The organism is Phytobacter diazotrophicus (genome assembly GCF_052061655.1).
In the GTDB taxonomy this organism is placed as follows: Bacteria; Pseudomonadota; Gammaproteobacteria; order Enterobacterales; family Enterobacteriaceae; genus Phytobacter; species Phytobacter diazotrophicus.
This window is the reverse complement of sequence record NZ_CM125428.1, coordinates 5,555,074-5,610,417: the sequence shown is the minus strand read 5'-3', so window position 1 is coordinate 5,610,417 and position 55,344 is coordinate 5,555,074. Positions and strand designations below refer to the sequence as shown.

Sequence of the window (55,344 nt, the reverse complement as noted above, 5' to 3'; positions counted from 1 at the left end):
CGGAAAAGCACGCACAGCACCACGATATCTGCCCAGCTATGGTGGTTGCAGATAAGCAGGTACCAGTTCTTTTTGTTCAGCCCTTCCAGGCCTTCAATATCCCACTGGAGATGCGGGTTAAGATGCAGCAGCCAGGCCAGTCCTTCACACCAGCAATACATCATAAAATTACAAAATGCAGAGATAGCGCGCCACAGTACCGGAATCGGCAGTAATAGCTTAATAATACCGGCGATAATGATCGGTACAGAACAGAAGATAGTCACCAGGATGGTGAGTATGACACTCAATACCAGAGTGCATACAACGAGCAGTCTCGACATAGTTAATTTATTCAAATGGTTAATCACAGCATGAACATCATGGCGCATGCAAGGCGCTGATCTTATCAGAAAACACCTCATATGATTGAGTAAAGGTTAGCCTTAGTGTGCGGTCGTAAGATGTTGTGCTAAATCAAATTACTTTTTCTTATATCCACATGGAGCAAATTGTCGCCAAAAGGCAATAATGATCGTTTCTCTTTTTTTAATGCATTGAAAAATAAGAAGACTTACTTTTCTGCGATCGAAAAAAATGCACAATAATCCAGTCCTTAAGAAATAATTCACAAACTTATCCACAGGAAGACGCAGGAAGCGATCCCGCAGATCGTGAAATCTTTTTCGGCAAATGCGGTGAAAAACTGATGTTTTTGCCCGTCTGTGGCATCCTTTAGCCATAAATTGATAAACAGGCATGGACATCATGGTTCAGATCCCAGAAAACCCACTTATCCTTGTTGACGGCTCTTCCTATCTCTACCGCGCATACCATGCGTTTCCGCCGCTGACTAACAGTGCAGGCGAGCCTACTGGCGCTATGTATGGCGTCCTGAATATGCTGCGCAGTCTGATCCTGCAGTATCAGCCGACACATGCCGCAGTGGTGTTTGATGCGAAGGGCAAAACGTTCCGTGACGAACTGTTTGAGCACTATAAATCTCACCGTCCGCCAATGCCGGATGATCTGCGCGCGCAGATCGAGCCGTTGCATGAAATGGTCAAAGCGATGGGACTACCGTTGCTGGCCGTTTCAGGCGTAGAGGCTGACGATGTTATCGGCACGCTGGCGCGCGAAGCCGAAAAAGCAGGGCGTCCGGTCCTGATCAGTACCGGCGATAAAGACATGGCTCAGTTGGTAACGCCAGGCATTACGCTTATCAACACCATGACCAATACTGTCCTGGGGCCAGAAGAGGTCGTAACCAAATACGGCGTGCCGCCGGAGTTGATCATCGATTTCCTCGCTTTAATGGGCGACTCTTCAGATAACATTCCTGGTGTTCCGGGCGTGGGTGAAAAAACCGCACAGGCGTTATTACAAGGGCTTGGTGGCCTGGATACGCTGTACGCCGAGCCGGAAAAGATTGCCGAACTCTCTTTCCGCGGCGCCAAAAATATGGCGGCGAAGCTGGAGCAAAATAAAGAGGTGGCTTACCTCTCTTATCAACTGGCGACCATTAAAACGGATGTTGAGCTGGAGCTGACCTGCGAACAATTGGAAGTTCAACAACCGATAGCGGATACGCTACTCAATCTGTTTAAAAAATATGAATTTAAGCGCTGGATTACGGATCTGGAAGGCGGTAAATGGCTTCAGGCAAAAGGCGCTAAACCGGCTAGTAAGCCGCAAGAGACGGTTGTCGTTGAAGCAGAGGCGGAAGTGTCTGCTGCGGTCCTGTCGTTTGATAACTACGTCACCATTCTTGATGAGGACGTGTTAAACGAGTGGATTGCGAAACTCAAAAAAGCGTCAGTGTTTGCCTTCGATACTGAAACGGACAGTCTGGATAATATCAGCGCTAATCTGGTGGGGCTCTCGTTTGCGACCGAACCTGGTGTAGCCGCTTATGTTCCGGTCGCGCATGATTACCTGGATGCACCAGCCCAGATTTCGCGCGATCGGGCGCTCGAATTACTGAAAGACCTGCTTGAAGATGAGAAGGTCCAAAAAGTGGGTCAAAACCTCAAATATGACCGTGGCATTTTGCAGAATTATGGCATTGAGCTGCGCGGCATTGCCTTTGATACCATGCTGGAATCCTACACGCTGGATAGCGTCGCCGGTCGTCATGATATGGACAGCCTGTCTGATCGCTGGTTAAAGCATAAAACCATTACATTTGAAGAGATTGCGGGTAAAGGCAAAAACCAACTGACCTTTAATCAGATCGATCTGGAGCAGGCCGGGCGTTATGCTGCGGAAGATGCAGACGTTACGCTGCAACTGCACCTGAAGATGTGGCCGGAACTGCAAAAGAATGCTGGCCCTTTAAATATCTTCCAGAACATAGAGATTCCCCTGGTACCGGTGCTTTCCCGCGTAGAGCGTAATGGCGTTAATATCGATCCTGCGGTGCTGCACAAACATTCCGAAGAAATTGCCCTGCGTCTGGCCGAATTAGAGAAGAAGGCCCATGAAATCGCAGGCGAGCCTTTTAACCTTTCTTCAACCAAACAACTGCAGACGATTCTCTTTGAAAAACAGGGCATCAAACCGCTGAAGAAGACACCGGGCGGCGCACCCTCAACCTCCGAGGAGGTTCTGGAAGAGCTGGCGCTGGATTACCCTTTGCCCAAAGTCATTCTTGAGCACCGTGGTTTGTCGAAACTGAAATCGACTTACACCGATAAGCTGCCGCTGATGATTAATCCAAAGACCGGGCGCGTACACACTTCCTATCACCAGGCTGTCACGGCGACCGGGCGTCTGTCCTCCACCGATCCCAACTTACAAAACATTCCGGTGCGCAATGAGGAAGGCCGACGTATTCGCCAGGCGTTTATCGCGCCAAAAGACTACGTCATTGTTTCCGCTGACTACTCGCAAATTGAATTGCGCATTATGGCGCATCTGTCGCGGGATAAAGGCCTGCTCTCTGCCTTTGCTGAAGGGAAGGATATCCACCGTACAACGGCGGCCGAAGTGTTTGGTTTACCGCTGGAAAGTGTGTCGAACGAACAGCGACGCAGCGCGAAAGCTATCAACTTCGGTCTGATTTATGGCATGAGCGCGTTTGGTTTATCCCGCCAACTCAATATCCCGCGTAAAGAGTCGCAGAAGTATATGGATCTCTACTTCGAACGCTATCCGGGTGTACTGGATTATATGGAGCGCACCCGCGCACAGGCGAAAGAGCAGGGCTATGTTGAAACCCTGGAAGGGCGTCGTCTCTATCTGCCGGACATCAAATCCAGTAACGCAGCGCGTCGGGCCGGTGCAGAGCGTGCGGCTATCAACGCACCCATGCAGGGCACGGCAGCAGACATTATCAAACGCGCAATGATTGCTGTTGATGCGTGGCTGCAAACGGAAAAACCGCGCGTGAAAATGATCATGCAGGTACACGATGAACTGGTCTTTGAAGTGCATAAAGACGATGTGGATGCGGTATCGCAAAAGATCCACGAGTTAATGGAAAGCAGTACCAAACTGGATGTGCCGCTGCTGGTGGAAGTCGGTAGTGGGCAAAACTGGGATCAAGCGCACTAAGTACTGGTCATATAAGCTTCTTTTTCTGTAAGTAAGCAACATAACCAGTACATTTTGTGACGATCATTAGAATTCCCTATGTAAAGGTTGAAAAAAAACTACAAAAAATGCTTTGTGCGAAAACGAAAAGGGAGTAGAGTTAAACACGTAGGGTACAGAGGTAAGATGTTCTATCTTTCAGACCTTTTACTTCACGTAATCGGATTTGGCTGAATATTTAGCCGCCCCAGTCAGAAATGACTGGGGCGTTTTTTATTGGGCGAAAGAAAGAAAAAGCGCGGACGGATGCCGCGCTTAAGGGTTATTCTTCGGTGGTTTGTTCGGTAATCGGCGCAATGGTGTTAAACCAGTTATCCAGCTTCTCGCGCAATTTATCTACGCCCTGCTTCTTCAATGACGAAAATGCTTCAACCTGCACGTCACCATTAAAGGCAACCACTGCTTCGCGCACCATATTAAGCTGCGCCTTACGTGCACCGCTGGCGAGCTTGTCTGCTTTCGTCAACAACACCAGAATCTGCACATTGCTCTCGACCGCCCACTGGATCATCTGCTGATCGAGATCCTTAAGCGGATGACGGATATCCATCAGTACAACCAGACCCTGCAGGCACTGGCGCTTCTCAAGATATTCCCCTAAGGCACGCTGCCACTTGAGTTTCATCTCTTCTGGCACTTCTGCGTAACCGTAACCCGGTAAGTCCACCAGGCGTTTGCCTTCGGCCACTTCGAACAGGTTAATCAGCTGCGTACGTCCGGGTGTTTTGGATGTACGAGCCAGGCTTTTCTGATTTGTCAGCGTGTTAAGTGCGCTGGATTTCCCTGCATTGGAGCGGCCGGCAAAAGCCACTTCTATACCAGTGTCGGCGGGTAAGTGGCGAATATCAGGCGCACTGGTGACAAAATGCGTCTGTTGGTAGTTCCAGTTAGTCAAAATGGTCGTCTCCGTAATCTCGGGCATGGGGGGATTATACCTGAACCCACGTAAAAGGCTGTTTTTCTCGTCAACGGATATCTGCCAGAGAATACCCCTGTCGTTTGTAGGATATTTGCCATAAAGCTTATGCGAATTTTCAGAGAAATTGCAGGGTCATAAAAATGTAAGTTAATGAATAAAAAGGTTTTGTTCTTAGAGAATTTTCTGAATTTGTGTTTTTGGGGCGTTTTGTTACTTGTGAGTTTAAATTAAGCAGGTAAAGTATTTGTAAAGGCGAGGAAGCCTGCGGGATGAAGACTTAAGGATGAGGGGTCAGGAGCGCCAGGAGGCGAAGACCAGGAAACTGTCCGGATGACAGTCTTAAAAGGGAATAAAAGGACCATAACACGGAACGTGACATGCTAAGGGAAAAACAGGGTGTGTTGTAAGCAAACAGGGAACGTTGTACCCATTGAGGGTTGAGGGTCAGAAAAAAAGGCGACAGATTACTCTGTCGCCTTTTTTCTTTGCTTGCTTTCTGCTAGATTCCGCCGCAATTCTATACTGAATAAAACCATCTAAGCCGATTATCATGAAAAAACCTTCAACCACTCCGCGCGGCAAAACACCTGGCAAAGCGCACCGTAAATCACGTGAAGAACTCAACCAGGAAGGGCGTGACCGTAAGCGCGATAAAAAGCACCGTGGCAATGCGGCTGGCAGCCGTGCAAGCGGTGCGAGCGCGTCTTCTGGCTCAGGAAAAGGCGCTTCTCAGGCCGATCCACGCGTTGGCAGCAAGAAACCGATCCCACTGGGTGCGACCGAGCCCCAGGTCAAAAAGCAGCACAAACCAAAGAGCGAGAAACCTATGCTTTCACCGCAAGCTGAACTGGATCTGCTGGAGAACGATGAGCGCCTGGACGCGCTGCTGGAAAGACTTGAAGAGGGCGAAACCCTGAGCGCTGAAGAGCAAAGCTGGGTAGACGCTAAACTTGACCGCATTGATGAATTAATGCAGCAACTGGGCCTCTCCTACGACGATGACGAAGAAGAAGAGGAAGAAGGCCGGGAAGATATGATGCGCCTACTCAAAGGTGGCAATTAACGGTCAGGTATGGGCCTGGCTGTCCTGCTTATAACCCTTCCGGTTATATGTTATCTGGTGTGGTTATTCGTTAAACTACAGCGGTTGTCGCGGCGCAAACTGTGGCTGCGCAACCGGCTTATGACCCGAAATGAGGTCAGGCCGGGCCGCCGTACCCGCCAGCGGCGTTATCGGAAGGAGTGAGCATGTCTGAGCAACGAATTGACTGGGATCTGGCCCTTATCCAGAAATATAACTATTCCGGGCCGCGCTACACGTCCTACCCCACCGCACTGGAATTTTCCGCTGACTATGGCGAAGAAAATTTCCGTAGTGCCGTCGCACGTTATCCAGGGCGGCCGTTGTCACTGTATGTGCACATTCCGTTTTGCCATAAGCTTTGTTATTTCTGTGGCTGCAATAAGATTGTTACGCGCCAACAGCATAAAGCTGACCAATATCTGGATGCACTGGAACAAGAGATTATCCACCGTGCGCCGCTGTTCACTGACCGTCGTGTCAGCCAGCTTCACTGGGGTGGTGGTACGCCAACCTACCTGAATAAAGCGCAAATTAGCCGCCTGATGAGCTTACTGCGTGGTCATTTTCAATTCGAGGCCGATGCGGAAATCTCCATTGAAGTGGATCCGCGTGAAATTGAGCTGGATGTCCTGGATCATTTGCGATCGGAAGGCTTTAACCGCCTGAGCATGGGCGTACAGGACTTTAATAAAGAAGTCCAGCGGCTGGTTAACCGTGAGCAAGACGAGGCCTTCATCTTTGCGCTGATTAAACGTGCGCGCGACATTGGCTTCACCTCGACCAATATTGATTTGATTTATGGTTTGCCAAAACAGACGCCGGAAAGTTTTGCTTTTACCCTGAGTCGGGTGGCTGAGCTGAGCCCGGACCGCCTGAGCGTGTTTAACTACGCGCATCTTCCCACCCTGTTTGCGGCCCAGCGTAAAATCAAAGACGCAGATCTGCCGTCCGCTCAACAAAAGCTGGATATCCTGCAGCAGACCATTGTCTCGCTGACTGATGCGGGTTATCAGTTCATCGGCATGGACCACTTTGCCCGCCCCGATGACGAGCTGGCTGTGGCTCAGCGCGATGGTGTCCTCCACCGTAACTTCCAGGGTTACACCACCCAGGGCGATACCGATCTGTTGGGGATGGGCGTATCGGCCATCAGTATGATTGGCGACAGTTACGCGCAGAATCAGAAAGAGTTAAAAGCCTATTACCAACAAGTGGACGAAACCGGCAATGCCTTGTGGCGGGGAATTGCGCTGACCCGTGATGACTGTATTCGTCGTGACGTGATTAAAGCGCTTATTTGCCACTTCCGTCTCGATTTCAGCAGCATTGAGAATCAATGGGATTTGCGCTTTAACGACTACTTTGCCGAAGACCTGAAACTGCTAAAGCCACTGGCGACTGATGGGCTGGTGGAGATTAACGAGCAGGGTATTGAAGTAACGGCGAAAGGGCGTTTATTAATTCGCAACATCTGCATGTGCTTTGACGTGTACCTGCGCCAGAAAGCGCGGATGCAGCAGTTCTCAAGAGTGATTTAAACGGTTTCCCCGGCGGCGATGTGCTGGCCGGGGATATCAGACCGTGACCTGATAAGCGAAGCGCCTGCTGGCGCTTTAGCTAAATAGCCCAAACAGCGCGGCGCACAATACGGCAGCGACGGCGGCTTGTGGCGTATGGCTGGCAGCGGCACTAACGCCTGCGCTGCTCGACACGATATTGATGAGTGATTCCAGCATGATGACCTCCCCGTGGACGGGCAAGATCATACTGAACTCATCGGAACAGTAAAGCGCAAAATTGCAGCAATTTGCGCTCGCTATTCAATCTTTACATTTAGCTGGATGACTACTCCATCCCCAGCTCTTTCAGCTTACGCGTCAGGGTGTTACGTCCCCATCCCAGCAAGCGTGCTGCTTCTTGTTTGTGCCCCTGCGTGTGACGTAATGCAGTGGTCAACAAGGTCCGTTCCATCTCTGGTTGTGCTTCGGAAAGCAGGTTTTGATGACCGGAACGTAGCGCTCTGTCTGCCCATTGCGCCAACAGCGTTGCCCAACTATCCGGCAGCGACTGTCCCGTGCTGCTTTCCGGGATCGTGGTTTCAAACAATTCAGCCGGTAAATCCTGAATCAGGACCTCCTGCCCGGCAGCCATCACGGTTAACCAGCGGCAGGTGTTCTCCAACTGGCGCACGTTACCCGGCCAGGCCAGGCGAGTGAGCGCCGCTTCGGTTTCCGGATGCAACTGCTTCGCTTCCACGCCCAGTTCGCGTGCGGCGACCTGAAGAAAATGGCGCGCCAGGCGGGGAATATCTTCGCGACGTTCACGCAGCGGCGGAAGGTGCACGCGGATAACGTTCAGGCGGTGGAATAAATCCTCGCGGAATTTTCCTTCCTGCACCCGCATCTCCAGGTTTTGGTGCGTTGCGGCGATGATGCGAACATCGACCTTCACCGGCGCATAGCCACCGACACGATAGAACTGTCCATCGGCCAGAACGCGCAGCAAGCGGGTCTGTACATCCAGTGGCATATCACCGATTTCATCGAGAAACAGCGTACCGCCATCGGCCTGTTCGAAACGCCCCTGACGAATGGTATTGGCGCCGGTAAACGCCCCTTTCTCGTGGCCAAACAGTTCGGATTCGATCAAATCTTTTGGGATGGCCGCCATGTTCAGCGCAATAAAAGGTGCTTTCACCCGCGGGCTATGACGATGCAGCGCGTGGGCGACCAGCTCTTTACCGGTACCGGACTCACCGTTAATCAATACGCTAATAGACGAGCGCGACAGACGGCCAATGATGCGAAAGACATCCTGCATGGCTGGCGCTTCACCAATAATATCGGTGGTTGGCCCACTTACCTGCACATTACGCGGTTGCTGCTGTTCCTGATAATGGCTGATGGCGCGCTCAACCAGCGCCACCGCTTCGTCAATATCAAATGGCTTTGGCAGATAATCAAACGCCCCTTGCTGATACGCGCTGACTGCCGCATCCAGATCGGAATGCGCGGTCATAATGATGACCGGAAGCATCGGGTGGCGCTGTTTGATTTGCTTTAACAGGGCAAGACCGTCCATACCGGGCATGCGAATATCTGACAGCAGCACGTCCGGCGTTTTGGTGGTAAGCGCATCAAGCACTTCATTTGCGTTTTCAAACGTTGTACAGCTCAAGCCAGCCCCGGTGAGCGCGCGTTCAAGCACCCAACGGATGGAGCTATCGTCATCAACGATCCAGACTATCCCTCGTTGCATAAACACCTCTATTTCCGAATAGGCAGGAACACCGAGAACTCGGTATGGCCTGGCCAACTGGTGAATTCAATTTTGCCAGAGTGTTGATCAATCAAACTTCGTGCGATAGATAACCCTAAGCCAGTACCGCCTTCACGCCCGCTCACCATCGGGTAAAACAGCGTGTCCTGCAGGTTTGACGGAATACCAGGCCCGTTATCTTCCACATCAATACGTGCCGCAAGGCGATAGCGAACGCCGTGCAGAGTGAGCTGAAACGCGGTGCGGGTACGCAGAATAATTTCGCCGCCCTCAGGTCCCAGCGCCTGGAGTGCGTTGCGAACAATGTTCAGTAGCACCTGTTCAATCTGATCGGGATCGTGTGCCAGCTCCGGCAGGCTCGGATCATAGTCGCGCACCAGGGTGACGTTATCGGGTAATTCCATCGACACCAGTTTCACGACACGTTCAGCAACTTTATGAATGCTTTCTGTTACGTGCATACCGGGCTGTTGTGGCCCAAGCAGTCGGTCCACCAGGTTACGCAGACGGTCGGCCTGCTCGATGATGACTTTGGTGTATTCCAGCAACGAAGGGTCAGGCAGGGCTTTGCTTAACAACTGCGCCGCGCCACGTAAGCCTCCGAGCGGGTTTTTGATTTCATGCGCCAGGCCGCGTACCAGATCGCGCGCTGCCACTTGCTGGGCGTGCTGGAGCTGTTCCTGGCTCAGGCGTCGCTGATTGTCCATTGGTGCCATCTCCAGAAGGATGAGGCCCTCAGGCAACCGTTGCGCCGTTAACGAGAGAATATGTGAACGTCCGTCGATAACGAGGGTGACTTCATTGTCCGTAAAGCCTTGTCCGGCATCGAGACTTTCCCGCATCAGGACGATATTGAGCGAGAAATAACTCAGCAGGTCCGGCAAAGGCGTACCGAATAACTTACGGGAACTTTGCGCCAGAAGTTGTTGTGCCGCCGGGTTGGCGTAATGTACCGCCAGCTCGTCATCAACCAGCAAAATGCTGTTGATTAAAGAATTGAGGATCTGCCCAGCATCGGGCAACGAGCCACTTGCCATCCAGCAGTCTCCCAAAGAATGCACTGTTTTAGTGCAGTATAGCGTTTTATAAGTAAATAAGGCGGTAATTCAGGTTGTTGGTGGAGAAAAAAGCCCATCTAGGATGGGCTGAAAGTTTCCACGGCAACAAAATATCCTATGTCTTTCTCGCTACAGCGGCGTTGGCTTCCTTCGCTTACCCCGGGAGCATAGAACTCTATGCTCCCGGGGATTCACTCAATCGCCGCCTTGCCGTAACAAGAAATCCCTCGGATTTAAATTATTAAACGCTGTAGTACAGCTCGAACTCTACCGGGTGCGGCGTCATGCGTACGCGGTCGTTTTCTTCGATACGCAGAGCGATGTAAGCATCAATTGCGTCGTCGGTGAATACGCCACCCGCAGTCAGGAACTCGCGGTCTTCGTTCAGGCAGTTCAGTGCTTCTTCCAGAGAGCCTGCAACCTGCGGGATTTCTTTCGCTTCTTCAGCTGGCAGGTCATACAGGTTTTTGTCCATCGCTTCGCCCGGATGGATTTTGTTCTTGATGCCATCAAGACCAGCCATCAGCAGCGCTGCGAAGCACAGGTACGGGTTAGCAGCCGGGTCCGGGAAACGCACTTCAATACGACGCGCTTTCGGAGATGCAACCACCGGAATACGGATGGAAGCTGAACGGTTACGGGCAGAGTAAGCCAGCATAACCGGTGCTTCGTAACCCGGGACCAGACGTTTGTAGGAGTTGGTAGTCGGGTTAGACAGGGCGTTGATCGCTTTAGCGTGTTTAATAACGCCGCCGATGTAGTACAGCGCCTGCTCAGACAGACCAGCATATTTGTCGCCAGAGAACAGGTTTACGCCGTTCTTGGACAGAGACATGTGGCAGTGCATACCGGAACCGTTATCACCGAACATCGGTTTCGGCATAAAGGTTGCAGTTTTACCGAAACGGTGCGCAACGTTGTGAACCACATATTTGTAGATCTGAATTTCGTCTGCTTTTTTGGTCATGGTATTGAAGCGGGTTGCCACTTCGTTCTGACCAGCAGTTGCAACTTCGTGGTGATGAGCTTCAACAACCAGGCCCATCTCTTCCATTACCAGACACATAGTGGAGCGCAGGTCTTGTGCGGAGTCCACTGGTGGAACCGGGAAGTAACCACCTTTAACAGCCGGACGGTGACCTTTGTTACCGCCTTCGTATTTGGTGGAGGAGTTCCATGCGCCTTCGATATCATCGATAGCAACGTGGGAACCGGAAATAGAGCTGCCGAAGCGTACGTCGTCGAACAGGAAGAACTCTGGCTCAGGCCCGAACAGAACGGTGTCTGCGATGCCTGTTGCGCGCAGGTATTCTTCAGCGCGTTTTGCGATGGAGCGCGGGTCGCGATCGTAGCCCTGCATGGTGCCCGGCTCGAGGATATCGCAACGGATGATCAGAGTCGGTTCTTCGTAGAACGGGTCAATGACAGCGGTAGAGGCGTCCGGCATCAGTACCATGTCAGATTCGTTAATGCCTTTCCAGCCACCAATCGAGGAGCCATCAAACATCTTGCCTTCTTCAAAGAAGTCAGCATTTACCTGATGAGCTGGGATCGTGACGTGCTGCTCTTTACCTTTAGTGTCGGTGAAGCGCAAATCAACAAACTTGACTTCGTGCTCGTTCAGCATCGTCAAAACGTGTTCAGCGGACATACTTAAACTCTCCCGGATTTATCATTGTCGTCGTGGTAACGAGGTCTACAATTACGGCGCTAACCTGTCGTTGTTGCCATGAAAAAGATAAAGCGAAATCTATGCCAACTTTTAAATGTCACTAAAAAGGCGCTATTATGCGCACCATAGTGCAAAAGGGCTGCACCACAATGGTTATGTTGCACCAATTCAGTGCTTTCATGTGAACATTGAGCACCGAATTGGTGCGATTTTAGTTGAGCAGCCCGATTTCGCTTCGTGAAAATGATCACAAAGCAACCCTGCAATACTTGTTTGCGGGGGATGTTTGTGATCCTGTTTTGTAGTGCGATTAATCCGTGTACAATAACGCGCTATTTCTAAATGCCTGAGGCAAAGTTGTGATCGAAAATCTGCGTAACATCGCCATCATCGCGCACGTTGACCATGGTAAAACTACCCTGGTTGATAAGCTGCTGCAGCAATCCGGTACGTTTGATGCGCGTGCCGAAACTCAAGAGCGAGTGATGGACTCCAACGATTTGGAGAAAGAGCGTGGGATTACCATCCTGGCTAAAAACACCGCTATCAAATGGAATGATTACCGTATCAACATCGTTGATACCCCGGGGCACGCCGACTTCGGTGGTGAAGTTGAACGTGTCATGTCCATGGTAGATTCCGTTCTGTTGGTCGTTGATGCAATGGATGGTCCGATGCCGCAGACGCGCTTCGTGACCAAAAAAGCCTTTGCTCATGGCCTGAAACCGATTGTTGTTATCAACAAAGTCGACCGTCCGGGCGCACGTCCTGACTGGGTTGTCGATCAGGTATTCGACCTGTTCGTAAACCTTGACGCTACCGACGAACAGCTGGACTTCCCTATCGTTTACGCTTCTGCGCTGAACGGTATCGCGGGTCTGGATCACGAAGATATGGCGGAAGACATGACGCCGCTGTATCAGACCATCGTTGATCGCGTACCGGCACCAAACGTAGACCTTGATGGCCCGCTGCAGATGCAAATCTCCCAGTTGGACTACAACAACTACGTTGGCGTCATCGGTATCGGCCGTATCAAACGCGGTAAAGTGAAACCGAACCAGCAGGTCACTATCATTGATAGCGAAGGCAAAACCCGTAACGGTAAAGTCGGTAAAGTTCTGACCCACCTGGGTCTGGAGCGTATCGAGAGCGATATCGCAGAAGCGGGCGATATCATCGCGATCACCGGTCTGGGCGAGCTGAACATCTCTGACACCATCTGCGATACGCAGAATGTTGAAGCACTGCCGGCACTGTCTGTTGATGAGCCGACCGTAACCATGTTCTTCTGCGTAAACACCTCTCCGTTCTGTGGTAAAGAAGGTAAGTACGTTACCTCTCGTCAGATTCTTGACCGCCTGAACAAAGAGCTGGTACACAACGTCGCGCTGCGCGTAGAAGAAACCGAAGACGCTGATGCATTCCGCGTTTCCGGTCGTGGTGAGCTGCACCTGTCGGTGCTGATCGAGAACATGCGTCGTGAAGGTTTCGAGATGGCGGTTTCCCGTCCGAAAGTTATCTTCCGCGAAATCGACGGCCGTAAACAAGAGCCGTTCGAAAACGTCACGCTGGACGTCGAAGAGCAGCACCAGGGTTCTGTGATGCAGGCACTGGGTGAGCGTAAAGGCGACCTGAAAAACATGAATCCAGATGGCAAAGGCCGCGTACGTCTCGACTACGTTATCCCAAGCCGTGGCCTGATCGGCTTCCGTTCTGAGTTCATGACCATGACCTCTGGTACGGGTCTGCTGTACTCCACGTTCAGCCACTACGACGACATTCGTCCGGGTGATGTGGGTCAGCGTCAGAACGGCGTACTGATCTCCAACGGTCAGGGTAAAGCGGTTGCGTTTGCACTGTTCAGCCTGCAGGACCGCGGTAAGCTGTTCCTGGGCCACGGCGCAGAAGTTTACGAAGGTCAGATCATTGGTATTCACAGTCGTTCTAACGACCTGACTGTAAACTGCCTGACCGGTAAGAAACTGACCAACATGCGTGCGTCCGGTACTGACGAAGCAACGGTTCTGGTTCCGCCGGTTAAGATGACTCTGGAGCAGGCTCTGGAGTTCATCGATGATGACGAACTGGTAGAAGTTACCCCGACCTCTATCCGTATTCGTAAACGTCACCTGACGGAAAACGATCGTCGTCGCGCTAACCGTGGTTCTAAAGAAGACTAATCTTCTTTTTTAACCAGATACGTGATGCCGGGCGGGCGTAATGGCCAGCCGGAAAAAAGCCGCTGCTCTCAGCGGCTTTTTCTTTTGCTGAGTACGTACCACCTGATAAATGGGATCTGCTTTTTTCATCATCGTCTGTTCGGGAACCTCTACCCATCACAATCCTGTTGCTTGCCAGCGCGGGCAAACTATTCAACTTCTGACTTTCCCGCTACAGTTAACTTTCCACGGAAAATAAGGAGAGAGAGATGCTCTATATCTTTGATTTGGGTAACGTGATCGTTGATATCGACTTCAATCGGGTGCTGGGCGTATGGAGTGACTTTAGCCGCGTGCCGCTTGCGACGCTCAAACAAAGTTTCACGATGGGCGAGACGTTCCAGCTTCATGAACGGGGTGAAATCAGTGATGAAGATTTTGCCAAAGCGCTCTGTGAAGAGATGTCTATGTCGTTAAGCTTTGAGCAGTTCGCAACGGGCTGGCAGGCGGTTTTTGTCTCCCTGCGTAAGGACGTTATCAGCATCATGCAAAAACTGCGTGAGCAGGGGCACCGCGTGGTCGTGCTCTCCAATACCAACAGTCTTCATACCACGTACTGGCCGGATCAATACCCGGAAATTTTGGCTGCCGCCGACCATATTTATCTTTCGCAAGACATGGGGATGCGTAAGCCGGAAGCACGCATCTACCAACGTGTTCTCGAACTGGAAGGCTATAGCGCTGATAATACTGTCTTTTTCGATGATAATGCCAATAATATAGAAGGGGCTAACCAGTTGGGGATCACCAGTATTCTGGTGACGGGTAAGAACACCCTCCCTGACTATTTTGCGAAGCAGTTATGCTGAAATTTATTCGCCATAAAACGAAACACCATACGCGACCCATTTGGTCGTGGCTGAAATTACTCTGGCTGCGTATTGATGAAGACCACATGACAACACTGGCGGGAAATCTCGCCTATGTTTCGTTGCTTTCATTGGTGCCACTCATTGCCGTTATCTTTGCGTTATTTGCCGCTTTTCCGATGTTTTCTGAGGTTAGCATCCAACTGCGTCACTTTGTTTTTGCTAATTTTATTCCGACTACCGGCGATGTGATTCAACGCTATATCGAACAGTTCGTTGCCAATTCAAGCAAAATGACTGCCGTTGGAGCTTGTGGGTTGGTGGTCACCTCATTGCTGTTGATGTACTCCATCGACAGCGCACTTAATTCTATCTGGCGCAGTACGCGCGTGCGTCCACGGATATACTCCTTTGCTGTCTACTGGATGATCCTGACGCTGGGGCCGCTGCTTGCCGGGGCAAGCCTGGCGATAAGCTCCTATTTGCTCTCTCTGCGTTGGGCCAGTGGGCTCAATGGCGCGATAGATAATATGCTGCGCGTTTTCCCGCTCATTTTGTCGTGGATCTCTTTTTGGTTGTTGTACAGCATTGTACCAACCACCCGCGTGCCCAATCGTGATGCAGTGATTGGTGCTTTTGTCGCCGCTCTATTGTTTGAAGCGGGGAAAAAAGGGTTTGCGCTTTATATCACCACATTTCCTTCTTACCAGCTCATTTATGGCGTGCTGGCGGTGGTCCCGATTTTGTTTCTGTGGGTCTACTGGACATGGTGTATCGTCTTGCTTGGCGCTGAAATAACTGTCACTCTCGGTGAATATCGACGATTAAAAAAAGCCGCAGAACAAGAAGAAGACCAACCATGATTGCATTGATACAACGTGTATCCCAGGCCAGCGTTACCGTGGCGGGTGAAGTGACGGGCGAAATCGGTCCGGGACTTTTGGTGTTGTTAGGTGTCGAAAGGGAAGATGACGAGCAAAAAGCGAACCGCCTGTGCGAGCGCGTACTGGGGTATCGTATTTTCAGTGACGCTGACGGCAAGATGAACCTCAATGTTCAGCAGTCCGGCGGCAGCGTGCTGGTGGTGTCACAATTTACGCTGGCGGCGGATACCGAACGCGGCATGCGTCCTGGCTTTTCCAGAGGGGCCGCGCCGGAAAAGGCGGAGGCGCTGTATGACTATTTCGTCAGTCGCTGCCGTAGCCAGCAGATAGAAACACAGACCGGACGATTCGCCGCGGATATGCAGGTATCGCTGGTTAATGACGGCCCCGTAACGTTCTGGTTGCAAGTATGAGCCAGCTTGCGGAGTTGCCACGGGTAACAAGAGAGAATACAGCTATGTATCACCTTCGCGTACCGCAAACAGAAGAAGAGCTAGAGCTTTACTACCAGTTCCGTTGGGAGATGCTGCGCAAGCCATTGCATCAACCTAAAGGTTCCGAACGTGACGCCTGGGATGCCATGGCCCATCATCAAATGGTTGTGGATGAAGAAGGCGAAATCGTTGCCGTTGGGCGGTTATATATCAATGCTGATAATGAGGCTTCGATCCGTTTTATGGCCGTCCACCCCTCCGTACAGGATAAAGGGCTCGGCACGCTGATGGCGATGACGCTGGAGTCTGTCGCGCGTCAGGAAGGTGTGAAGCGGGTGACCTGTAGCGCACGTGAAGATGCGGTAGAGTTCTTCGCAAAACTGGGTTTTATCAATGAGGGCGAAATCACTGCCCCGCAAACCACACCGGTGCGCCATTTCCTGATGATCAAACCCGTGGCGACGCTGGATGATATTCTGCATCGCGGCGACTGGTGTGGGCAGTTGCAGCAGGCCTGGTATCAGCATATTCCACTCAGCGAAAAGATGGGTGTGCGCATTCAGCAGTACACCGGTCAGAAATTTATCACCACCATGCCGGAGACGGGCAACCAGAACCCGCACCATACACTGTTCGCCGGAAGCTTGTTTTCGCTGGCGACGCTAACGGGCTGGGGGCTTATCTGGTTGATGCTGCGCGAGCGGCATCTGGGCGGGACGATTATTCTTGCCGATGCGCATATCCGTTACAGCACGCCAATCACGGGTAAACCGAGCGCAATTGCCGATCTCGGCTCTCTGAGCGGTGACCTCGACAGACTGGCTCGCGGGCGTAAAGCGCGTGTTCAGTTGCAGGTTGAACTGTTTGGCGACGATAAACAGGGTGCCTTGTTTGAGGCGGTTTATATCGTGTTACCCGCTAAACCTTATGGCGCCTATGAAGAAGGCGGCAACGAAGAAGAGTGATTAGCGAGTCCGGCGCCCGCGCCGGGCTCGACCCAGGCAAAATAAAGCTATTCAGCAAAGTAAAACCACGCGGTTTTAATCAAGCCATCCTGAATCTCATACACCGCCATATTCTCGATAACCTGCTCGCCGATGCCATAGATTTTTTCGTGATCGAACACCTTATTGCCCATCACGGTGCGGCTAAGCAACTCCGCCCTCAGCGCCGGGTTGTTAAAACGATGCTGGCTGTAAAATGCGCGCAGTGCTTCCCGACCACGGGTGGAAGGGGATGTGGCTGGCATACGCCATGCGGTAAAATCTTCGCTAAAACAGGCCACGAACATCTCAATGTCATGGGCGTTATAAGCGGCAAATTGTTTTTCGACGGGCGCAACGATGGACATGGTGTTTCCTTGTTTAGTTAAGGGGTGTTTCTTCCTTTCAGCTATCTCTTGCAGCGTTAATGAACTTTCGCCGCTACGCAAACCTTCATTAAGTTCTCAATGTGGTAACGCTCTCAACCGCCATGCCACATCTCTTATCGCCCCGCGAGCTGTTTTGCTGATGCCGGCAAGCTGAAAGAAACCGTGAATCACCCCAAGATGGTGCTGGCAGGAACATGCCACCCCTTGCTCGGTCAGCCGTTGAAACAACGCTTCGCCTTCATCGCAGAGCGGGTCATATTCGGCAGTAAGAATATGCACCGGAGGAAGACCGTTAAAATCATCGCGCCAGAGCGGGCTGGCTTCCGGATGCATGGGATCCGTGTCACCGAGATATAGCTCGTAGCCGCTCAGCAGCGCGTCACGGGTAATCACATAGTCCTCGCCGTTGCTGGTATAGCTTTCAAAATAGGCGGTGGCATCGAGCATTGGATAAATCAGGATCAATTGAGCGGGTTGCCATGCCTGCGCTGCTTTAAGACGAAGTGCCGTAACCAGTGCCAGATGACCACCCGCGCTGTCTCCTGCGAGGGTGATTTTTTGCCGATCCACGCCCAGCTCATCGGCGTATTGCCAGATAATCTCTGCCCCTCTGTACGCGTCATCATGCGCGGCAGGAAAGGGATACTCCGGGGCCAGACGATATTGCACCGCAATCACCCGGCAGCCGCTATGAAAAGCGAGCTGGCGCAACTGGTTGTCATGTGTGGCAAACTCGCCGCTGATAAAGCAGCCGCCGTGGTAATAGACAAGCGTTGACAATGGGCCGGCTGCCTCAAGCGGGGAGATAACGCGAAACGCCATACCGTCGAGATGCACATCTTCTACGTTTACCCGGGTTTCCGTTTCGCCCGCCAGCACGGTACTGGCGATGTAGCCCGCCCTCCGTTCATCAATACTTTTATCTCGCGAGGATGGTCGCCCGGCGGCAATAAACTCCCTGACCAGCTCTGCAATTCCGATTTCCAGCGCCATTACCACATCTCCATTCTGTATATATATCCAGTGTTATAACCTGGATTGACGTCGGTGGGAAAGGTGATTTTCAGGAGGCGAGTGAATCTGGAAAGTGTCTCGCAAAGATGAAATACAGGCAGAAAGACGCCTTATTCATGCACAGGTTAGATTGCAGAGCGGAGCGGTAAACTGTGGCAAGAATATGGCATGACGCTGCCAGACGCCATAATCCTGGCGACAGCGCAGATTCATCGCCGTGAATGAGTGACGCGAAATACACGTGATTTTGCCGGTGTAGCGGGAGTGATCACACCGTATCAACTGTCGCCGGGCGTATGCGCAACCCGGCACAGATAATGGCGCTTACTCCCCTTCGCCCGGGAAGAGGAATGGATTGATGGAACTGCGGGCGAACCCTTCCTGTTCCATGCGGGCATCGAGCACCAGCGAAGCTAAATCATCGGCAACAGGCTCCACATTCGGATCTTTTTCCTGATACAGAATCTTCAGATAGGTGCCGCAATCGCCACAGCTTTCGGCTTTGATTGCCGCCTTCTCGTTGTCCAGCGACCAGTAGTGTAAGTCGCGAGTCTGCTCGCAGTTGCTGCATTTGACGCGCACCACGTGCCACTCGGTTTCACAAAGATTGCAGTGCAGATAGCGCAACCCCTGAGTTGTGCCGATATGCACAACGCTTGAAACAGGTATCGATCCGCATACCGGACAGAACTGACGCTGCTCGCCATATTCCGCACGGGCTTTGCCGGGGATCAGGCTGGCCATTTGCGACCAGTAGAGAGAAAGCGCAGCCCAAATAAACGGCGCTTTATCACTGCTCACCGCGCTAAAATCAGACGCAAACAGCGCGCTGGCCATCTGCTCCAGCTCCTGTTCGGAGGATTTTTCCAGATTTTCAATGACGGCCAGCGCAGGCCCACTCATTTCCGGTTTGAGTTCGGCAATGAGGGAGTGCAGCAGCCGGTGCCAGTGCTTATCGCGCGGCAGGACATGGATATCCAGCGGCGGCTTGCCCTCAGCGGCGGCCTGTTTGATACGTGCTGTCAGATCGATTTCCAGCGGATGGTCGTACAGCACCACCTCCTGGGCATGGGCGATCAGCGCGGCAAAACGCAGGTAATCACCCAGCGGATTGTGCTCTGCTAACGTGCGCAGGCGTTCTGCCCGGCGGTTATAGAGATTTTTCAGTCTGGGGAATAATAACGGCGGAATCACTTCCGCCGTGCGTTTCTCGCTCTTCTCCAGCTCGTCTTGCGGGATTATGCGAATACTCATTCCGTCGTTTTTTCCTCTTTCTGGCGGACTTCACGGTACCAGCGCGGGTGATGTTTCTTCGCCCACGTTTTGGTTACCCAGCCTTCCACCATGGCGGTTATCGTGCCCTTCACCCATAGTGCGGCGTAGATATGCACCATAATAACCACAATTAACGCTACTGCGGCAAACGAATGAACCATAATCGCGATTCGAATGACCGGGATAGAGAAAACGGGTGCGAAGTACGGACGCCACATGATGATGCCGCTCACCAGCAACAACACCAGGAAGAGAATCGCCGCCCAGAACACACATTTCTGGCCGAAGTTATAGCGCCCGGTATCACCCACTTCCTCGTTGACGACGATCTTACGAATATTCTTCGCCCAAAAGATATCATCCCGATTGATTAGGTTGTGATGCCAGTAGCGGAAGAACATGATGATGAACGACGCGAACATCACCACCCCAACAAACGGGTGCAGAATACGCGCTAACTGCGGCGTACCCAGAATATGCATCAGCCAGTTAAAGGATGGGAAAAAGAATCCCAGCCCGCTCACCGCCGCCAGCACGAAGCAGAAGGCGGTGACCCAATGGTTGATGCGTTCCGGCGCCGTGTAGCGCACGATGGTGTCACGTCTTTTCATTTGCGCACCTCGTCTTTCTCTTCATGCAGATTGTCGTCTTCTTCCTCTGCGCGGTTTGGACCGACACCGACGTAGTGGAAGATACTGGCTGCAAATGTCGCTGCAAAACCCACAGCGGCCAGCGGCTTCCAGATACCTTTCCAGAACTTCACGGTTGCGCTGATTTCCGGGTTTTCCGGCAGGCCGTGATACAGATTCGGCTTGTCGGCATGGTGCAGCACGTACATGACGTGTGTACCACCAACGCCAGCCGGATCGTACAGGCCCGCATTGTCATAACCCCGAGTTTTCAGCTCCGCCACGCGTTCGCCTGCCAGCGTTTTCATATCCTCTTTGCTACCAAAGTGGATAGCGCCGGTCGGGCACGTTTTCACGCAGGCCGGTTCCTGACCGACGGTAACGCGGTCTACGCACAGCGTACATTTGTAGACGCGGTTGTCTTCCGGGTTTAGGCGCGGCACGTTGAACGGGCAGCCTGCAATGCAGTAGCCGCAGCCAATACACTGTTCAGACTGGAAGTCGACAATCCCGTTGGCATACTGAATGATAGCCCCTTCTGAGGGACATGCCTTCAGACAACCCGGATCGGCACAGTGCATGCAGCCGTCTTTGCGGATAAGCCATTCCAGTTTATCGTTCTGCTCTACTTCGGAAAAACGCATGACTGTCCATGACTTAGCGGTCAGGTCAGCCGGGTTATCGTAAACCCCGACGTTATGTCCCACTTCATCACGAATATCGTTCCACTCCGAGCAGGCTACCTGACAGGCTTTACACCCAATACAGGTGGTGACGTCGATAAGCTTCGCCACCTCCTGCTGGTGATCCCGCGCCTGTGGCGCGGGGGTAAAACCGTTAGTGGCGGAACGACGGATAATATCTTGAGATTGGTAAGCCATAATTCGTCTCCGCTATACCTTTTCCACATTCACCAGGAAGGCCTTAAACTCCGGCGTCTGGGTGTTTGCGTCACCGACAAACGGGGTAAGGGTGTTCGCGATAAAGCCTTTCTTCGCCACGCCTTCATAACCCCAGTGAATGGGAATACCGATGGTATCCACCTCTTTGCCGTGTACGTTCAGTGTGCGAATACGCTTGGTCACCACAGCCTTGGCTTTGATATAGCCGCGGTTGGAGGAGACTTTCACGGTATCGCCCTGGACGATACCCAGCTTGCCCGCCAGTTTTTCACCGATTTCCACAAACTGCTCCGGCTGTGCGATCGCGTTCAGCAATGCGTGCTTGGTCCAGTAGTGGAAGTGTTCGGTCAGGCGGTAAGTGGTGCCGACATACGGGAATTTATCCGCTTTACCCATCGCGGCCATGTCGTCTTTAAAGACGCGCGCGGCCGGGTTCGAGACCACATTCGGGTGCAGCGGGTTAGTGCCCAGCGGTGTTTCAAACGGCTCGTAATGTTCCGGGAACGGCCCTTCCGCCATCTTATCGATAGCGAACAGGCGGCCCATACCTTCCGGCTGCATGATAAACGGCCCCACATCGCTGCCCGGTGCTGCAGTGCTGTAGTCCGGGATATCCGCGCCGCCCCATTTCGCCCCGTCCCATTTCAGGAGCTGGCGTTTCGGATCCCACGGTTTACCCTGCGGGTCAGCGGAGGCGCGGTTATACAGGATGCGACGGTTAAGCGGCCATGCCCATGCCCAGCCGAGCGTATTACCAAGGCCTGACGGGTCGGCATTATCGCGTTTGGCCATCTGGTTGCCATCCGGCGTCCAGCTACCGGCGAAAATCCAGCATCCGCTGGAGGTGGTACCGTCGTCACGTAACTGGGCGAACGAACTGAGCTGCTGACCTTTTTTCACGAGGACCGTATTGGTAACCGGATCGATAATATCCGCCAGCGCCTTGCCGTTACTCTCCATTGCCACCTCTTCCGAAGCCGGTTCGTGTGGTGTGGAGTAGTTCCAGGTCATGCTCAGCACCTGTTCAGGGTTAGCACCGCCCTCTTCGGCGTACATTTTGCGCAGGCGCAGGAAGATGCCCGCCAGAATCTCACCGTCGGTGACCGCTTCCCCCGGCGCATCCTGACCTTTCCAGTGCCATTGCAGCCAGCGGCCGGAGTTCACGATGGAGCCGTTCTCTTCGGCAAAGCAGGTGCAGGGCAGGCGGAACACTTCGGTCTGGATTTTCGATGAATCAACGTCGTTTGACTCGCCGTGGTTCTGCCAGAACGTGGAGGTTTCCGTATTCAGCGGGTCGATGGTCACCAGGAATTTCAGTTTCGACAGTGCCGCCACGACTTTGTTTTTGTTCGGGAACGATGCGACCGGGTTGAAGCCCTGACAGATATAACCGTTCACCTGACCTTTAAACATCATGTCGAAATACTGCAGGACGTCGTAACTCTTATCCCACTTCGGCAGCAAGTCGAAGCCCCAACTGTTTTCTTTCGTCGCTTTTTCGCCATAAAAGGCTTTCATCATCGAGACGAAGAATTTCGAGTAGTTGCCCCAGTAGTTGACCTGACCCTGCAACAACGGTTTTGGCGTGTTTGCCGTCAGGTAGGTTTGCAGATCCGTCTGTTTCTCGCTTGGTAGCGTCATATAACCCGGCAGGCTTTGCGACAGCAGGCCTAAGTCGGTCAGCCCCTGAATATTGGAGTGGCCGCGCAGGGCGTTAACACCGCCGCCCGCCATCCCCATATTGCCGAGCAGCAATTGGATCATCGCCATGGTACGGATGTTCTGCGCACCAACAGAGTGTTGCGTCCAGCCCAGCGCGTACAGGAACGACGCTGTTTTGTCGTGAGCGCTGGTTTCCGCGATGTATTCACAGACTTTCAGGAAGTCCGCTTTTGGCGTACCGCAGATGTTTTCCACGACCTCTGGCGTATAGCGAGAAACGTGTTGTTTCAGTAAATTCCACACGCAGCGTGGATGGGTAAGGGTGGTATCGCGCTTAGCGAAGCCCTGTTCATCCAGCTCATAGTTCCAGCTTGAACGGTCATATTTGCGTTTTTCCGCGTCATAGCCGGTAAAAAGGCCATCTTCGAAGCCGAAGTCCTCACGCACGATCAGGCTGGCGTTGGTGTAGGCTTCGGTGTATTCGCGGTTGTATTTCTCATTTGTCAGCAGATACAGCAGAACCCCGGAGAGGAAAGCGATATCCGTCCCGGAACGAATAGGCGTGTAAAAGTCCGCGACCGAAGCGGTACGCGTAAATCGAGGATCGATAACGATTAATTTGGCGCCATTATGGATTTTTGCTTCCATCGCCCAGCGGAATCCCACCGGATGCGCTTCAGCAGCGTTCCCTCCCATCACGATGATGAGATTGGCGTTTTTCATATCTACCCAGTGGTTGGTCATCGCACCGCGACCAAATGTTGGAGCAAGACTTGCTACCGTTGGTCCGTGTCAGACACGCGCCTGGTTATCCACGGCGAGCATGCCGAGGGCGCGGGTAAATTTCTGGGTTAAATAACCGGTTTCGTTACTGGATGCGGAGGCGCACAGCATACCGGTGGAGAGCCAACGGTTGACGGTAGTGCCTTCGGCGTTTTGCGCGATGTAGTTGGCATCGCGGTCTTTTTTGATCAGTTTTGCGATGCGATCAAACGCGTCATCCCAGGTGATTTGTTGCCATTTGTCGGAGCCTGGCGCACGGTATTCTGGATATTTCAGGCGGCTTTCTGAATGAATAAAATCCACCAGACCTGCACCTTTCGGGCAGAGCGCGCCACGGTTAACCGGGTGATCCGGGTCGCCTTCGATATGGAAAATAGATGCTTTGGCGTTTTTCGCGCCGTCGCCGAGGCTATACATTAAAAGCCCACAGCCGACAGAACAGTATGTACAGGTATTTCGCGTTTCACGGGTGCGCAGTAATTTGTATTGCCGCGTCTCCGCCAGTGCTACGCTTGGGGCAAAGCCCAGCGCCGCTGCCGTTGTACCTGCCATACCGCCAGCGCAGATCTTAAAGAACTGCCTTCTGCTGACCTGCATGGTTTGCTCCTTGTTTCGACATTGTCACGAGGTTTTTTTTACTTTGCGGTCGTCGCCGCAAAGGTACAAAATTGCTGTAAATCCCCTGGCCCAAAAGGGGTATGACTCAGAATACCACATTGCGGTTACGCCTGTTTTAATTCGGTTAATACAACGTGAACAAAATCCATACTGAACAATACGAAGTTGCTACTCAGATCACAGGTTCCCGCCAGGTCGCACTCTGGAAGCGCGATGATCTGCAACATTCTCGTCCCGATGTGTTAGCGGAGGAAGTGCCTGTTGCGCTGGTTTATAACGGCATTTCTCATGTGGTGATGATGGCCTCCCCCAAAGACCTGGAGTGGTTTGCCGTCGGTTTTTCCCTCTCCGAAGGGATTATCGAAACCCGTCAGGAAATTTTTGGTATGGAGGTGGTGCCGTCCTGCAATGGTCTGGAAGTGCAGATTGAGCTTTCCAGCCGTCGGTTTATGGGGCTAAAAGAGCGTCGTCGCGCGCTGGCCGGGAGGACAGGGTGTGGCGTGTGCGGCGTTGAGCAACTGAACGATATTGGCAAACCCGTCGCACCACTGCCGTTTACGCAGACATTTGATCTGGCAAATTTGGACCAGGCGCTGGCGCATCTCACCGATTTCCAGCCGATTGGCAAACTTACGGGCTGTACCCATGCGGCCGCCTGGATGCTACCTTCCGGGCAACTTGTGGGTGGGCATGAGGACGTAGGGCGTCACGTGGCGCTGGATAAGCTGCTTGGTCATCGCGCCCATGAAGGGGTGTCCTGGCAGACGGGAGCGGCGCTGGTCTCCAGCCGCGCGAGCTATGAAATGGTGCAGAAATCCGCCATGTGCGGCGTGGAAATTCTGTTCGCCGTTTCCGCTGCGACCACGCTGGCCGTTGAGGTTGCTGAGCGCTGCAACCTGACGCTGGTGGGTTTTTGCAAGCCGGGCAGGGCAACGATTTATACCCATCCGCAGCGTTTGATTTCGGGTTAAGATGTAAATCAGTTTTTTTGAATGTGGAGAGCAAATTCTTCCGCTTTTTGTTGATGAGGTTCAGGTCTAGTATTTATTTCATCGAGGCAAAACGCCTCACCTCAACAAACATTCAGAAGGGTTTATATCATGAAAAGCATCAAAACTTTTGTCGCAGTTATCGCTCTGGCTTCTTCTTTCGGTTCATTCGCTGCACAGACAGTGACCGCAACCTCCTCCACAATGGACGGTGCAGAAGCGAAAATCGCCGCTCAGGCTCAGCAGGCTGGTGCCTCTTCTTACCACATCACCGAAGCTTTCACCGGTGACCGCGTGCACATGACCGCAGAACTGACCAAATAAGCGTAACACTGTCGAAAGAGCGCCTGCGGGCGCTTTTTTCGTTTCTGATGTTTTATTGCACGTCAGGCATGAATTGTTTTCAACGTATTGATGATGTCAGGTTGTTGTTCGAGCAGGCGTAACATTTTTAACGCAATGCCCGAGGGAAACCTGCGTTGCTGCTCCCAACTGCGCACAAGATCCACGCTCAAACCAATTGTATTGGCAAATTCCGCTTGTTTCATTCCAGCGTTTTTACGAATTGCTTTCACGTCAGGTAATGGATGACGATGGACGTGCTCAGGCGCAGGAGTACGGCGGCCTTCCTCTATCTCGACCATCTCCTGTAAGCTGTTAACCAATTGGGTAAACAATGCCTTATCCATAAACTTCTCCTCTTAAGGTTAATGACAAATTGTTATGACCACTGTTGAGACAATGTTTTTAAAAGGATTTTCTCTGACTCAGTAAGGTCATCTTTGACATTTTTCGGGTAAATGAGAACCAGATAGACTCTGCCGCTGGCGAGCTTGATGTAGTAAATCACTCTAACACCACCTCGTTTTCCCATACCCTGCCGACTCCAGCGGATCTTTTTGCATCCGCCAGTGTGGCTGATAGTGTCGCCATATTCATGGTTGTCGAGTAGAAAGCTTTGCAGCTCCTGAAATTCATCATCATCCATAAGTGCCCGACGGGCCTTACTGAATGTCGGCGTCTCAATAAACTCCATGTACTCCATTTGTTGCCTCCCTGGCGCTCGCCCCTTTATTTTATTCGTACCGCGTACTAAAAACCATTTTTATTCGTACCTGGTACTTTTTTTGTAAACGCTGCTGCATATTTTCTGGTGTTACCCGCCCACCGCCACACCTCTCTTTAGCCGCCAGTACGAAACCAACGTACTCAGCATAAACGTGCTTTCCATGGCTATTGCCATGGGGGAGCCCGCCAGAACATTATTGATAAGCCAGCACAGGCTGCCGCCCAGGGTGATCAGCCGTAACCCCGCTGCCGTTGGCTGAAATGCGGCAATCGTCATGAATAAACTGCCCGCTAACGGGAAGATATCCGTCGGGTGTTGCCAGGTCAGTCCGCTGCATAGCACCGACGCACAGAGAAATCCCCCTTTCACTCTTTGGCTTGTGGTGACGATTGCCAGCAGGTATCGGCTGGCGGCCAGCGCCATCAATCCACAGGCACTGCTTTCACCGAGCAGCCAAAAATGGAAAGCCAGCAGGCTGGTAGAACAGGCGAGCGTCAGCAGAGAACACTGTCGACGGATAAACTGAAAGGCCAGCAAATCCAGGCCAAACGACAGGCCCGCCAGGATCTGTGAGAGGAAAAATGGGGTCATCGCATTGCCCGCAGAGAGAAAGAGGGGGCAGCATAAGACGGGCGGGCGTGTCGGTCGTTAACCTTTGTTAAGACGTCCGCGAATTCGCGACAAACTCACCGGGGAGATGCCAATGTAGCTGGCGAGATCTTTTTGCGTGAGCTGTTGCTCCCAGTCCGGAAAATTGGCCTGCACATATTGCCAGCGCTGTTCGGGATTATTGAGCAAAAACATCTGCTCTTTCTTTTCCTTGTAGACCACCTGTTGGCTGAGCAGAGCCAACCGCGCAGCAAGGTGTTCGGGTTTATTAAGCAGACGCAGCGGGATTTCACAAATCCTGCCTGGGGTCAGCATTTGCAGGCTGTAATCCGCCACCGATCCGGTAAGCCAGCTCAGGTAGAGAAAACAGCATTCACCGGCGAAATAGAACTCTTTTACTTTTTCCTGGCCCTGTGCGGAGTGATATACCGCCCGGGCAGTCCCTTCCTGTAGCCAAAACAGACTGTGTTGTGGCTCCCCTTGCCGTTGCAGAGTCTCCATCGCCGACACGCTGCGCGTGCGCCCAAATTGCTGCAAGGCGGTGAACCAGTCTGTGGTCATTTTCCTTTCTCTTTTTATGTTCAGATAATTTGAAAGATAAATGCAAATCATTCCGCTGTTTGTTGATAGGGTTAAGGTCTATTATTTATTTAATCGAGGCGAAACGCCTCATTCAAACAAACATTCAGAAGGGTTTATATCATGAAAAGCATCAAAACTTTTGTCGCAGTTATCGCTCTGGCTTCTTCTTTCGGTTCTTTTGCTGCTCAGACAGTAACCGCAACTGACTCTACACTGTCTGGTGCAGAAGCGAAAATTGCCGCTCAGGCACAACAGGCTGGCGCATCTTCATACCAGATTACCGAAGCTTTCAGCGGTAACCAGGTTCATATGACCGCTGAACTGACAAAATAAGTTTTCCCGCATTGCCGCTGTCCCTGACTCTTCGGAGCGGGGACAGGTTATTTCCCCGCTGTTTTTGCTCTCCCTTTTCTGAATCCTCCTCCCGTATGCCTCTTTTACGTTAAAAAATGAGGTTGCAATCACAAAATTACCATCCTTCTAAAAGCCTTAATGGCAGTTTTATTTCTCCGAAATATTTCAAATCGCCTTCTTTTATAACTCAATGATTGGAAAGGAATTAATAAAAATACTGTGAGTTGAATCCCACTGTGTTTTTGTGATTAAAGTCGCAAATAAAAGCCATTTAACATGTGTGTCAATGGTTGGCTGACGGAAAATTATCGATAAAATGTGACTTTCATTGCAAATATACCTCTTGAAGTCAGGGAAAAATATTCCCACTGGAAGCCAATGGGGAATTTGCGATGAGAATCGGTGTGGTCATTAGCGGTGGTGATGTATCGGGAATAAATAACTTTATTTTCCAGATCGCAAGACTGATGCAGGCAGACATTACTCTGTTCAATGGCGGGATACCTGGCTTACTTGAAAAGAAGCATAACGAAATCGCCTGGCGCGATTTGGTGGATTTCTCTATTGCCTCTATCCCCATTATTACCTCTGGTCGTACAACCCGAAAATTAGTACGAAGCGAATATGAAATAATTGCAAAAAAATTAAGGTCGCTACGTATTGATGTACTGGTTATGGCGGGCGGTGATGGATCGCTGCAATTTTTAAATACGCTGAGCGAATTTGATGTGAATTGCTTTGGTGTCGGCATGACAATTGATAACGATGTCTATGGCAGTGATTATTCCATTGGCTTTTCTACCGCCTGCGAACAAATTATTAAGGAAGTTTCCCGACTCAGGAATACCGGTCGGGCGTTACCCGGCCGTGTCTTTATGGTAGAGGTCCTGGGAGGATACTGTGGGGAGCTGACGCTGCAATCAGCGATAAAAAGCAATGCGGATATTGCCCTTATACCGGAGTGCCAGATCCCAATTGATGAGTTATCTCAACGTATTACAGACCGACTTGCCAGCCAGAACAGTGTCGTTATTTTATGTTCAGAAGGTTACACCAGAGAGTACACGCCGGGCTTTCAGGGGGCTATCGACACCATGATAAAGCAGCTCGAACCGCGAATTGGCGTGCGTATTCGTAAAACGATTATTGGTTATGGTTTACGTAACGGTGACCCTACCTGCGAGGAGATTTATCAGGGCACTATCATGGCCAGTGAAGTGGTTCGTTGTATTCAATCTGGTATGAAGAATAAAGCCATTATTATCAATTCGAGTAATAAACCTATCCCTATTGATCTTATTAGTATGAAAAAACGTCTGGTAGACACAGAAGGACATCATTACAAACTGGCCAAACAACTCAATATTATTTGAGGAGATTTACATGCTTAAAGTTCTTTGCGTATGTGGCTGCGGCCTCGGCTCCAGCTTTGCGATTGAAATGAGCGCAAAAGCGGTGCTGAAAAAATTAGAAATTCCGGCAAAAGTTGAACACACAACCGTTTCTGAGGCTGGTGCATTTAAGTCCGATATGATTTTGACGCAAAAAGTCTTTGCCGACATTTTAACGGCGGATGCCAGTGAAGAAGAAATTAGCCGTATCGTTGTGCTTAATAAATTGACCGACAAAGAGGAAATCGAGCAGAAGATTATCGCATTCTTAAAAATGCATAACATGAAGGTAACTGACCATGAATAGCTTCATTGAGTTTATCGTCAAAGATCTACTCGGGCAGGCGTCAATATTAATTGCCTTTATCGCCATGCTCGGTTTGATCTTACAAAAGAAATCACCGGGAAAAATCGCCGAGGGGACATTTAAAACACTGCTCGGTTTCTTAATCATGATGGCGGGTATCAATATCATTGTCGCCACATTGACCTTCCTGAATGATATTTTCACCCACGGTTTCGGGATGAAAGGTTACATCACCGATGTGGCAGCCATCGCCGGGCTGGCGAACCGCGAACTGGGTTCTGAAGTGGCGCTGACGCTGATGGTCATTTTCGCGGTCAATATCATCATTGCCCGCCTGACACCGCTGAAATACATCTTCCTCACCGGACAAGCATTGCTGTGGATGGCAACCATCGGGGCGGTTATTGGCTATAAAGCCGGTCTGACCGGGCTGCCGCTGATCCTCACGGGCGGTATCTTTGGCGGCGCGATGGCGGTACTGATGCCTGCGCTGGCACAACCGGTGGTCAGACGCATTACCGGTTCTGATGATGTGGCGCTGGGGCACTTCTGCACCATCGGCTACCTGGTGCAGGCAGCAGTGGCGAAAGTGGTCGGTAAAGGCTCCCGCTCAACGGAAGATCTGCAACTGCCGGATAACTTTAAATTCCTGCAGGATACCTATCTGGCCATGGCGGTGGTGATGGTACCGATGTATCTGATCCCGGCCGTGGCTGCGGGGCCGGAATACATCTCTCAGTTCTCCCATGGCGTGAACTTCCTGATGTACGCCTTCATGCAATCCATCCAGTTTGTGGCCGGGGTATTCGTTCTTTACAGCGGTGTTCGTCTGCTGTTGAACGAACTGGTGCCCGCTTTCCGTGGTATCGCCATGCGCATCGTCCCGGACGCTAAACCGGCGCTCGATTGCCCGGTGCTGTTTCCCTACGCCCCGAACGCGGTCATTGTCGGCTTCCTGGCCACCACCGTCGGTTCGATTATTGGCATGTTGGTCTTTCCTATGTTTGGTCTGGCGATGATTCTGCCAGGACTGCTGACCAACTTCTTTGCGGGCGGCACGGCGGGCGTCTTTGGTAACGCACTGGGTGGGCGTCGTGGCGCGGTTATCGGCGGCGTTGTCCACGGTCTGTTTATTACTTTCCTGCCCGCCATCCTGGTGCCAATGCTGGAAAGTTATGGCTTTACCGGGGTGACATTCAGTGACTCTGATGTCATCAGCTCTGGTCTGGTGCTGGGGCATGCCTTCCAGAATAACTGGCTGTTTGTCGGTCTGTTTATTGTCTTTGTCGCGTTCCTTGCCTGGTTCGTTAATGGCAACTCAGCTAAACCAAAAGGGGAGAAAGTCCATGAGTCTGCATAATTTCACAGCGTTGTTAGAAATTGCCAAAGCACGTCAATTTAAAGCTGTCGGTTCCTTTAATTTGCACTGTCTGGAAATGTTGCCTGCTTTTTTTAAAGCGGCAAAGCAAACGAACAGCCCGTTAATGATTCAGATATCAACCGGAACGGCGCAATATCTGGGATATCAATTACTGGTTGATTCCGTGCGCTCATTATCAGCAAGTGAAAATGTGCCTACTTGTTTGCATCTGGATCACTGTTCGGATATTAACGCGATTCAAACGGCGATTGATGCCGGATTCAGTTCAATAATGTATGACGGTTCGCATCTGGATATTGATGAGAATATTGCCAGGACCCGTATTGTGGTGGAGATGGCGCGACCGCGCAATATTTCGGTTGAAGCCGAATTAGGCGCAATTGGCGGTTCGGAAGACGGTAAAGCCGTTGCCGAAGAGGATATCTGCTTCACCACCGTGGAAGACGCGAAGCGTTTTGTCGAGGAAACCCACGTGGACATGCTGGCGGTTTCGGTCGGCACGGTACATGGGCTATATACCGGTAAGGCGCAGATCCAGCATCAGCGTTTGCAGGAGATAAGCGCCGCCACAGGGACGCCGCTGGTGCTGCATGGCGGGACCGGTGTGAGCGACGAGGATATGCGCAAAGCCGTGACCGAAGGGATCAATAAAGTGAATGTCGGCACGGAGATGAATGTGCAGTGGGTTGGCCAGTGCAAATCGACCTTTGAAAAAGGAAAGGTGAACGACAGCGTGCGGAAGTTTTTGATTCCGGCGAACGACGCCGTCACCCAGGTGCTGGTCGAGAAAATGAATTTATTTAAATAATCCTGCATTACTACGTTAATTTTATTCCATAACCCTGGTGCTCCGGCACACGTCGGGGCGGGAGTGAGCCATGTTTGAATCATTGAAGTCGTTGTGGAAAAAAGATGATACAACTCTGGAAGAATATGACAAGCAGGCACAATTGCTGGCTGTCGATATAAAATCACTCGAAGGTAATCTGGCGGAGGATCCGCGAAATAGCGATGTCCAAAAACAATTAATGCTGCTATATAACCGGGCATTAAATGTCTTTGTTAAAAGTAAACAATATCGCCATGAAGTGGATTCTCTCTTTATTCGTATCGACGAGTTGCGCAATATTATTCGGCGTAATATTTAGGGAGAACAGATGACGATTAAAGATCTTCTTATCGAAGCGGATGCGATTCAGGTTGGCGTAACGGAAAAGGACTGGCGACAGGTGATTCGGCTTGCCGCCCGCCCGCTGATTGACGGGGGCTATCTGGAGGCACGCTACGGCGAGGCAGTGATCGACAGCACGCTGGAGCATGGCGCGTACTATGTCTTTGATGAGGGCATCGCGATGCCGCATGCACGCCCGGAATGCGGGGTGAAACGGGACTGCTTTAGCCTGGTGTTGTTGCAGGAACCGATTCGCTTTGGCGAAAGTGAAGCTGCGGATATTGTTATTATGTTCGGGGCACGCGACAGCAATGCGCACATCGAAGAAGGTATTCGCGCCATTGTGCATCTGTTGGACAATGATGACACGATGGCGGCGCTCCGGGCGGCACGGACAAGGGAGGAGGTGGTAGCGCTGCTATGACTACGCAAATAAAAACGGTCGTACTGGTCAACGGTGTACCGGCATCGGGCAAAACCACGGTAACACGTCAATTGTCGGAACGATTTTCGCTACCGGTTCTGACCATCGATGGCATCAAAGAGCCATTTATGGCGCAGTTTAGTGAAATAGACCGGGCGTTTAACCGCAAGCTGGGCTGCGCGGCCTATGACGTCATCTGGTCAATTATTCGTAATGCGCCAGCAGGCTGCCCGTTTCTTGTCGACGCCTGGTTTGGTTTTCAGCCGAAGGAGAAGCTGGTTGAGTATCTGGAGAAGGCCGGGGTGACACGGATCCTCGAAGTCTGGAACGCGGTCGCCCCTGACGTGGCCGTCGCGCGTTATGCACAGCGTCTTGGCGATCGTCGGGTTGGTCATCCTGGCGAAGAGTACCTGCCGGAGCTGGCGGTACTGGCCGCCAAAGCCGAACCGATGGCGCTCGGCCCGGTGTTTCGCTTTGAACAGGGAAGTGAAGAGGGGTACACCCGCCTGTTTGCCTGGATGGGCGAGCATTTGCGGGCCTGAATCAATACGGTATAGCGCCTGCGGGCGCTTTTAAGCCACCCCTGCCAGGCGCAACAGCGCGGTGACCACGGCGGCAGAGAGGATCACCACGATAAGCGGCATTTTGCGCCAGGCGAGAAACAGAGCAAACATCACTCCCAGCACGCGGGCCATACCGGCGAAATGTTCGCCTTCATATAGCGTTGCTGCCAGCGCCACGGCGAACAGTAACGTGGTCGCTGCATCGGATAACAGCGCCTGGGCGCGTTCTGACAGCGCCAGTTTATTGCCAAGCCGGGCGCCGCCAAAACGCATCAGGTAAGTACCCACCGACAGCACCGCAATACCGATAATGACCAGCGTGGTATTTGCCATTATTTCTTCCTCGTCAGCAGGCCAAATAAAGAAAACAGCACCGGCAAGCCCACGGGGGCAAAAGGCACGGCGGCAAGGGAGAGAACGGCTCCGCTGGCAGCGCGAATCAGTGTGGTTTTCTTTTTCAGTGCGGGCAACACCAGCGCCAGCAGAATAGCCGGGAAGACGGCATCCAGCCCGATGGTTTCCGGGGCGGGTAGCAGTTTCCCAACCCCTGCGCCAACAATAACGCCAAGCGGCCAAAGCAGGGCGACGCCCGTCCCGCACAGCCAGTAGGCGGCTTTACGCTGTTCCGGCGTCGGTTGTGCCAGGCCAAACACGACACTTTCATCATTCATAATGTGACAACCGAAGAAAGCCTTCGCCCGCGTGCCCACCAGGTCGCGCACCGTGACGCCAAAGGGAAGATGGCGGGCATTCACCAGCAACCCGGCAAGCGCCGCCGCCAGCGGATTGCCGCCGCTGGCGACAATGCCGATAAACATGAATTCGGAGGCGCCAGCCAAAACCAGTGTGGAAAGGGCAAGAGGAACCCACAGCGGAAAACCGTAGGCCATCGCCAGTGAACCGTAGGAGATGCCGACCACGCCAACCGCCAGACAGACCAGCAAGATGGCTCTGATCGTATCGCCTGTAAGATTTGAGAAGTTGTGTTTGAACATACAGTTTTTTGGCTATATCGAACGAATATTCATTATAATGAACATATCGGGTTCGTTTTTCAAGAAGAACGATTCGTTCATTTTATAGAACACTGGAGCCGTGTAATGACACAGCCTATTAGCGTGATCGCCAAAAGTCTGGTGCGAGAACGTCTGAGAACCGGGCTTTCACTGGCGGAAATTGCCCGCCGTGCCGGAATTGCCAAATCCACACTTTCCCAGCTTGAGGCCGGCAACGGCAACCCGAGTATTGAGACTCTGTGGTCTCTGTGCGTGGCGCTGGATATCCCCTTTGCCCGTCTTCTGGAGCCGCAGGCCGCCAAAACACAGGTCATTCGCCGTGGCGAGGGGACGAAAGTAGTCGCCGAACTGGCGCATTACCAGGCGACACTGCTTGCAACCTGCCCGCCGGGGGCGCGACGCGATATCTATTTTCTTGATACTCAACCCGGTGCTGACCGTATTTCGCAGCCGCATCCGCCCGGTTCAGTTGAGCACATTATCGTGACTCGTGGCCGGGCGATGGTGGGGCTGACGGAAGCGCCAGAAGAATTAAGTGAAGGCGACTACATCTGTTACCCGGCGGATCTGCCACATATTTTTAAAGCGCTGGAGCCGAATACCCAGGCTATTCTGGTGGCGGAACAGAATTAAGTTATCCCTGCGTGTTTTGCTGACACGCAGGTCATTTATCGCCTGCTTCTCTCTAATTTACCCTCATTAATAGTACGAATAACGCCTGCAAATACAGCTTTCCGCTTTTTATCCTGCCATTTTTGTTTGGTTCCGTTTTGCCTGAAAACATGAGATTGATGTCACTCTTCAAACGGTATGCGGTTCGTATACTTCTATTGTGATTTCGGGGTTTATTATGTTTCTTGAAGAACGAAGACATCGTATCTGGCAATATTTGAATGAAAATGAACGTGGAAATGTTAATTATTTTTCCATGCTTTATGGCGTGTCTAAAGAAACGATACGCAGTGATTTAAATATTTTAGCGGAAATGGGACTGGTGAAACGGTGCCACGGCGGGGCAATTATTTTGCGGCGAAGTTTGCAGGCAGAATTGATCTCCGAAACAGGGCCAGGATTTGAAGTTTTACTCCAGCAAATAGACCACCGTAAACCGCAGAACGATCATCAACAAAAAGGAAAAACCATGCAGGGTAAGGTCTGTGTTTTCGGTTCATTTAATGTCGATATTGTTGCGCGAGTGGAGCGCTTCCCACGCGGTGGTGAGTCCTTGCTGGCCCTGGCCAGCAGCCTGGGGCCGGGCGGTAAAGGTGCCAATCAGGCCACGGCGGCAAGTAAGGCCGGGGCAAAAGTGCATTTTGCGGCGAAAGTGGGTAAAGACCAGTTTAGCCAACTTGCTGCCGATCATTTAAATGCGTCCGAAATTCACTCTTATACCTTGTATCAATCCGACAGTGAGCCTACCGGTAATGCAATTATTTATGTCTCGCAGGAAAATGGCGAGAATATGATTGCCATTTATTCGGGTGCCAATAAAACCATTACGCACAGTGAAGTTCAGGCTATTTCTTCTGAATTATCTTCATCGGATGTACTGTTGGTGCAACTGGAAAATAACCTTGATGCTACTGTGGCGTTAATTCAAATTGCCCATGAGCTTGGTAAGACAGTCATTCTTAATCCGGCCCCGTGCTCTGATGAGATAATTTCATGCTTGCCGTTTGTTGATGTCATTACTCCTAATGAAACCGAGGCGTCTTTATTATCCGGCGTTGAGGTTCGTGATATCGATACCGCAAAAGAAGCGGCATTAATTATTGCCGGAATGGGGGTGAAAAAAGTCCTCATTACGATGGGATCACGCGGCGCATTGTTACTGGATAACAAACAATTTAGCCATATTCGCGCTTTCCCTGCCGTTACCGTTGATACCACCGGTGCCGGCGATGCGTTTAATGGCGCACTGGCAGCGTCGCTTGCCGCCGGAAACAGTCTGGTTCAGGCCGCGACCTGGGCCTCTGCATTTGCCTCTCTCGCCGTTGAGCTGGAGGGCGCATCCAATATGCCTGACTTCGAACAGGCAACAACACGACTCCGTACTCACAACTAATTCAGGACGAGAAAATGAAAACCATTAACGGTATTGTTCCGGTCATGTTGACCCCTTTCACGGCCGATGAGCAGATTGACTACCCGGCGCTGGCGAAACTGATCGACTGGTATCTGGAGAAAGGCGTCGACGCGCTGTTTGCCGTTTGCCAGTCCAGCGAAATGCAGTTCCTTTCCTTGCAAGAGCGTGTAGAGCTCGCCCGCTTTGTGGTGCAGCACGTTGATGGACGTATTCCGGTGATCGCCTCCGGCCATATCAGCGATGATATCGCCGCGCAAAAAGAAGAGTTGCTGGCGATGGCGCAGACCAACATTGATGCGCTGGTACTGGTCACTAACCATCTTGATCCGCGCAACGAGGGGAGCGAGACCTTTTTTGCCACCCTGAATACGCTGCTCGACGCCCTGCCAAAAGAACTGCCCCTGGGGCTTTATGAATGCCCGGCGCCGTATCGTCGTCTGCTGACGGATGATGAATTTAGCTGGTGCGCCAACAGTGGTCGTTTTGTGGTGCTGAAAGATGTGAGCTGCGATCTGCCGACCGTCGAACGCCGCGTCAAACTGGCGCAGGGCACCCCGCTGAATGTTATCAATGCCAATGCCGCCATCGCCTGGCCTGCCATTCTGGCGGGTTCGCAGGGTTTCAGCGGTGTGTTCACAAACTTCCATCCAGAGCTGTATAGCTGGCTGTGGCATAACGGCAAAACGCAGCGCGCACTTGCCGACGAACTGGCGATTTTCCTCTCGCTGGGCGCCGTAACCGAGACCCTTGGCTACCCCAAGAACGCCAAAATCTATCACCAGCGTCTGGGGACGTTTGACGATGTGACCTGCCGGGTAAACAAAGATGATGTGCTGACGAAATTCTGGGGGCTGACGGTGATCCTCGATCAAATCCGTGCAGGCACTGAGCTTTGGCAGACGCGCCTTGCGCGCTAATGCGGAGAGACTGTCATGATTGTGACCAGCCTTCAGACCTGGCCTGCCCAGGCCAGTGCGTATCATCCGGTCTTTCGCCGGGCGCTGGAATTTATCGCGCAGCACGATTTTCGGCATGAGAAGCCGGGGAAAATCGACATTATTCCGGGAAAACTTTTCTGCCTGTTGCAGGAGATGGACAGCGTGCCATTCAGCGATGCGCGTCCGGAATCACACCGCCAGTTTATCGATATTCAGTACCTCATTTCCGGCCATGAAGTGATGGGGGTGAGCTCGTTGAGTAGCGGTAAACATAGCGTCGTGGAAGACCGTACACCAGAACAGGACATTCTGTTCTGGCAGGTTAATGAGGATGAAAACCCGGTGACGCTGACCCCGGGTATGTTTGCCATTTTTTTCCCTGATGACATCCACCGCCCGTGCGCCCACCAGCCTGGCGATGCGCCATGCCATCTGCGTAAAGCGGTTATCAAAATTCACCGTGAACTTCTGGAGGAAACGGTATGAGTACTGTGCAATCTCCCGCTGAATCCGTTGTTAAGGCACCTGAACTTTCGCGTCGCCGCTGGGGCATCATCTTTATTCTGTTGCTGGCGGCGGTGGTGAACTATCTGGATCGCGCCAACCTCAGTATTGCCAACACGACGATTTCACAAGAGTTTGGTTTTTCTGCGACCCAAATGGGGCTGCTGCTCTCTGCGTTTTTGTGGCCATACGCGCTGGCGAACCTGCCTGCCGGTTGGCTGGTTGACCGCTTTGGTCCGAAAAAGATGTTTACCGGCGCGCTGGGGATGTGGTCGGCAGTGACCTTCCTGATGGGGTTTGTTAATACTTACAGCTTCTTCTATGGTCTGCGTATGCTGCTGGGGATTGCGGAGTCACCGTTCTTCACCTCCGGCATTAAAATTACCCAGAGCTGGTTCTCGGAAAAAGAGCGTGGTCTGCCTACCTCTATCATCAATACCGGTTCGCAAATTGCGAATGCGATTGCACCGCCGCTGCTGACCATACTGCTGCTGTGGGTGGGCTGGCGAGGCATGTTTATCGCCGTAGGGTTGTTAGGTCTGCCGTTGATTCTGGCCTGGCTGAAATTTTATCGCGATCCTGATGCGCGTGAAGCGATGCAGATCCACACCGGCCAGGTGACTACTGCTGCATCGGACGAACCAAAAGGGAACTGGCGCACGTTATTTCGCAATAAGACGACCTGGTGCATGATTGCCGGTAACTTCTGCATTATGTTCACCATTTGGGTCTACCTGACCTGGTTGCCGGGATACCTGGAAAAATCCCTTGGCTTTAGCCTGAAACAAACTGGCCTGATTGCCTCGGTGCCTTTCTTCGCCGGGATTCTCGGGGTGTTATGTGGCGGTACGCTGTCTGACCGCCTGGTGCGCAGGGGCGTTTCTGCGGTGACGGCGCGTAAGGTTCCGATCGTATTAGGGGCCGGGATGGCGGCCTGCTTCGTGATGCCGATTCCGTTCGTGAGCGATACTACAACCGCGATTACATTGCTGACGCTGGGCTATTTCTGTTCACAGATGCCTTCCGGTGTTATCTGGACGCTGGCGACGGATATGGCGCCGAAAGGGCAGGTGGCTTCGTTAGGGGCTATCCAGAACTTTGGTGGTTTCCTCGGAGCCGCGCTGGCACCGATCGTCACCGGTATCATTCTGGATGTGACCGGTCAGTTCACCAATGTCTTTATTCTTGGCGGTTGTCTGTTGTTTATGGGCGCCTGTTTCTACGGCTTCTTTGTGCGTAAACCGATTCGTTAACAACGGATTGATACAATAGAAGTGAGAAGCCTGACGGGTAACCGCCGGGCTTTTTTTATTCACTTGATCCTTCCTGAACGCGTTTTCTGGCGGTCTACAAAACGACTGTTTCGCATAATAGCTCCCCCTGCGGGGAGCTATTACGTTTTACGCCAGGTAAAACACCTCTTTCAGCTCTGCGCTTACCGGGCTGTTGTCCGGGTTGGAGGGCATCACATCGCGCATGTGCTTCCACCAGCGCTGGCACACCTCGGTGCTGGCCACTGCGTTCCAGCGCTCTTCGGACTCAATTTCTACCGTCGTGAACAACAAGTTACGTTCTTTATCGAGATAGATCGCGTAATGGTGCGCGCCATGCGCTTTCAGCACCGCCTCCAGCTCGGGCCAGATAGGGCTATGGCGACGTTCATACTCTTCGTGTGCATCGGGGTTAACCTGCATCACAAAGGCCTTGCGGATCATAATGCCTCCAGGTAGAGCTCGCGGACTTCGTCGCGGCTTGCGGTGCGTGGGTTGCACGGCGCGCAGGGGTCTGCCAGTGCTTTGTCCAGCCAGCCTTCGATATCCTCTTTGGTGACGCCCAGCTTACTGAATCCAGAAGGAATGCCCACGCGCGCGCTGAGATCGCGAATCGCCTGAATAGCCGCCATGCTAGCCGCTTCGTCGCTCATGCCGCGGGTATCAACCCCCATCGCCTGCGCGACGCGCGCGAAACGTGCCACGGCATTCGGGCGGTTAAAGTTTTCGATGATCGGCAGCAGGATGGCGTTACAGACGCCGTGCGGCAGGTTGTGAGTTGCACCCGGCTGGTGGGCGAGGGCATGCACCAGGCCAAGACCGGCACTGTTAAATGCCATCCCCGCCAGGTACTGGCCAAAGGCCATTTGTTCGCGTGCTTCCAGGTTGTGACCATCATCGACGGCTTTCGGTAGCCACAGGTTGATCAGGCGAATGGCTTCCAGCGCATTGGCGTCGGTCAGTGGATGGGCGCCAATGGAGACAAAGGCTTCAACCGCGTGGGTCAGGGCGTCCATACCGGTTGCGGCAGTGACAGAGGCCGGGATTTCCAGCATCACGCTGGCATCGTCCACGGCAATATCCGGGATGATATTCGGGTCGATGATGACCTCTTTCACCTGGCGGGCGGAGTCGATGATAACCGCGTTGCTGGTCATCTCAGCGGCAGTTCCGGCGGTGGTGTTGATGGCAACCAGGGGGACGCCCGCGTTTTTCACTTTGCCCACGCCGGAATAGGCGGTGGACGGACCTGGGTTGGCGGTGAGGATTTTCACGGCTTTCGCGGTGTCGATCGGGCTACCGCCGCCGAAGGCGATAACGTAATCGCAGCCCGCGGCTTTGTACGCCGCATAGCCTTTTTGCACCAGCTCTTCGGTCGGGTTCGGGAAAACCTCATCGAACAGGTGATACGCCATCTGGTGCGCTTTCAGCGCCGCAAACAGGCTATCGAGCAGGCCGAGTTTGACCAGTTGACCGTCGGTGACAATCAGCGCTTTACCCCACTGTTTGCCTGCGACCAGGTTGACCATATCGCCGATTGCGCCCGCGCCATGCAGGCTGATTTTGGGAAGGGCTAACATAAAGCTCATCATATTCTCCTTAACATTGATTTTGGGAAATCCTGTTCCCCTCACCCTAACCCTCTCCCCAAAGGGGCGAGGGGACTGTCCGGTGCGGTCCCGTGCTCGGGAGCCAAACAACGGCGCAGCGCGGTTTTCACCCTCTCCCCTTTGGGGAGAGGGCAGGGGTGAGAGGCTAATTAAATGCGCCTGCGCTGCATGATCCGGCGGTAAATAATCGGCAGTGAAATCACCACGATCAGCATCGCGCCGACGATAATCGACATCACAATCCCCGGTACATTGAGCAGGCTCAGACCAAAGGTCACCAGCCCCATCAGGAAGGCGGCAATCACCACGCCCACCATGCTGCCGGAACCACCAAGAATATTGACGCCGCCCAGCACCGCCATCGTTACCACCGCCAGTTCCCAGCCCATGGCAATCGTCGGGCGGGTACTGCCCAGACGCGAAGTGAGCAGCACAGACGCCAGACCTGCCATCAGGCCCACCAGCGCGAACAGAATCAGGTTGTGGCGTTTCACATTGATACCGGAATACCACGCGCCGGTTGGGTTATTGCCGATGGCGTAAGTGCGGCGACCAAAGTTGGTGCGATGCAAGACAAAGGCGAAAACTGCAGCAAGCACGATAAACAGCGCAAACTCGAAGGACAGCGCGCCGAAGACATAGCCCTGGCCGAACCAGGCGAAGCTCTCCGGATACGCATTGAGCGCCTGATCGCCGAGCAGGATGTAAGTAATGCCGCGGTACAGACTCATAGTGCCGATGGTGATAACGATGGAGGAGAGGTTAAAACGCGTCACCAGGAAACCATTGAACAAGCCGCACAGCAACCCCACGCCCAGCCCCACGCAGACCAACAGTGCGGTATCCATACCTGCCGCGGCGCAAAAGCCCATTACCGTTGAGCTAAGCGCCATGGTGGAGGCCACCGACAGGTCAATCTCACGGGCAATAATCAGCATCGCCATTGGCAACACGATGATCGCTTTTTCCGTGAAGTTGAAGGTCGCGTCGGACAAGTTCCAGATATTAAGGAAATAGGGTGACGCCAGGGCGTTAGCGATAAACACCGCGAGGGTCACCGCCAGCAAAAAGCCTTCCCAGCACATCAGACGCTGCCAGAACGGGGTGGCGGCGGGAACGCTTTTCATGGCGTCGGAAGTCAGCATTTTTGTCATGATTTCACCGCCAGTTTTTGTCGGGCCAGGGCCGCATCGCGCAGGATTAAACGTCCTTTGCGCTTGTTGCCACGTTCATTGAGCAGAACTGCAATGACAATCACCGAACCGGAAATTGCCATCTGCCAGAAGGGGGAAATACCGATGACCGGCAGCGCATTGTTGATAACGCCAAGAAACAGCGCGCCCAACAAACATCCCAGCACGCGGCCTGTGCCGCCCATGGTGCTGATGCCGCCAATCACACAGGCTGCCACGACCTGCAGTTCAAAACCGTTAGCCACATCGACATACGCCACGGCGAAGCGGGAAATCCACAAATAACCGCAGAACCCCGCCAGCGCACCGGACAGGCAGAAACTGACGAACTGCATTTTCCCGGCGTTGATCCCGGTGTAATACGCCGCCGTGGCGTTGCCGCCTGCGGTGTAGAGTGCGCGCCCTGTCCGGCTGTAGCGCAGGAAGTAACCCACCACAAACAGCGCGGCGATGGCGCACCAGCTCAGTAACGGCAACCCGAGCAGCGACGAGCGCGGCAGACCGAGGAAATCGGCGCTCATCTGGTGGGAGTTAATCCAGCCGCCGTCGGAGAGCAAAAAGATGATGCCGCGATAGATGCTCATCGTGCCGAGCGTCACCACAATTGCCGGAATCCCCATCTTCCAGACCAGCAGGCCGTTGATGATGCCCATCAGCAGACCGAGCGCGGTGGCCAGAATCAGCAGCGCCCAGACCGGAATATCCGGATGGTGGAAGTTGAGCAGCGCGACGATCATCCCGGTCAGCGCGAGGTTGGCTGCCATCGACAAATCAATGCCTTTGGTCAGCAGAACCATCATCTGTCCAAGCGCGAGGATGATAAGAATGGAGGTGTCGTTAAACATCTCCACCAGGTTGCCGGGGCCGATAAACGACGGCACGCGGCTGCCAATGGCGAGCACCATCAGCACGATAACCCCGCCCAGCAGGGCCTCGCGGTGTTTCAGGAGTTGTTGCCACATTATGCTGCCTCCTTATCGGCGCCGCTGGCAGCGCTGACGATGGTTTCCGCCGTGGCTTCGCCGGCCTGATATTCAGCGACCATGAGCCCTTCGTGCATCACGATGATCCGGTCGGCCATGCCCATCACTTCCGGCAGTTCCGAGGAGACCATAATCACCGCCAGCCCGTGAGAGACCAGTTCGGACATAAACTGGTGTACCGCTGCTTTCGAGCCGATATCGATGCCTTTGGTCGGTTCGTCGAGGATGATCACGTCCGGGTGGGTGGCGAGCCATTTGCCGATCACCACCTTCTGTTGGTTACCGCCAGAGAGGGTTTCGACCGCCTGTTTCCAGCTAAAGGCTTTCACCTGCAGTCGTTTGGCGTATTCGTCCGCCAGCGCCCACTCTTTGGCGTCGTTGAGCACGCCATTGGGGTTGAGTTTGCTAAGCTGCGGCAGGCTGATGTTCTGGGCGATAGGCAATTCAATAATCGCCCCCTGCTTTTGCCGCTCTTCCGGCACACAGACAATCCCGGCCTGAATGGCATCGGCGGGCTGCTTGAAATGGACCGCTTTGCCGTTAAGGACTATCTCGCCCGAAGACGGGCGCGAGACGCCGGAAAGCGCCTGCATCAGTTCGGTACGACCGGCGCCCACCAGACCGTAGAAGCCGAGGATCTCCCCTTTACGCAAAGAGAAATCAATATGGGCAAATTCGGTCGGGTGGCAGAGGTCTTTGACTTCCAGCACCGTTTCGCCCATCTCGCAGGCCACTTTCGGGTAGGTCTGCGTAATGGAACGTCCTACCATCATCGCCACCATCCGTTCTTCGGTAATCTCCTGCATGGCACCGGAGCCGATCCACACGCCGTCGCGCAGAATGGTGTAGTGATCCGCCAGTTCGAAGATTTCATCAAACTTGTGCGAGATAAACAGAATGGCTTTGCCCTCTTGTTTTAAACGCTCAACGATTTGATAAAACTCCAGAATCTCGTGCTGTGAGAGGGCGGCGGTCGGTTCGTCGAGGATAACCACCTGCGCTTCAAACGACAGCGCACGGGCAATCGCCACCATATGGCGCTGGGCGATACTCAGCGTCTTGAGCGTGGCGCGCGGATCAATCTGTACTTCCAGGCGGGTCAGAATATCCCGCGCTTTCTGGTGCATGGCAGGCCAGTCGAGCTTTTTCAGCAGGCCTTTATAGATGTACTGACCAACGAAAATATTCTCCGTGACGGACAGTTCGTCGAACAGCACGGTTTCCTGGTGTATGGCGGTAATCCCCACCTTGTGCGCTGATTCCGGGGTCGGAAGCTGGATGGGAATAGCTTTGTAGAGAATTTCGCCCTCTTCAGGCTGGTAAATACCGGTCATGACTTTGACCAGCGTGGACTTGCCCGCGCCATTTTCACCGATAAGTGCGGTGACTTTGCCGGGCCAGAGGTCGAGCTGTACGTTCTCAAGGGCACGCACACCAGGGAAAACCTTGGTGATGCCTTTGAGCGACAGCAGGGGTGTGGATGCCGTCATGATGTTCTCCATAAAATTCCCCCTCACCCTAACCCTCTCCCCAAAGGGGCGAGGGGACAAACACCCCCTCTCCCTTTCAGGGAGAGGGCCGGGGTGAGGGTATTGGGATTAGAAAATTTTCGAGAACTTATCAATGTTGCTGGCGTCGTAGACGAACGGTTCTGCCATTGCGCCGTTGCCGTCAGCATCCAGCTTCACTTTGCCGAGCTTGCCCATATTGGCCTCGGTTTTCGTCGCTGTCCCTTTCACCAGATCGTCTGCCAGATAAGTAGCGGCATAGCCCAGATCGATCGGGTTCCAGATAGCGAAGCTTTTCGTTGCCCCGGATTTGACTGCACCCGCCATTTCAGACGGCAGGCCCAGACCCGTTACGTACACTTTGCCGATTTTGCCCTGGTCTTTCACCGCCTGCGCGGCGGCCACGATGCCCACCGATGACGGGGAGACAATCACTTTCAGATCCGGGTACGATTTCAGCAGACCCACCGCTTCGCGGTAGCTCTTATCAGACAGATCGTCGCCATAGGCAACGGTTACCAGATTGACGGACGGGTACTTCGGCAGCACCTTTTTCATCTCTTCAATCCAGATATTCTGGTTGGTAGAGGTTGGGGTGGCGCTCAGAATGGCCACATCGCCTTTCTCCACATTCAGCGCTTTTAACGCATCAACGGCCAGTTTGACGTTGGTTTCACCAATCAGGGCGTTATTGGACGGGTTCAGGTGGATCTGACGACCCGCTTTCGCCACGCCGGAATCCCAGGAGACCACTTTGATGCCACGCTGCATGGCTTTTTTCAGTACCGGCACCACGGCATCGGGATCGTTGGCGGAAATCGCGATCGCGTCCACGCCCTGAGCGATCAGGCCGTTAAGCACTTCGATCTGTGCTTCTGCGGTGGTGGTGGTTGGGCCGGTATAGATGACTTTTACATCGCCTAACTCTTTGGCGGCTTCCTGCGCGCCTGTGTTTGCTGCTTCAAAAAAACCATTTCCCAATGATTTCGCCACGAGAGCGATTTTGACTTCTGCTAATGCGGAACCGGACAACGCCAGGGCGGCAACGGTGAGGATCAAGCTTGCTTTAATTTTCATTGCTTTTACTCCACTGAGTTAGATTCCCGTCGTCTTTCACATTGCAGGTGCGTTGGCGTTCTCACGAACCCCAGTCACTTACTCTTGTAAGCTCCTGGGGATTCGCTGCGACGCCGCCTTCCTGCACTGCGAAATCCATAGGGAATAGATTGTTTGCAGGTAACAGGGTTTCCCTCCTGGTCATCGCCTGGAGGGATTATGTGATGTTCTTATTGGTACAGCTCTAATGCACTTGCCAGCGGAGTGACGCCAAAGCGTTTACCCAGGGCAATCAGTTCTTCACGGGTGATGGTCTGCTTCATACCGCCCATCGAATAGACTTTCACCAGTACTTCTGCCGACTTCTCGGCGGTGTCGATCAGACCAAACGCTTCGTCCAGTGTCGGGCCACTGCCAAAGACGCCGTGGAATGGCCACAGCACCAGCGAATGTTTGCTCATCTCTTTCGCGGTGGCCTGGCCGATTTCATCGGTACCCGGCACCATCCACGGCAGAATGCCGACGCCATCCGGGAAGACCACCAGACATTCGGTACTGCCTTCCCACAGCTTGCGGGTAATAAGATCGGTTGTGTTTTCCAGTACATAGGTCAGCGCGATCAGGTTCGTGGCATGGCAATGCATGATGACACGATCTTTGCCGTTGGTAGCTTTGATACGTTCACAGTGTGACAGGAAGTGCGCCGGCAACTCAGAGGTCGGCACCGCGTCGTTCGTCAGCCCCCACAGGATGTGGTAGCCCGCGCCGTCGCTGTCCACTTTAACCACGCCGAGATTAGCGGTCGGGTCGAGCTGGACGTTACGGAAGAATTTACCGGAACCGGTGACGATAAACGCGGTGTTCGCCAGTAATGGCATTGGCTGACTGAGCGCGATATAGCGCGGTTCGGTGTGGAAATCGGCTTCGTACGGGGCAATATCAGCCGCGTCCAGACGCAGCGTCAGGTTGCCGCCGTTGCGTTCATCCCAGCCTTTCAGCCAGGCATCGCTGGTGGCTTTGATCATGCCCTGAGTGAACCAGGCGTTAATAATGTTCTGCATAGTGTTTTGGTTCCTTTAATTCGGTGCGGGGTTCTCCCCTCACCCTAACCCTCTCCCCAAAGGGGCGAGGGAACTGTTCGGTTTTCTCCCTCTCTACCCGGAGGGGCGAGGGAACTGTTTGGTTTTCTCCCTCTCCCTTTTAGGGAGAGGGTCGGGGTGAGGGTTTACCCGCGTAGACTCAATACATCTTTCTCATACGCACGCACGCTCTCCAGCCACTGGCTACCGGCCGGGGTGTCGTGACGCTGACAATACATTTCCCACACGGCCTGCCACGGTAAGCATTTCTGCTCTTCCAGCAGCGCCAGACGGGCGGTGTAATCGCCATCGGCTTCCAGTTGACGCAACTGTTCGGTCGGCTCCAGCAGGGCGCGCAGCAGGGCTTTTTTCATGTTGCGGGTGCCGATAACCCATGCGGCGATACGGTTGATAGAGGCGTCGAAGAAATCCAGGCCGATGTGCACGCGGTCAAACAGGTTGTGGCGAATGATCTCGCTGGCGATGGCCTGCGTTTCATCATCCAGCAGCACCACATGGTCGCTGTCCCAGCGCACCGGGCGGCTGACGTGCAGCAGCAGGCGCGGCACATACAGCATGGCGGCGGAAATCTTGTCGGAAATGACTTCGGTCGGGTGGAAGTGCCCCGCATCCAGACACAGAGCCGTCTGTCGGCTGGTGGCGTAACCCATATAGAACTCGTTTGAGCCCACGGTGTAGCTTTCAGCGCCGATGCCGAACAGTTTGCTTTCAACGGCGTCGATGTGATGCGCCAGATCGAACTTCTCGCTCAGCGCTTCATCCAGCGCGTCCATCAGACGTTTGCGCGGTGCCAGGCGATCAACGGTGACATCTTTCATGCCGTCCGGTACCCAGATATTCATTACCGATGGCGTGCCCAGTTGCTCGCCAAAGTACGCCGAGATGCGGCGGCTGGCTTTCACGTGGTCAATCCAGAACTGGCGAATGTCATCGTTCGCGTGAGAGAGGGTGAAGCCGTCTGCGCTCATCGGGTGTGAAAAACAGGACGGGTTGAAATCCAGACCCAGTTTGTTGGCTTTTGCCCACTCAACCCAGTTTTTGAAGTGCTCAGGCTTGATCGCGTCACGACTGACCGATGGACCCGCTTCGTGGTACATCGCGTGCAAGTTAAGGCGCTTCGGACCGGGGATGAGACTCAGGGCCTGCTCCAGATCGGCGCGCAACTCCTGAGGGTTACGTGCCTTGCCCGGATAGTTGCCGGTCGCCTGGATACCGCCGGTGAGGGCGCCTTCCGGGTTTTCAAAACCGGCGACATCGTCGCCCTGCCAGCAGTGCATGGAAACCGGCAGCCTGTCGAGCTGGCGCAGGGCCTCTTCGACATCAATGCCTACAGCGGCAAAGCGCTGTTTAGCAAGTTCCCAGGCGTGTTCAAGTTGAGTGGTCATGCGCAAAGCTCCTTTGTCTGTCGTTTCTGCTGAAACCGCACGACGTTGCGGGCAATTTCATTGTCAGGATTGGGTGTAAAGGTGGTCAGCGCGTAACTCGCGGCAACCACGTCACGGAAAGTGTCGACACTGCTCAGTTCGTTCAGCGTCATGAGTTGTACGCCGATATTGCCCAGCGTGGAGGCTTCAATCGGGCCCGCGATGACGGGCAGGCCGCAGGCATCGGCACAGAGCTGGTTTAAGAGCTGGTTCTGGCAGCCGCCGCCAACGATATGCAACTGGGTAAAGGGTTGACCACGCAGGTCCGCCAGTTCACCGAGAATGTCTGCATACAGCAGCGCCAGGCTGTCGAAAATGCAGCGGGCCAGTTCGGCGTCGCTCTGCGGTACCGGCTGGTTGCTTTCCCGACAGGCGGCCTGGATCTCTTCGCACATGTTCTGCGGATTGATAAAACGCTCGTCGTTTGGGTTAATCACGAAACGACAGGAGGGCAGCGCGCGAGCCCCGGCGATCAGGGCGGGCAAATCGGTAATGTCGCGCTCTTTCAGAACGCGTTGCAGCAGCCACAGCCCCATGATGTTTTTCAACACGCGATAGCGCCCTTCCGCCCCGCCCTCGTTGGTGATATTGGCGGCCAGCGCCTCGTCGCTGGTGTAGGGCGTGGTACTTTCAAAGCCCATCAGCGACCAGGTGCCGGAAGAGAGATAGGCGGCACTGGCATTTTTCAGTGGTGAAGCGATGACCGCGCTGGCGGTATCGTGGCTGGCGACAGCAACCACCGGAATATCGGTGCCTTGCGGGCTTTGCCAGTGGCCAATCACATTGCCCGGATGGGTCGGTGTACCGAACCAGCAGGCGGGCACGCCCGCCCAGTTGAGCAGCGTGGTATCCCAGTTATCGCTGTCGATGTTCACCAGTTGCGTGGTGGTGGCGTTGGTGTATTCCCAGTTCAGATTGCCGGTCAGACGAAAACTGAAATAGTCGGGTATCAGCAGCGCATGGTCGGCAGCGGCCACGATTTCCGGCTGTTGCTGGGCAAGCGCGCGCAACTGATAGAGCGTGTTAAAGGGTAAAAACTGAATGCCGCTGCGACGGTAAATATCGGCTTTGCCAGGCTGCTCAAAGGCAGTGGTCATGATGCCATCCGTGCGATGGTCGCGGTAAGAGACCGGTAAGCCAACACGCTTACCCTGTTTGTCGATCAAAACATAATCCACACCCCAGGTGTCGATACCGATACTGTCGATGGTGACACCCTGCGCACAGGCTTTTTCCAGACCCAGGCGAATTTCATCTTCCAGGGTATCAATATCCCAGCAGTCGAAACCGTTGTTTTTTTCCAGGTAGTTGGCGAAGCGATGAACTTCACGCAGCGTGAGCGTTCGCTGTTCTGTCGCGTAGCAGGCCAGCATTACACGCCCGCTGGAGGCGCCTAAATCAACGGCGACACAATGGCGAAATGTCATGATGGGGTCCTTGTGAGAGTTATTGCCCCCAGTCTAAAAAAAGGACCTCGCGGTAACCTTCTTGTTAATGACATCCCCTGGAAGGGGCTGGCAAGAAAGCAAAGATGAAAGTGAGGCAGTTCACAGTTTCTGATAAACCCGTGTGGCTTGCGGGGTGTGACCAGGGCGACAATTCCTGAACTTTCCGACCCTTTCTTGAAAATCTGACAGGCTTTACCCGTTTTGCGGTCAAAAATTCAAGGTGCGAATTGCCGTGCTTAATTACTATTTTGAGAACACTTCTCATTGGTATGTGAGGCAATCATGACCGTATTACACAGCGTGGATTTCTTTCCTTCTGGCACAACGCCTGTCGCTATTGAGCCGCGTCTGCCACAGGCTGCGTTTCCGGAACATCATCATGATTTTCACGAAATTGTGATTGTTGAACACGGTACCGGCATCCATGTTTTTAATGGGCAGTCCTATACCATCAGTGGGGGAACCGTCTGCTTTGTCCGCGACCACGACAGACACCTATATGAACATACTGACAATCTGTGCCTGACCAATGTGCTCTATCGTTCGCCGGATGCGTTTACGTTTCTGGCGGGGTTGAACGCGCTGCTGCCGCAGGAGCAAGACGGGCACTATCCGTCGCACTGGCGCGTCAATCAGTGCGTACTGCAACAGGTACGTGAGATCATCGGCCAGATGGAAGCAGTGGGTGAGGAGATGGACATGGCGACCACAGCCAACCGTGAAATCCTGTTTATGCAGTTGCTGGTTCTGCTGCGTAAAAGCAGCCTGGCGGAAGGGGCGATGAGTAATGATGCACGTCTCAATCAGCTGATCTCCTGGCTTGAAGATCACTTTGCCGAAGAGGTCTGCTGGGAGTCGCTGGCGGATCAGTTCACCCTGTCGCTGCGCACATTACACCGTCAACTGAAGCAATATACCGGCCTGACGCCGCAGCGTTATCTCAACCGGCTGCGTCTGATTAAGGCGCGCCATATGCTGCGCCACAGCGATGATAGTGTTACAGATATCGCCTTTCGCTGCGGTTTCGGCGACAGTAACCACTTTTCTACCCTGTTTCGCCGGGAATTCGACTGGTCCCCACGCGATATTCGCCAGGGGCGCGATGTGCAACTGCAATAGCGGTAACGAGAAGGCTATCACCGATTTTTCGCCGAAGATCAGCTAATAGTTATCGGTTGTCTTCGGCCGAGGTGATGTTGTGGGAAGCCAGTTAATTCTTCGTAAAGCGGATTTTTTCCCCCGGGCGGGGCAGGCGGTGGCCGTGGCGGACCGCTATCCGCAAAACGTGTTTGCCGAACATACTCACGAGTTTTGCGAGCTGGTGCTGGTCTGGCGCGGCAACGGTTTGCATATCCTCAATGACCGTCCCTACCGCATTACCCGTGGCGATCTGTTTTATATCCGCGCGGAAGACAAACACTCCTACGCCTCCGTCAACGATTTGGTGCTGCAAAATATCATCTACTGCCCGGACCGTCTGACCCTTAATCTCGACTGGGCGGGACATATTCCAGGGCTGAGCGGCGAAGAGTGGACGCCGCACTGGCGTCTGGGGAGCACCGGCATGGCCCAGGCAAGACAGGTCATCACCCAACTGGAGCAAGAGAGTACCAAAGCCGATGCGCTGGCAAACAATATGGCCGAGGTGCTCTTCGCCCAACTGGTGATGACGCTCACACGCCATCGTTTTGCGGTCGACAACCTGGCCGCCACCCATAGCGAAGCCCTGCTCGATAAGTTGATTACCGCGCTTACGGGCAGCCTTAATCGCACTTTCATGCTGGAGCGCTTCTGCGATCAGGAGCAGTGCAGTGAGCGTGCGCTGCGCCAACAATTTCGCGCGCAAACCGGAATGACCATCAATAATTACCTGCGTCAGTTGCGTATTTGCCATGCACAGTATCTGTTGCAGCACACGGAATTGCTGATTGGTGAAGTGTCTACGCGCTGTGGTTTTGAAGACAGTAACTATTTCTCGGTCGTTTTTACCCGCGAAACCGGCATGACGCCCAGCCAGTGGCGACAGCGTCGTAACGAAGCGGCTTAGGAAGGGCCTGTTCTGCGATAACACAGGACACGTACACCGGCCCATTGCCAGCCACTGATCCCCCCGCTTTGATGCTCCACCGTTTTTATGATGGCAAGTTAACCAGTCACTTCATTTGTGTGTAGCGTCGGGCGATTTTTTCGTCCGTCGTTGCGCTATGCCTCTTGTCGGCACGGGTTCATAACAGAATGTTATAACCATATTAAAACTACGGCATTGATAAACATTTTCAATATCATTTAACTAACTATAATGAACCAACTGATTACGCGGCGTTAACATACCTGCCGCCCGACAATAATGGAGATTAGTATGAGCTATACACTGCCATCCCTGCCTTACGCGTACGATGCACTTGAACCTCATTTCGACAAGAAGACGATGGAAATCCATCACACTAAACACCACCAGACTTATGTAAACAATGCGAACGCAGCGCTGGAAAGCCTGCCAGAATTCGCCAGTCTGTCTGCTGAAGAGCTGATCACCAAACTGGACCAACTGCCGGCTGACAAAAAAACCGTACTGCGTAACAACGCGGGCGGCCATGCTAACCACAGCTTCTTCTGGAAAGGCCTGAAAAAAGGCACCACCCTGCAGGGCGACCTGAAAGCGGCTATCGAACGTGACTTCGGTTCCGTTGACAACTTCAAAGCTGAATTCGAAAAAGCAGCGGCTACCCGCTTTGGTTCTGGCTGGGCGTGGCTGGTGCTGAAAGGCGACAAACTGTCTGTTGTGTCTACTGCTAACCAGGACTCCCCGCTGATGGGTGAAGCGATTTCCGGCGCATCCGGCTTCCCGATCGTGGGCCTGGACGTGTGGGAACACGCTTACTACCTGAAATTCCAGAACCGCCGCCCGGACTACATCAAAGAGTTCTGGAACGTGGTGAACTGGGATGAAGCGGCGGCACGTTTCGCTGCGAAGAAATAATTTCATTTAGCCCGTTCTTACGGGCAAACCAGGCCCCTGCTGGCATCGTCAGCGGGGGCTTTTTTATATTTGTCGGTCAGTCCCTGAAATAAAAAGAAACATATATCCAATAAAAATGAAATATTGTTTTGAATTTGTATGAGGGATCACTTTTCTGAGTGTGACGACGCTCTAACATTTCGCCATCAGCGCTGGAAACGCCTAATCAGAGGGGGGGAAGGCGCACAAAACTCACTGTTTTTACAGGTGGCGATATGCAAATCAAACGTGCAATTGAAAAAATCCCGGGTGGGATGATGCTGGTTCCTCTGTTTCTTGGGGCGCTGTGCCATACGTTTTCACCGGGGGCCGGGAAGTACTTTGGCTCCTTCACGAATGGCATGATCACCGGCACCGTACCGATTCTGGCGGTGTGGTTTTTCTGCATGGGCGCGTCGATTAAGCTCAGCGCGACCGGGACGGTGCTGCGTAAGTCAGGCACGCTGGTGGTGACCAAAATCGCGGTGGCCTGGGTGGTTGCGGCGGTAACCTCGCATTTGATTCCTGCTCACGGTGTAGAGGCGGGCTTCTTTGCCGGGCTGTCGACGCTGGCGCTGGTGGCCTCGATGGACATGACCAATGGCGGTCTGTACGCCTCCATCATGCAACAGTACGGCACTAAGGAAGAGGCCGGGGCGTTTGTGTTGATGTCCCTTGAGTCTGGCCCGCTGATGACGATGGTGATTCTGGGAACGGCGGGTATCGCTTCTTTTGAACCGCACGTATTTGTCGGCGCGGTGCTGCCCTTCCTGATTGGCTTCGGGCTGGGTAACCTCGACCCCGAATTACGGGAATTTTTTACCCGCGCGGTGCAGACGCTGATCCCCTTCTTTGCCTTTGCGCTTGGGAACACTATCGATCTCAGCGTTATCGCCCAGACCGGCCTGCTCGGTATCCTGCTTGGGCTGGCGGTGATTGTGATTACTGGCATCCCATTGATTATTGCCGATAAAGTCTTGGGTGATGGGGACGGTACCGCTGGGCTTGCTGCCTCCAGTTCCGCCGGTGCGGCGGTGGCCACACCGGTATTGATTGCCGAGATGGTGCCCGATTTTAAAGCAATGGCGCCTGCCGCGACCGCGCTGGTGGCGACATCGGTGATTGTGACCTCTATTCTGGTGCCGATTCTGACTTCTCTCTGGTCACGAAAAGTAAAAGGGCATGCTGCGGTAGCAGATTTGCGCGGTGCGGTAAAATAGCGCTGCGGTTTAAAAGAGAAACCGGCCTTTTCAGGCCGGTTTTTTAATGGCCGATACCGAAAACCTCATCAACCTTCGCACACTGCGCTGGCGTGAGTTCGCCGCCAAAATTGCGGGACGTTGCGCCGCAATAGCCAAATTTCCGTGCCACCACGGTTTTGATAGTGGTAACGAAATCCTCGCCAATTGTGTAAATCGACATGAATTTTCCTGTCTCGCGCTGGGTTTCATGTAGCGTAGCCAAATCGTTTTGCTTCCACGCATCCCGGGCCCTGACAAACAGTTCCGGCATTACGTTATTGAGGCCAGAGATAACCCCCGCGCCGCCTGCGAGAAGATTGGGGATGAAGTATTCGTCATACCCCGACAGCACGGCGAAATCATCACGGATTTTCTCGGTTGCCAGAATGATGTTGCGCGTATGCGACTGGCAATCGACCGTGTCTTTTATGCCAGCGAAGTGTGGGAATTCCGCTGCCAGGGTAGCGACGATTTCCGGCGTCAGATCGCAGCCGGTCCTGGCCGGGAAATTATAGGCAAACCATTTGCCGCTCAGCCGTTGCCCCAGGTGGCGGAAGTAGCTCAGCAATTGTGCAGACGTTTGCCCATAGTAATAAGGGGGCAGCACCATAACGGCATCGTAGCCCGTGCGGAAGGCTTCATCCGCCATCCACTCCACATCATTCAGGCACGTTGAGGAAACGTTAGCGACCAGGGTGCCGGGAGTCATACCGCGTACTTCGCGGATAAGCATGAGTCGTTCATCAAGGGTGAAAGAGGCAAATTCGCCGATACTGCCCATCAGCAACACCACGTCAATTCTGGCGTCGGTCAGGCGTGAAATATGCTGTCCCAATCCGTTCAGGTCGATTTTACCGGCAGGTGTCATGGGCGTAATGGACGGGCACCAGACACCATAAAATTCATTTTTCTTCTTCACGTCACTGTCTCCTTGAATATGAAATTGCGTTTCACTTCTTTTAATTCATAGCACGTTCATATAAAACGCAGGCGTATCGGTGTCGCATTTCTGCACGATTTATTGCTAAAAAGTGTGGTCTAATACGCCGATGATGGGTGAGCCCGGGAGAGAGGAAATGCAGCATCCGGTGAATATTTTTACAGGAAAAATAAAGGATTATAAGGACAGCAGACCCAGCGCAATTGCCAAGTTGCAGGTGGAAGGCGAGTTGATGTTAACGGAGCTGGGGTTAGTCGGTGATGAGCAGGCGGAGACGTCCTACCACGGCGGCCCGGACCGGGCGCTTTGTCATTATCCCCGCGAACACTACGCTCACTGGAAAACGATGTTCCCCGAACAGGCGGCGCTTTTCTTCGCCCCGGCGTTTGGCGAGAACCTCTCGACCGAAGGGCTGACGGAAAGAAATGTTTTTATCGGTGATATTTTTCGTTGGGGAAAAGCGCTCATTCAGGTGACGCAGCCGCGCTCGCCCTGTTTCAAACTTAACTTTCACTTCTCCATCAGCGACATGTCTTCGCAGATGCAGGCGAGTGGGCGTGTTGGCTGGCTTTATCGGGTTATTACAGGCGGTAAAGTGAGCGCCGATGCGCCGCTGGAGCTGGTATCACGTAACAGCGATGTGAGCGTTCTGGATGCCGCTGCAATCGCCTGGCATATGCCGTTTGATGATGAGCAATATCGGCGGTTGATGTCTGCCGCCGGGCTTTCGGCCAGTTGGACAAGAACGATGCAAAATCGGCGAAGTAGCGGGAAAATTGAAGATAACGCCCGGCGTTTGCGGGGTAAATAGCCGTTTCCCCCCGCCCGGCAAGGCGAGGGGAAATGCTCAGGCACGTTTATACAGCGGGATCCATAACGTCAGGCGTAAACCGCCGAGTGGGCTGTCGTCGGCTTTCACCCAACCGCGATGCTGCTGCATAGCGGTTTCAACAATTGCCAGCCCTAAACCTGTCCCGCCGGATGCGCGATCGCGCGCTT

59 protein-coding genes and 1 pseudogene (2 of these 60 cut by a window edge) are annotated in these 55,344 nt (G+C 53.2%); 30 read left to right on the top strand and 30 right to left on the bottom strand.

Translation table 11 applies throughout. The features are described from left to right. A protein-coding gene (gene yihG, locus ACS0RQ_RS27135; RefSeq protein WP_271850501.1) for a 1-acylglycerol-3-phosphate O-acyltransferase, YihG family crosses the window boundary here: on the bottom strand, positions 1-323 show its start. The gene continues 586 nt to the left of window position 1, outside the view; the window shows 323 of its 909 coding nt (coding positions 1-323); its start codon is at positions 321-323; its stop codon lies off the left edge, out of view. A gap of 424 nt (positions 324-747) precedes the next feature. On the opposite strand from yihG, the gene polA reads away from it, so the two are divergent. Then, complete coding sequence (gene polA, locus ACS0RQ_RS27130) at positions 748-3,534, top strand: DNA polymerase I (RefSeq protein WP_271850500.1); 2,787 nt, start codon at positions 748-750, stop codon at positions 3,532-3,534. A gap of 165 nt (positions 3,535-3,699) precedes the next feature. Further along, a complete protein-coding gene (gene spfP / locus ACS0RQ_RS27125; protein WP_071892919.1) occupies positions 3,700-3,747 on the top strand; it encodes a small protein SpfP in 48 nt (15 codons plus the stop codon). Positions 3,748-3,835: 88 nt separating this feature from the next. Here the strand turns inward: spfP and yihA are convergent, their stop codons facing one another. Further along, positions 3,836-4,468 (bottom strand): ribosome biogenesis GTP-binding protein YihA/YsxC, encoded by a 633-nt coding sequence (yihA, locus tag ACS0RQ_RS27120; RefSeq protein WP_103245895.1) that lies wholly within the window; start codon positions 4,466-4,468, stop codon positions 3,836-3,838. Positions 4,469-5,042: 574 nt separating this feature from the next. Here yihA and yihI point away from each other — a divergent pair. After that, positions 5,043-5,555: a Der GTPase-activating protein YihI gene (gene yihI, locus ACS0RQ_RS27115; RefSeq protein WP_039077374.1), complete on the top strand. Its 513-nt coding sequence runs from the start codon at positions 5,043-5,045 to the stop codon at positions 5,553-5,555. A 185-nt stretch (positions 5,556-5,740) separates the two neighbouring features. Then, entirely contained in the window at positions 5,741-7,114 is a 1,374-nt protein-coding gene (hemN, locus tag ACS0RQ_RS27110) for an oxygen-independent coproporphyrinogen III oxidase (protein WP_271850499.1), read from the top strand. Between the two features lie 75 nt (positions 7,115-7,189). On the opposite strand, the gene ACS0RQ_RS27105 is transcribed toward hemN, so the two are convergent. The 4 genes from ACS0RQ_RS27105 to glnA all read right to left on the bottom strand — a co-directional run bounded on the left by ACS0RQ_RS27105 (position 7,190) and on the right by glnA (position 11,564). Beyond that, positions 7,190-7,312 (bottom strand): YshB family small membrane protein, encoded by a 123-nt coding sequence (locus ACS0RQ_RS27105; protein WP_139153727.1) that lies wholly within the window; start codon positions 7,310-7,312, stop codon positions 7,190-7,192. A gap of 109 nt (positions 7,313-7,421) precedes the next feature. Next, positions 7,422-8,834 carry a nitrogen regulation protein NR(I) gene (glnG, locus tag ACS0RQ_RS27100; protein ID WP_039077372.1) on the bottom strand — a complete coding sequence of 471 codons (1,413 nt, stop codon included), beginning with the start codon at positions 8,832-8,834 and terminating at the stop codon, positions 7,422-7,424. Between the two features lie 8 nt (positions 8,835-8,842). Next, positions 8,843-9,892, bottom strand: a complete 1,050-nt coding sequence (gene glnL / locus ACS0RQ_RS27095) for a nitrogen regulation protein NR(II) (protein WP_039077371.1) — start codon at positions 9,890-9,892, stop codon at positions 8,843-8,845. A gap of 262 nt (positions 9,893-10,154) precedes the next feature. Continuing rightward, a complete protein-coding gene (glnA, locus tag ACS0RQ_RS27090; protein ID WP_039077370.1) occupies positions 10,155-11,564 on the bottom strand; it encodes a glutamate--ammonia ligase in 1,410 nt (469 codons plus the stop codon). Positions 11,565-11,944: 380 nt separating this feature from the next. Here glnA and typA point away from each other — a divergent pair, with 380 nt between their 5' ends. Further along, positions 11,945-13,768 carry a ribosome-dependent GTPase TypA gene (gene typA, locus ACS0RQ_RS27085; RefSeq protein WP_039077369.1) on the top strand — a complete coding sequence of 608 codons (1,824 nt, stop codon included), beginning with the start codon at positions 11,945-11,947 and terminating at the stop codon, positions 13,766-13,768. Between the two features lie 9 nt (positions 13,769-13,777). Here typA and ACS0RQ_RS27080 read toward each other — a convergent pair whose 3' ends face one another. Beyond that, positions 13,778-13,900 carry a hypothetical protein gene (locus ACS0RQ_RS27080; RefSeq protein ID WP_271850497.1) on the bottom strand — a complete coding sequence of 41 codons (123 nt, stop codon included), beginning with the start codon at positions 13,898-13,900 and terminating at the stop codon, positions 13,778-13,780. Between the two features lie 116 nt (positions 13,901-14,016). Between ACS0RQ_RS27080 and yihX the strand changes: the two genes are divergently transcribed. From yihX to fabY, 4 genes are read left to right on the top strand one after another with little or no spacing between them, the layout of a single operon-like run. Next, positions 14,017-14,616 carry a glucose-1-phosphatase gene (gene yihX, locus ACS0RQ_RS27075; protein ID WP_271850496.1) on the top strand — a complete coding sequence of 200 codons (600 nt, stop codon included), beginning with the start codon at positions 14,017-14,019 and terminating at the stop codon, positions 14,614-14,616. After that, complete coding sequence (locus ACS0RQ_RS27070) at positions 14,610-15,479, top strand: virulence factor BrkB family protein (RefSeq protein WP_039077367.1); 870 nt, start codon at positions 14,610-14,612, stop codon at positions 15,477-15,479. Before yihX ends, ACS0RQ_RS27070 begins: the two co-directional genes overlap by 7 nt. Then, positions 15,476-15,913, top strand: a complete 438-nt coding sequence (gene dtd, locus ACS0RQ_RS27065; RefSeq protein ID WP_047372414.1) for a D-aminoacyl-tRNA deacylase — start codon at positions 15,476-15,478, stop codon at positions 15,911-15,913. The genes ACS0RQ_RS27070 and dtd overlap by 4 nt, the downstream gene beginning before the upstream one ends. 44 nt (positions 15,914-15,957) lie before the next feature. Then, positions 15,958-16,899, top strand: a complete 942-nt coding sequence (fabY, locus tag ACS0RQ_RS27060; protein WP_039077365.1) for a fatty acid biosynthesis protein FabY — start codon at positions 15,958-15,960, stop codon at positions 16,897-16,899. Between the two features lie 47 nt (positions 16,900-16,946). Here fabY and ACS0RQ_RS27055 read toward each other — a convergent pair whose 3' ends face one another. Both ACS0RQ_RS27055 and ACS0RQ_RS27050 read right to left on the bottom strand, forming a co-directional pair. After that, entirely contained in the window at positions 16,947-17,285 is a 339-nt protein-coding gene (locus ACS0RQ_RS27055; RefSeq protein ID WP_108702255.1) for a nuclear transport factor 2 family protein, read from the bottom strand. A gap of 96 nt (positions 17,286-17,381) precedes the next feature. Then, complete coding sequence (locus ACS0RQ_RS27050; protein ID WP_271850495.1) at positions 17,382-18,299, bottom strand: alpha/beta hydrolase; 918 nt, start codon at positions 18,297-18,299, stop codon at positions 17,382-17,384. Positions 18,300-18,449: 150 nt separating this feature from the next. Between ACS0RQ_RS27050 and ACS0RQ_RS27045 the strand changes: the two are divergent. Further along, positions 18,450-18,638: pseudogene (locus tag ACS0RQ_RS27045) on the top strand (PIN domain-containing protein); the annotation flags it as partial. Positions 18,639-18,644: 6 nt separating this feature from the next. On the opposite strand, the gene fdhE reads toward ACS0RQ_RS27045, so the two are convergent. The 4 genes from fdhE to fdnG are packed head-to-tail and all read right to left on the bottom strand — an operon-like array spanning position 18,645 to position 24,168. After that, the gene (gene fdhE, locus ACS0RQ_RS27040) at positions 18,645-19,574 is read right to left on the bottom strand and encodes a formate dehydrogenase accessory protein FdhE (protein WP_271850494.1); all 930 of its coding nucleotides are present in this window, start codon (positions 19,572-19,574) and stop codon (positions 18,645-18,647) included. Continuing rightward, positions 19,571-20,206 carry a formate dehydrogenase cytochrome b556 subunit gene (fdoI, locus tag ACS0RQ_RS27035; RefSeq protein ID WP_039077361.1) on the bottom strand — a complete coding sequence of 212 codons (636 nt, stop codon included), beginning with the start codon at positions 20,204-20,206 and terminating at the stop codon, positions 19,571-19,573. Before fdoI ends, fdhE begins: the two co-directional genes overlap by 4 nt. Beyond that, on the bottom strand, positions 20,203-21,105 hold the full coding sequence (gene fdxH / locus ACS0RQ_RS27030) for a formate dehydrogenase subunit beta (RefSeq protein ID WP_039077360.1): 903 nt from the start codon (positions 21,103-21,105) through the stop codon (positions 20,203-20,205). Before fdxH ends, fdoI begins: the two co-directional genes overlap by 4 nt. 12 nt (positions 21,106-21,117) lie before the next feature. After that, positions 21,118-24,168 carry a formate dehydrogenase-N subunit alpha gene (gene fdnG, locus ACS0RQ_RS27025; protein WP_132440615.1) on the bottom strand — a complete coding sequence of 1,017 codons (3,051 nt, stop codon included), beginning with the start codon at positions 24,166-24,168 and terminating at the stop codon, positions 21,118-21,120. 155 nt (positions 24,169-24,323) lie between these two features. Between fdnG and fdhD the strand changes: the two genes are divergently transcribed. Both fdhD and ACS0RQ_RS27015 read left to right on the top strand, forming a co-directional pair. Continuing rightward, the gene (gene fdhD, locus ACS0RQ_RS27020) at positions 24,324-25,160 is read left to right on the top strand and encodes a formate dehydrogenase accessory sulfurtransferase FdhD (protein WP_271850493.1); all 837 of its coding nucleotides are present in this window, start codon (positions 24,324-24,326) and stop codon (positions 25,158-25,160) included. A 129-nt stretch (positions 25,161-25,289) separates the two neighbouring features. Then, on the top strand, positions 25,290-25,502 hold the full coding sequence (locus ACS0RQ_RS27015) for a YdgH/BhsA/McbA-like domain containing protein (RefSeq protein WP_039077357.1): 213 nt from the start codon (positions 25,290-25,292) through the stop codon (positions 25,500-25,502). A 62-nt stretch (positions 25,503-25,564) separates the two neighbouring features. On the opposite strand, the gene nadS is transcribed toward ACS0RQ_RS27015, so the two are convergent. The 4 genes from nadS to ACS0RQ_RS26995 all read right to left on the bottom strand — a co-directional run bounded on the left by nadS (position 25,565) and on the right by ACS0RQ_RS26995 (position 27,417). Further along, entirely contained in the window at positions 25,565-25,867 is a 303-nt protein-coding gene (nadS, locus tag ACS0RQ_RS27010; RefSeq protein WP_039077356.1) for a NadS family protein, read from the bottom strand. Between the two features lie 32 nt (positions 25,868-25,899). Beyond that, complete coding sequence (locus ACS0RQ_RS27005; RefSeq protein WP_039077355.1) at positions 25,900-26,223, bottom strand: type II toxin-antitoxin system RelE/ParE family toxin; 324 nt, start codon at positions 26,221-26,223, stop codon at positions 25,900-25,902. A 111-nt stretch (positions 26,224-26,334) separates the two neighbouring features. Next, on the bottom strand, positions 26,335-26,838 hold the full coding sequence (locus ACS0RQ_RS27000) for a YgjV family protein (protein ID WP_271850492.1): 504 nt from the start codon (positions 26,836-26,838) through the stop codon (positions 26,335-26,337). A 57-nt stretch (positions 26,839-26,895) separates the two neighbouring features. Beyond that, the gene (locus tag ACS0RQ_RS26995; RefSeq protein ID WP_271850491.1) at positions 26,896-27,417 is read right to left on the bottom strand and encodes a Crp/Fnr family transcriptional regulator; all 522 of its coding nucleotides are present in this window, start codon (positions 27,415-27,417) and stop codon (positions 26,896-26,898) included. 141 nt (positions 27,418-27,558) lie between these two features. Here ACS0RQ_RS26995 and ACS0RQ_RS26990 point away from each other — a divergent pair, with 141 nt between their 5' ends. From ACS0RQ_RS26990 to ACS0RQ_RS26955, 8 genes are all read left to right on the top strand, one after another. Beyond that, entirely contained in the window at positions 27,559-27,771 is a 213-nt protein-coding gene (locus ACS0RQ_RS26990) for a YdgH/BhsA/McbA-like domain containing protein (RefSeq protein ID WP_039077353.1), read from the top strand. A gap of 413 nt (positions 27,772-28,184) precedes the next feature. Beyond that, the gene (locus tag ACS0RQ_RS26985) at positions 28,185-29,165 is read left to right on the top strand and encodes a 6-phosphofructokinase (protein WP_039077352.1); all 981 of its coding nucleotides are present in this window, start codon (positions 28,185-28,187) and stop codon (positions 29,163-29,165) included. A gap of 10 nt (positions 29,166-29,175) precedes the next feature. Next, complete coding sequence (locus ACS0RQ_RS26980; protein ID WP_271850490.1) at positions 29,176-29,490, top strand: PTS sugar transporter subunit IIB; 315 nt, start codon at positions 29,176-29,178, stop codon at positions 29,488-29,490. After that, a complete protein-coding gene (locus ACS0RQ_RS26975; protein ID WP_071194781.1) occupies positions 29,483-30,850 on the top strand; it encodes a PTS sugar transporter subunit IIC in 1,368 nt (455 codons plus the stop codon). The genes ACS0RQ_RS26980 and ACS0RQ_RS26975 overlap by 8 nt, the downstream gene beginning before the upstream one ends. Next, positions 30,837-31,679, top strand: coding sequence for a class II fructose-bisphosphate aldolase (locus tag ACS0RQ_RS26970; RefSeq protein WP_271850489.1), 843 nt, complete (start codon positions 30,837-30,839; stop codon positions 31,677-31,679). Before ACS0RQ_RS26975 ends, ACS0RQ_RS26970 begins: the two co-directional genes overlap by 14 nt. A 70-nt stretch (positions 31,680-31,749) precedes the next feature. Next, positions 31,750-32,019 (top strand): hypothetical protein, encoded by a 270-nt coding sequence (locus ACS0RQ_RS26965; RefSeq protein ID WP_039077348.1) that lies wholly within the window; start codon positions 31,750-31,752, stop codon positions 32,017-32,019. Between the two features lie 9 nt (positions 32,020-32,028). Next, complete coding sequence (locus tag ACS0RQ_RS26960) at positions 32,029-32,466, top strand: PTS sugar transporter subunit IIA (protein WP_271850488.1); 438 nt, start codon at positions 32,029-32,031, stop codon at positions 32,464-32,466. Next, on the top strand, positions 32,463-33,008 hold the full coding sequence (locus ACS0RQ_RS26955; RefSeq protein WP_271850487.1) for a P-loop nucleotide/nucleoside kinase family protein: 546 nt from the start codon (positions 32,463-32,465) through the stop codon (positions 33,006-33,008). Before ACS0RQ_RS26960 ends, ACS0RQ_RS26955 begins: the two co-directional genes overlap by 4 nt. Before the next feature lie 30 nt (positions 33,009-33,038). Here the strand turns inward: ACS0RQ_RS26955 and ACS0RQ_RS26950 are convergent, their stop codons facing one another. Next, a complete protein-coding gene (locus ACS0RQ_RS26950; protein WP_039077338.1) occupies positions 33,039-33,362 on the bottom strand; it encodes an AzlD domain-containing protein in 324 nt (107 codons plus the stop codon). Then, positions 33,362-34,024 (bottom strand): AzlC family ABC transporter permease, encoded by a 663-nt coding sequence (locus ACS0RQ_RS26945; protein ID WP_107223611.1) that lies wholly within the window; start codon positions 34,022-34,024, stop codon positions 33,362-33,364. Before ACS0RQ_RS26945 ends, ACS0RQ_RS26950 begins: the two co-directional genes overlap by 1 nt. Positions 34,025-34,129: 105 nt before the next feature. Between ACS0RQ_RS26945 and ACS0RQ_RS26940 the strand changes: the two genes are divergently transcribed. From ACS0RQ_RS26940 to ACS0RQ_RS26920, 5 genes are all read left to right on the top strand, one after another. Further along, positions 34,130-34,678: a helix-turn-helix domain-containing protein gene (locus tag ACS0RQ_RS26940; RefSeq protein WP_334633658.1), complete on the top strand. Its 549-nt coding sequence runs from the start codon at positions 34,130-34,132 to the stop codon at positions 34,676-34,678. A gap of 217 nt (positions 34,679-34,895) precedes the next feature. Further along, positions 34,896-36,110 carry a PfkB family carbohydrate kinase gene (locus ACS0RQ_RS26935; RefSeq protein ID WP_271850485.1) on the top strand — a complete coding sequence of 405 codons (1,215 nt, stop codon included), beginning with the start codon at positions 34,896-34,898 and terminating at the stop codon, positions 36,108-36,110. Between the two features lie 14 nt (positions 36,111-36,124). Continuing rightward, positions 36,125-37,048: a dihydrodipicolinate synthase family protein gene (locus ACS0RQ_RS26930; RefSeq protein ID WP_271850484.1), complete on the top strand. Its 924-nt coding sequence runs from the start codon at positions 36,125-36,127 to the stop codon at positions 37,046-37,048. 15 nt (positions 37,049-37,063) lie between these two features. Next, positions 37,064-37,555: a NanQ anomerase/TabA/YiaL family protein gene (locus ACS0RQ_RS26925; protein ID WP_271850483.1), complete on the top strand. Its 492-nt coding sequence runs from the start codon at positions 37,064-37,066 to the stop codon at positions 37,553-37,555. Then, positions 37,552-38,826 (top strand): MFS transporter, encoded by a 1,275-nt coding sequence (locus tag ACS0RQ_RS26920; RefSeq protein ID WP_271850482.1) that lies wholly within the window; start codon positions 37,552-37,554, stop codon positions 38,824-38,826. The genes ACS0RQ_RS26925 and ACS0RQ_RS26920 overlap by 4 nt, the downstream gene beginning before the upstream one ends. Before the next feature lie 147 nt (positions 38,827-38,973). Here the strand turns inward: ACS0RQ_RS26920 and rhaM are convergent, their stop codons facing one another. The 9 genes from rhaM to rhaB all read right to left on the bottom strand — a co-directional run bounded on the left by rhaM (position 38,974) and on the right by rhaB (position 49,145). Next, on the bottom strand, positions 38,974-39,288 hold the full coding sequence (gene rhaM / locus ACS0RQ_RS26915; RefSeq protein ID WP_271850481.1) for an L-rhamnose mutarotase: 315 nt from the start codon (positions 39,286-39,288) through the stop codon (positions 38,974-38,976). Further along, the gene (fucO, locus tag ACS0RQ_RS26910; RefSeq protein ID WP_039077330.1) at positions 39,285-40,433 is read right to left on the bottom strand and encodes a lactaldehyde reductase; all 1,149 of its coding nucleotides are present in this window, start codon (positions 40,431-40,433) and stop codon (positions 39,285-39,287) included. The genes rhaM and fucO overlap by 4 nt, the downstream gene beginning before the upstream one ends. Positions 40,434-40,603: 170 nt before the next feature. After that, on the bottom strand, positions 40,604-41,608 hold the full coding sequence (locus ACS0RQ_RS26905) for an ABC transporter permease (RefSeq protein WP_107223608.1): 1,005 nt from the start codon (positions 41,606-41,608) through the stop codon (positions 40,604-40,606). Beyond that, complete coding sequence (locus ACS0RQ_RS26900) at positions 41,605-42,609, bottom strand: ABC transporter permease (RefSeq protein WP_271850480.1); 1,005 nt, start codon at positions 42,607-42,609, stop codon at positions 41,605-41,607. Before ACS0RQ_RS26900 ends, ACS0RQ_RS26905 begins: the two co-directional genes overlap by 4 nt. Continuing rightward, positions 42,609-44,120, bottom strand: a complete 1,512-nt coding sequence (locus ACS0RQ_RS26895; RefSeq protein WP_271850479.1) for a sugar ABC transporter ATP-binding protein — start codon at positions 44,118-44,120, stop codon at positions 42,609-42,611. The genes ACS0RQ_RS26900 and ACS0RQ_RS26895 overlap by 1 nt, the downstream gene beginning before the upstream one ends. Positions 44,121-44,228: 108 nt before the next feature. Then, on the bottom strand, positions 44,229-45,215 hold the full coding sequence (gene rhaS, locus ACS0RQ_RS26890) for a rhamnose ABC transporter substrate-binding protein (RefSeq protein WP_071194790.1): 987 nt from the start codon (positions 45,213-45,215) through the stop codon (positions 44,229-44,231). A 209-nt stretch (positions 45,216-45,424) separates the two neighbouring features. Beyond that, positions 45,425-46,255 (bottom strand): rhamnulose-1-phosphate aldolase, encoded by an 831-nt coding sequence (gene rhaD / locus ACS0RQ_RS26885; RefSeq protein WP_271850478.1) that lies wholly within the window; start codon positions 46,253-46,255, stop codon positions 45,425-45,427. A 164-nt stretch (positions 46,256-46,419) separates the two neighbouring features. After that, positions 46,420-47,679: an L-rhamnose isomerase gene (gene rhaA, locus ACS0RQ_RS26880; RefSeq protein WP_039077325.1), complete on the bottom strand. Its 1,260-nt coding sequence runs from the start codon at positions 47,677-47,679 to the stop codon at positions 46,420-46,422. Then, positions 47,676-49,145 (bottom strand): rhamnulokinase, encoded by a 1,470-nt coding sequence (gene rhaB / locus ACS0RQ_RS26875; RefSeq protein WP_271850477.1) that lies wholly within the window; start codon positions 49,143-49,145, stop codon positions 47,676-47,678. Before rhaB ends, rhaA begins: the two co-directional genes overlap by 4 nt. 303 nt (positions 49,146-49,448) lie before the next feature. Between rhaB and rhaS (ACS0RQ_RS26870) the strand changes: the two genes are divergently transcribed. The 4 genes from rhaS (ACS0RQ_RS26870) (at position 49,449) to kdgT (ending at position 53,384) form a co-directional block, all read left to right on the top strand. Continuing rightward, positions 49,449-50,285, top strand: a complete 837-nt coding sequence (gene rhaS, locus ACS0RQ_RS26870) for an HTH-type transcriptional activator RhaS (RefSeq protein WP_271850476.1) — start codon at positions 49,449-49,451, stop codon at positions 50,283-50,285. 79 nt (positions 50,286-50,364) lie between these two features. Next, positions 50,365-51,213 (top strand): HTH-type transcriptional activator RhaR, encoded by an 849-nt coding sequence (rhaR, locus tag ACS0RQ_RS26865; protein ID WP_039077322.1) that lies wholly within the window; start codon positions 50,365-50,367, stop codon positions 51,211-51,213. Positions 51,214-51,525: 312 nt separating this feature from the next. Beyond that, entirely contained in the window at positions 51,526-52,146 is a 621-nt protein-coding gene (gene sodA / locus ACS0RQ_RS26860) for a superoxide dismutase [Mn] (RefSeq protein ID WP_271850475.1), read from the top strand. A gap of 254 nt (positions 52,147-52,400) precedes the next feature. Then, entirely contained in the window at positions 52,401-53,384 is a 984-nt protein-coding gene (kdgT, locus tag ACS0RQ_RS26855) for a 2-keto-3-deoxygluconate transporter (protein ID WP_334633651.1), read from the top strand. 43 nt (positions 53,385-53,427) lie between these two features. Here the strand turns inward: kdgT and ACS0RQ_RS26850 are convergent, their stop codons facing one another. Next, positions 53,428-54,273: a dihydrodipicolinate synthase family protein gene (locus tag ACS0RQ_RS26850; protein ID WP_499079339.1), complete on the bottom strand. Its 846-nt coding sequence runs from the start codon at positions 54,271-54,273 to the stop codon at positions 53,428-53,430. A 208-nt stretch (positions 54,274-54,481) separates the two neighbouring features. On the opposite strand from ACS0RQ_RS26850, the gene yiiM reads away from it, so the two are divergent. Next, on the top strand, positions 54,482-55,156 hold the full coding sequence (gene yiiM / locus ACS0RQ_RS26845; RefSeq protein ID WP_271850472.1) for a 6-hydroxyaminopurine reductase: 675 nt from the start codon (positions 54,482-54,484) through the stop codon (positions 55,154-55,156). 36 nt (positions 55,157-55,192) lie between these two features. On the opposite strand, the gene cpxA is transcribed toward yiiM, so the two are convergent. Beyond that, on the bottom strand, positions 55,193-55,344 hold the 3' end of the coding sequence (cpxA, locus tag ACS0RQ_RS26840; RefSeq protein WP_039077317.1) for an envelope stress sensor histidine kinase CpxA. The gene runs 1,222 nt beyond the window's last position; the window shows 152 of its 1,374 coding nt (coding positions 1,223-1,374); the start codon falls outside the window, past its right edge; its stop codon occupies positions 55,193-55,195.

What these genes read in the sequence shown, in the direction of transcription:
- polA (WP_271850500.1), top strand. Translation starts at nt 748, where the DNA reads ATGGTTCAGATCCCAGAAAACCCACTTATCCTTGTTGACGGCTCTTCC.
- yihI (WP_039077374.1), top strand. Translation starts at nt 5,043, where the DNA reads ATGAAAAAACCTTCAACCACTCCGCGCGGCAAAACACCTGGCAAAGCG.
- hemN (WP_271850499.1), top strand. Translation starts at nt 5,741, where the DNA reads ATGTCTGAGCAACGAATTGACTGGGATCTGGCCCTTATCCAGAAATAT.
- ACS0RQ_RS27105 (WP_139153727.1), bottom strand. Translation starts at nt 7,312, where the DNA reads ATGCTGGAATCACTCATCAATATCGTGTCGAGCAGCGCAGGCGTTAGT.
- glnG (WP_039077372.1), bottom strand. Translation starts at nt 8,834, where the DNA reads ATGCAACGAGGGATAGTCTGGATCGTTGATGACGATAGCTCCATCCGT.
- glnL (WP_039077371.1), bottom strand. Translation starts at nt 9,892, where the DNA reads ATGGCAAGTGGCTCGTTGCCCGATGCTGGGCAGATCCTCAATTCTTTA.
- glnA (WP_039077370.1), bottom strand. Translation starts at nt 11,564, where the DNA reads ATGTCCGCTGAACACGTTTTGACGATGCTGAACGAGCACGAAGTCAAG.
- ACS0RQ_RS27080 (WP_271850497.1), bottom strand. Translation starts at nt 13,900, where the DNA reads ATGATGAAAAAAGCAGATCCCATTTATCAGGTGGTACGTACTCAGCAA.
- yihX (WP_271850496.1), top strand. Translation starts at nt 14,017, where the DNA reads ATGCTCTATATCTTTGATTTGGGTAACGTGATCGTTGATATCGACTTC.
- ACS0RQ_RS27070 (WP_039077367.1), top strand. Translation starts at nt 14,610, where the DNA reads ATGCTGAAATTTATTCGCCATAAAACGAAACACCATACGCGACCCATT.
- dtd (WP_047372414.1), top strand. Translation starts at nt 15,476, where the DNA reads ATGATTGCATTGATACAACGTGTATCCCAGGCCAGCGTTACCGTGGCG.
- fabY (WP_039077365.1), top strand. Translation starts at nt 15,958, where the DNA reads ATGTATCACCTTCGCGTACCGCAAACAGAAGAAGAGCTAGAGCTTTAC.
- ACS0RQ_RS27055 (WP_108702255.1), bottom strand. Translation starts at nt 17,285, where the DNA reads ATGTCCATCGTTGCGCCCGTCGAAAAACAATTTGCCGCTTATAACGCC.
- ACS0RQ_RS27050 (WP_271850495.1), bottom strand. Translation starts at nt 18,299, where the DNA reads ATGGCGCTGGAAATCGGAATTGCAGAGCTGGTCAGGGAGTTTATTGCC.
- fdhE (WP_271850494.1), bottom strand. Translation starts at nt 19,574, where the DNA reads ATGAGTATTCGCATAATCCCGCAAGACGAGCTGGAGAAGAGCGAGAAA.
- fdoI (WP_039077361.1), bottom strand. Translation starts at nt 20,206, where the DNA reads ATGAAAAGACGTGACACCATCGTGCGCTACACGGCGCCGGAACGCATC.
- fdxH (WP_039077360.1), bottom strand. Translation starts at nt 21,105, where the DNA reads ATGGCTTACCAATCTCAAGATATTATCCGTCGTTCCGCCACTAACGGT.
- ACS0RQ_RS27015 (WP_039077357.1), top strand. Translation starts at nt 25,290, where the DNA reads ATGAAAAGCATCAAAACTTTTGTCGCAGTTATCGCTCTGGCTTCTTCT.
- nadS (WP_039077356.1), bottom strand. Translation starts at nt 25,867, where the DNA reads ATGGATAAGGCATTGTTTACCCAATTGGTTAACAGCTTACAGGAGATG.
- ACS0RQ_RS27005 (WP_039077355.1), bottom strand. Translation starts at nt 26,223, where the DNA reads ATGGAGTACATGGAGTTTATTGAGACGCCGACATTCAGTAAGGCCCGT.
- ACS0RQ_RS27000 (WP_271850492.1), bottom strand. Translation starts at nt 26,838, where the DNA reads ATGACCCCATTTTTCCTCTCACAGATCCTGGCGGGCCTGTCGTTTGGC.
- ACS0RQ_RS26995 (WP_271850491.1), bottom strand. Translation starts at nt 27,417, where the DNA reads ATGACCACAGACTGGTTCACCGCCTTGCAGCAATTTGGGCGCACGCGC.
- ACS0RQ_RS26990 (WP_039077353.1), top strand. Translation starts at nt 27,559, where the DNA reads ATGAAAAGCATCAAAACTTTTGTCGCAGTTATCGCTCTGGCTTCTTCT.
- ACS0RQ_RS26985 (WP_039077352.1), top strand. Translation starts at nt 28,185, where the DNA reads ATGAGAATCGGTGTGGTCATTAGCGGTGGTGATGTATCGGGAATAAAT.
- ACS0RQ_RS26980 (WP_271850490.1), top strand. Translation starts at nt 29,176, where the DNA reads ATGCTTAAAGTTCTTTGCGTATGTGGCTGCGGCCTCGGCTCCAGCTTT.
- ACS0RQ_RS26975 (WP_071194781.1), top strand. Translation starts at nt 29,483, where the DNA reads ATGAATAGCTTCATTGAGTTTATCGTCAAAGATCTACTCGGGCAGGCG.
- ACS0RQ_RS26970 (WP_271850489.1), top strand. Translation starts at nt 30,837, where the DNA reads ATGAGTCTGCATAATTTCACAGCGTTGTTAGAAATTGCCAAAGCACGT.
- ACS0RQ_RS26965 (WP_039077348.1), top strand. Translation starts at nt 31,750, where the DNA reads ATGTTTGAATCATTGAAGTCGTTGTGGAAAAAAGATGATACAACTCTG.
- ACS0RQ_RS26960 (WP_271850488.1), top strand. Translation starts at nt 32,029, where the DNA reads ATGACGATTAAAGATCTTCTTATCGAAGCGGATGCGATTCAGGTTGGC.
- ACS0RQ_RS26955 (WP_271850487.1), top strand. Translation starts at nt 32,463, where the DNA reads ATGACTACGCAAATAAAAACGGTCGTACTGGTCAACGGTGTACCGGCA.
- ACS0RQ_RS26950 (WP_039077338.1), bottom strand. Translation starts at nt 33,362, where the DNA reads ATGGCAAATACCACGCTGGTCATTATCGGTATTGCGGTGCTGTCGGTG.
- ACS0RQ_RS26945 (WP_107223611.1), bottom strand. Translation starts at nt 34,024, where the DNA reads ATGTTCAAACACAACTTCTCAAATCTTACAGGCGATACGATCAGAGCC.
- ACS0RQ_RS26940 (WP_334633658.1), top strand. Translation starts at nt 34,130, where the DNA reads ATGACACAGCCTATTAGCGTGATCGCCAAAAGTCTGGTGCGAGAACGT.
- ACS0RQ_RS26935 (WP_271850485.1), top strand. Translation starts at nt 34,896, where the DNA reads ATGTTTCTTGAAGAACGAAGACATCGTATCTGGCAATATTTGAATGAA.
- ACS0RQ_RS26930 (WP_271850484.1), top strand. Translation starts at nt 36,125, where the DNA reads ATGAAAACCATTAACGGTATTGTTCCGGTCATGTTGACCCCTTTCACG.
- ACS0RQ_RS26925 (WP_271850483.1), top strand. Translation starts at nt 37,064, where the DNA reads ATGATTGTGACCAGCCTTCAGACCTGGCCTGCCCAGGCCAGTGCGTAT.
- ACS0RQ_RS26920 (WP_271850482.1), top strand. Translation starts at nt 37,552, where the DNA reads ATGAGTACTGTGCAATCTCCCGCTGAATCCGTTGTTAAGGCACCTGAA.
- rhaM (WP_271850481.1), bottom strand. Translation starts at nt 39,288, where the DNA reads ATGATCCGCAAGGCCTTTGTGATGCAGGTTAACCCCGATGCACACGAA.
- fucO (WP_039077330.1), bottom strand. Translation starts at nt 40,433, where the DNA reads ATGAGCTTTATGTTAGCCCTTCCCAAAATCAGCCTGCATGGCGCGGGC.
- ACS0RQ_RS26905 (WP_107223608.1), bottom strand. Translation starts at nt 41,608, where the DNA reads ATGACAAAAATGCTGACTTCCGACGCCATGAAAAGCGTTCCCGCCGCC.
- ACS0RQ_RS26900 (WP_271850480.1), bottom strand. Translation starts at nt 42,609, where the DNA reads ATGTGGCAACAACTCCTGAAACACCGCGAGGCCCTGCTGGGCGGGGTT.
- ACS0RQ_RS26895 (WP_271850479.1), bottom strand. Translation starts at nt 44,120, where the DNA reads ATGACGGCATCCACACCCCTGCTGTCGCTCAAAGGCATCACCAAGGTT.
- rhaS (WP_071194790.1), bottom strand. Translation starts at nt 45,215, where the DNA reads ATGAAAATTAAAGCAAGCTTGATCCTCACCGTTGCCGCCCTGGCGTTG.
- rhaD (WP_271850478.1), bottom strand. Translation starts at nt 46,255, where the DNA reads ATGCAGAACATTATTAACGCCTGGTTCACTCAGGGCATGATCAAAGCC.
- rhaA (WP_039077325.1), bottom strand. Translation starts at nt 47,679, where the DNA reads ATGACCACTCAACTTGAACACGCCTGGGAACTTGCTAAACAGCGCTTT.
- rhaB (WP_271850477.1), bottom strand. Translation starts at nt 49,145, where the DNA reads ATGACATTTCGCCATTGTGTCGCCGTTGATTTAGGCGCCTCCAGCGGG.
- rhaS (WP_271850476.1), top strand. Translation starts at nt 49,449, where the DNA reads ATGACCGTATTACACAGCGTGGATTTCTTTCCTTCTGGCACAACGCCT.
- sodA (WP_271850475.1), top strand. Translation starts at nt 51,526, where the DNA reads ATGAGCTATACACTGCCATCCCTGCCTTACGCGTACGATGCACTTGAA.
- kdgT (WP_334633651.1), top strand. Translation starts at nt 52,401, where the DNA reads ATGCAAATCAAACGTGCAATTGAAAAAATCCCGGGTGGGATGATGCTG.
- ACS0RQ_RS26850 (WP_499079339.1), bottom strand. Translation starts at nt 54,273, where the DNA reads ATGACACCTGCCGGTAAAATCGACCTGAACGGATTGGGACAGCATATT.
- yiiM (WP_271850472.1), top strand. Translation starts at nt 54,482, where the DNA reads ATGCAGCATCCGGTGAATATTTTTACAGGAAAAATAAAGGATTATAAG.